Genomic DNA, 57,671 nt, shown 5'->3' with positions numbered 1-57,671 from the left:
TAAAGGAACAAACAATACAAAAGCACTTTTACTTCTTTCTCATTATGACAGTGCACCTCACTCTTTTTCAAAAGGAGCAAGCGATGATGCTTCTGGCGTTGCAACAATTTTAGAAGGTGTACGTGCCTTTTTATATTCAAAACATCCTCAAAAGAACGATATTATCATCTTATTTTCTGATGCAGAAGAATTAGGGTTAAACGGAGCAGCTTTATTCGTAAACAAGCATCCTTGGGCAAAAGATGTTGGTTTGGTTTTAAATTTTGAAGCAAGAGGAAGTTCTGGGCCAAGCTACATGCTAATGGAAACCAATAAAGGAAACCAAGCGCTAGTTAAAGAATTTACTAAAGCAAAACCTTCTTACCCAGTCTCAAATTCTTTGATGTATAGTATTTACAAAATGCTTCCTAACGACACTGATCTAACTGTCTTTAGAGAACAAGGAAACATTCAAGGTTTCAATTTTGCTTTTATCGATGGTCATTTCAACTATCACACGCAACAAGATGATGTTCAGCATCTAAACAAAACTACATTAGCGCATCAAGGCACTTACATCATGCCTTTGCTGAAATACTTCACCAATATTGATTTAAACCAAACGGAGTCTACAGAAGATAATGTTTATTTCAATGTTCCTTTTACATTCATTAGTTATCCGTTTACTTGGGTAATGCCAATGACACTTATTGCTCTAGGTTTGTTGATTGTTTTCATTTTTGTTGGAAAAGCAAAAAGAATCATCACTTTCACAGAAATTTTCAAAGGGTTTGTTCCGCTTCTAGGATCTATTATAATTGCAGGATTAGTAACCTTTTTAGGATGGAAACTTCTTCTTGAAATTTATCCGCAATATTCTGATCTTCTAAACGGATTTACCTATAACGGGCATGCCTATATTGGTGCTTTTGTTACTTTGAGCATTGCTATTTGTTTTGCTTTCTATCATCATTTCTCTGAAGCTAAAATTACCATGAACCATTTTGTGGCGCCTTTATTGCTTTGGATTATCATTAATGCTTTTTTAGCCAACAGCTTAACTGGTGCAGGCTTTTTAATCATTCCTGTATATTTCGGAATTTTATTATTCGGAATCTTTGTCTTTACACAGCACTATAGTTTAGGATTGAATTTAATATTCTCTATTCCTGCCCTAGCAATTATTGCGCCTTTTATTGTAATGTTTCCGATTGGTTTAGGACTTAAAATATTATATGGTAGTGCCGTTTTAACCGTTTTGCTATTCGGATTATTGCTTCCGATATTTGGAGCTTTTGCTAAAAAAGGAGCTTGGATCGTTGTTTTCTTCCTTGCTTCTATCGCATTCTTCATTTACGCAGGATACAATTCTGGCTACGAATACGGAAAAGCCAAATCAAACAGCTTGTTATATGTTTACAATGCCGATAACAATTCTGCTGTTTGGACCACTTATGACACAAATTTAGACGAATGGACTAAATCGTATTTAGGCGAGAAAAATCAAAAAGCAGTTGGGTTAAATACGCTTCCGCTGGCAAGTAAATACAATACAACGTTTACTTATAGCACAATTGCTCCAGTTGTTGAAGTGCCAAAACCGACAATTCAATTTTTAAGAGACAGCGTAATTGGAAATAATAGATATCTGAAAATCAAAATTACTCCAAACAGAAAAGTAAATCGTTATGACATTTATGCTAATCCAAAAATGACATTTTTTAACTTTAAAGCAAACGGAGTGACAACTTCTGGCGAAAAAGGAAACCGTCTGCAAAGAGAAGACAGTAAAATTTTATGTTATTATGTTGTAGGCAACGAACCGCTTGAAATGGAATTCTACATCAATAAATCATCTATTTTTGATATGGATTTAATCGAGAGTTCGTTCGATTTAATGAGCAATCCGCTATTAAATGTTAAACCAAGAAATGATTGGATGATGCCAACGCCATTCGTTTTAAATGACGCAGTATTAATACAGCAAAAAATCAAAAGATACACGCCACCAGTAAAACCAATTGCCCCTGTTGTGCCTGTAGATAGTTTGGCTGTAAGTAAAGATAGTTTGAAACCTGTAGTTGTTAAACCAGAATAAGGAAATTGGACTAACCCAAAATCATTTAAAATGAAAAAAAACTTCGTGTTGTTCTTGACTTTCAACAGCTTTCTAGCACTTAATGCACAAAACGTTGAAGAAAAAATAGCAGCAAAAGCATGTGAGTGTTTAGAAAAAAGTTCAAAAATTACTGAAGATGTTTTTAGGGACTGTCTAACTAAACCAATGGGCGAACTGATTCTGACAGATAAAGATCCAAAAGTGAGAGAATCTATCAATACAGTTGAGGGCATTCAAGGCATGATTCTGAGAGTTCAAGGTATCATTTCAAAAAAATGTCCAAACTTAGTTCCAGAAGTAATAGAAAACAAAGACAATATTTTCTATAGTGAATCAAAAGACAAAAACGCACAGAACTCTTATATAATTGCAAAAGATTTTATGCGTCAGAACAACTATAAAATGGCTGTTGAGAGCTTTCAGCTGGCTTTAAAATCAGATCCAAACTTTGTTCTTGCACTTGATGATATTGCTGTTTCTTATAGACAGTTAAACGATTATGATAATGCCATTAAATATTACAAAAAATCACTAGAGATTTATCCCGAAGGAAATTTTGCTTTAATGAACATTGGAGTTGTTTATACTTTAAAATCTGATTTTAAAACCGCGATCGGTTATTACGAAAAACTAATTCAATATCATCCAGACAACGCCGAAGGTTATTTTGGTGCCGGAAAAAACTATTTCATGCTCAAAGACGATGAAAAAGCATTAGATAATATTTTTATTGCACATATCATTTATACCAACGAAAATTCTGAATATGCGAAAGATTCTGAACAACTCCTTGGTGTTATTTATCAGAAAATGAAATCGGAAAACAAAGAAGATTTATTCAAAAAAATCGCTGAGAAAAACAACGTTAAAATAGAATAAACATGGCAACAAATATTTCTACAATCGCTTTAAATGCATCAGTTGAAAAAGTATGGAATGCATTAACACAACCAGAATTAGTCAAACAATGGCAATACGGAAGCGATTTGCTTACGACTTGGAAAACTGGAAGCGAAATCAGATTTAGAAATGAATGGGATGGTCAAGTTTTTGAACAATGGGGAACAGTTTTAGAAGTTGTTCCAAATCAGAAAATCAAATACTCTCTGTTTTTTCCAAGACCTGGTTTAGAAGATAAACCGGAGAATTATTTTATAATGAATTATGTTTTGACTGAAGAAAATCAGAAAACAAAACTTGAAATAATTCAAGAAGATAATCGTCCAGGCGCAGTTCAAGAAGAACCGCAAGGCGAAGAGAATCCGATTTTACAAGGCTTAAAAGCTTTAATAGAATCGTAAAATTTAAGTTTAGAGACACCAAGATAAAAAGCACTATTTTCATAGTGCTTTTGTTTTTTTAAGATATGTTGAGAAACCTTTACGCCTTTGTTTCTCTGAACCTTTGCAACTCAAAATCAACAAGCGCATTCTATTTTTAAACCTTGTTTTTCGCCTTTTGTTCCTTCGGTTGCATATCCGTCGATTTTCCACCATTCCAGTCCGCCAATTAGCTCTTTTACTTTAAAACCTAATTTCGTCATATTCAAAGCTCCTTTTGTAGACGCGTTACAGCCAATTCCGGTGCAATACGTTACATACAAAACATCTTTATCTAAATCCTTTGTCGTTTCTAGATTCATTTCGCGATGCGGAATATTAATCGCATTCGGAATATGCTCTTCATCATAACCAAAAGCTCTTCTGGCATCGATTACGATTATTTTTTCACCATTATTTAAAGCTTCGAATAAATCTGACGGATCCATTTCAAAAGCTAACTTGTTTTCATAATGTTTAATTTGTGCTTCCATGTTGTTTAGGTTTTAATGTTTTACTTTTCCAAAAGTAGATGAACATCAAACACCATAAAAACGAAAAGAATTCATCATGAGCATTACTTTTTTTCATACCAAAGCCAGTCTAAAATTTTGTTACTTTGCGTATTAATTCTTCAAAAATGGAAATACGCCACTTAAAATTGATCAAAGCAATTGTCGAAGAAGGAAGCATCACAAAAGCGATCGACAAACTTCATTTAACACAATCGGCTTTGAGCCATCAGCTTAAAGAAGCCGAATATCAATTGGGAACCGCCATATTTTTAAGAACAAACAAAAAATTGGTGCTTACAAAAGCTGGCGAAAAAATCTACGAAATTGCCAACGAAATACTGAATAAACTTGCCGAAACCGAAACTCAAATCAAACAAATGGTCTTTGGTGAACATGGCGAAATCAGAATCAGTACTGAATGTTTCTCAAGTTATCATTGGCTTCCTTCGGTTTTAAAGCAATTTCATCTTTTATATCCGAATGTAGAATTGAAAATCGTAGCCGAGGCGACTCATATTCCGTTACAAAAATTGCTGGAAAACACCATTGACATTGCCATTGTAAGCGATCAGATAAAAGACAACAACATCAAATATCAAGAGCTTTTTCAGGATGAAATGGTTATGGTAGTTTCAGAAAACCATGCTTGGTCTGATAAAAAATATGTAGTTGCAGAAGACTTCATCAACGAACATTTGATTATTCATTCTCTTCCGCTAGAAACCGTTACTATTCATCAGTTTCTTTTGGCTCCAGCCAAAGTAAGTCCAAAGAAAATAACGCCAATGCCATTAACCGAAGCTTCACTAGAAATGGTTAAAGCCGATATGGGCGTGATGTCAATGGCAAAATGGGCATTTACACCCTATTTAAAAACCACTTCTTTACGAGCAGTGAAAGTTGGAAAAAATGGATTGAAAAGAAAACACTTTATTGCCACACGTGCTAAAGAAAGTTATCCCGATTATTTTCATCATTTCATTAGCTTTTTACAAAATGAAATTAACTTACAATGGAATATTCAATAAGAAACTGTGAAATCACAGATTTGCCCAAACTACTTGTTTTAATTGAAAAACACGCAGAATTTGAAAAAGCTGAGTTTTCTCCTGAAGGAAAAGAAGATGGTTTAAAAAACGCTTTATTTGGCCAAAATCCAAAATTATTTTGCTTGGTTGTGGCTACAAACGAAACGATTGTTGGTTACACTTCTTATACGTTTGATTTTTCGACCTGGAACGCACAAAACTTTCTCTACATGGATTGTTTATTCTTGGAAGAAGAAACCAGAGGTTTTGGAATTGGAGAAATCTTAATCGAGAGATTAAAAGAAATAGGAAAACAAAACAATTGCGTTAACATTCAATGGCAAACGCCGGAATTCAATACAAGAGCGATTAAATTTTATAACAGAATGGGCGCAAAAGGAAAAGACAAAGTCCGATTTACTTTAACTTTGTAACCAAAGAATATCTCTGTGACTTTTAATCTCACAAAGTCGTAAAGAAAATTAAACTTAGCGACTTTTCGAGATTATTAATTGCAGTAACCTTAAAAAAAATGAAACAAATTAGCATCTTAGGCTGTGGCTGGCTGGGACTTCCTTTAGCAAAAACATTAATTACGAAAGGCAATTCGATAAACGGATCTACAACTTCAGAGAATAAACTTTCGATTCTAAAAGATGCGGGAATAAATCCGTTTTTGGTTGAAATTGAAGAAAAAGAAGTTTCTCAAAACATTGATTCTTTTTTAGCAAAAAGCGAAATCTTAATTATAGATATTCCGCCAAAATTAAGAGCAGTCGATTCTAATTCTGAAAAGAAAGCTTTTGTAGATAAAATCAAAAATTTAATTCCGTTTATAGAAAAATCAACGGTTGAGAAAGTGCTTTTTGTAAGTTCAACTTCTGTTTATAGTGATGATAATGGTTTTATAGCAGAAGAAACCATTCCGAATCCAGAAACGGAAAGTGGTAAACAATTGTTTTTAGTCGAAAAGCTTCTGCAGCAAAACCAAAACTTTGAAACCACAATTCTTCGTTTTGGAGGTTTAATTGGCGAAGATCGTCATCCTGTTAAGTTTTTAGCAGGAAAAGAAAACCTAGAAAATCCAGATGCTCCTGTAAACTTAATTCATCAAAAAGATTGTATTGGTATTATTGAAGAAATCCTAAATCAATCTAAATGGAATGATGTTTATAATGCCGTTGCGCCCTTTCATCTGTCAAGAAAGGATTACTACACTCAAAAAGCTACCGAAATGAATTTGCCTTTGCCAAATTTTAGTTCAGAAAAATCGAATATTAAAAAGGTAATTTCAAGTGAAAAAATTGAAAACAGTCTAAACTATCAATTCAAGCTGGAGAATTATTAAAAAAACTTTGCGAACTTCGTAACAAACTTTTACGGCTTTACAGTTAAAAATTATGGAAACAGTATATATCAATTCGCCTTTAGGAATCACCAAAATCATTGGAGATGAAAATGGCATTTCGGTAATTTCCGTTTCTGATATTGGTACGAATGAGGTTTCAGAAACTATTCCAGAAGTTTTACAAAATGCAGTTTTGCAATTAAATGAATATTTTGAAGGAAAAAGAACCGATTTTGATTTAAAACTGAATCCGCAAGGAACCGAATTCCAGCAAAAAGTCTGGAAAGCTTTATTGGAAATCCCGTACGGAAAAACGGTAAGTTACATGGATCAGACCAAAAAACTTGGAGATGTAAAAGCAATTCGTGCCGTAGCCTCGGCAAATGGTAAAAATCCGCTTTGGATTGTAGTTCCTTGTCATCGCGTTATTGGCACAAACGGATCTTTAACTGGATATGCTGGAGGATTATCTCGAAAAAAATGGCTTTTGGAACACGAAAGTCCATCTCCACAACAAAGTTTATTTTAGTTTTATTGTGCAAAAAGAAGGATAATTCATTCATTTTTAATTTACAATAGATTAAAAATTTAAATTTGTGTACATTTATACAGAATAAAAAATTAGTTCAATTCGTGAATTTGTGGCAAAAACAAAATGATTGAAAAAATAAACCTAAATAACATTTTATTTCTTGATATAGAAACAGTTCCTGAAGAAGAGAATTTCAATTCGCTTGACGCAGAAATGCAAACGCTTTGGGATTTAAAAACACAATATCAACGAAAAGACGAGTTTTCTCCAGAAGAATTTTACGAACGTGCTGGAATTTGGGCTGAATTCGGAAAGATAATTTGCATTTCGGTTGGTTTTTTTACAATCAAAGGAGATGTTAGAAATTTTAGAGTTACCTCATTTTTTGGCGATGAGAAGAAAATTCTAAAAGACTTTTCGAATCTGGTTAACAATCACTTTAATCAGCCACAACATTTGATGTGCGGGCATAATTCAAAAGAATTTGATATTCCGTTTATTGCAAGAAGAATGATCATCAATCAAATGGCAATTCCAGATAAACTGAATTTATTTGGTAAAAAGCCTTGGGAAGTTCCGCATTTGGATACTTTAGAATTATGGAAATTTGGCGATTATAAGCATTTTACATCTTTAAAATTGCTCACCAAGATTCTTGGAGTTCCTTCTCCAAAAGGTGATATTGACGGAAGTCAGGTTGCACATGTCTATTATGTTGAAAAAGATATTGACCGAATCATTACCTATTGCGAAAAAGACACCATTGCAGTTGCTCAGGTTTTTTTGCGCTTGCGTCGAGAAGATTTATTGATTGATGAAGAGATTATTCATGTATAGCTTTTAAGTTGCTAAGCTACTAAGATGCCAAGATTTTTAACCATCGTGTTAAAATAAACTTCAACGACTTAAATGGTTTAAAAATGACACACGAGGAAATTTCACATTACCGTTTGGTTTCGCAAAAGCTTTATAAAACAAGTTCTTGTTCGCCACAAGAAATTGTAAAACATCTTGGTGCTATGCAAGCTCAAGATTATGCAATGGCAAAATGGGCCATTGGTTCTCGTTGTGATGCTAGCGAAAAAGAGATTGAAGAAGCTATAAATTCGGGCAAAATTATCCGAACTCATATTCTGCGTCCGACTTGGCATTTTGTTTCTCCTGATGATATTTATTGGATGCTGGATCTTTCGGCTCCGCAAGTAAAACGTTTCACTTCTTCTGCAGCTAAAAAATATGGTTTTGATGAGAAAAAGCTAAACCAAGCTAATACTTCTATCGAAAAACTATTGGCAGGAAACAATCATTTGACTCGAGATGAAATCATGCAGGAACTTGGCATCAAGAAAACTTCAAGCGCCGATTTCTTGAGTGCTGCCATTATGATGAATGCCGAATTGGATGGTTTAGTCTGCAATGGAGAAATGAAAGGCAAACAAATTACGTATGCTTTGCTCGAAGAAAGAGTTTCTAAACCAAACTCCAAACTAAATAAAGAAGAAGCTTTAGCCAAACTTGCTTTACGTTATTTTGAAAGTCATGGTCCTGCAACAGTACTTGATTTCTCTTGGTGGTCGGGTTTTGCTCCCACAATTTGCCAAAAAGCAATTAACGCAACAAAGTTGCAATTAAACAAAACTACTATTGATAATCAGCAATATTGGCTTAAAAAAGACATTAACAATACAGATAACTTTCGCGAAAGCCTGCATTTTCTTCCCGCTTTTGATGAGATCCTAATTTCGTATAAAACACGAGAAGCTTCTTTTCAAACAGATCATCAATCGAAAGTTTTTACTAATAATGGCATCTTTAAACCCATAATTTTAGAAAATGGAAAAGTGATCGGCATTTGGAAAAGGACAATCAAAAAAGATCATGCTAAAATAGAAACGGAGCTTTTCAAAGAAATCGAAACCAACAAAAAACACATCTTATTTGAAGGAATTAAATCTTTTGAAACCTATTTGGGAACCAAAATTGTTATTGAATAATCTGAATTTTTATAAAAATTTTGTTGCTTATAACTCTTACTTCGGGTTTCACTCCTAAAATCTTTATGCGTATTATTGCTAAATAATTACATTTACAAAAAATTACAATTATGGTATTAAGCAGATTTTGGTTAGCGATTTTTATTTCTTCGATTGTTTTTATTGTAGTCAGTTTGTTTACTGCCAATACGTATACCATTGATTCTATTTTAAATGGAAAAAAAGACGATCCTATTTTAGTTTCTGAAAAATACCTTGAAGAACTTCCTGCTTTCTTAAAAGACAGTATTAAGAAAGCGCCAGATCAGACCATGATTATCAATCGTGATACACTAAATGCCGATACAACGTATGTTTACAAAAACAAAACCGTAAAAATTTATAGCGGACTTCAAAAATCTGATGGTTTATTGCCAACTTGTAAAAGCACTTTGGTTGATTTAATTCTGCCGCTTATCGCTTATTTAGCTTTTTTCTGCGGTTTGATGGAACTTTTAATCGTTTCTGGAGCTTCTGGAAAATTAGCAAAAGCACTGAGTCCGGTTTTTGTTAAGGTATTTCCGAGCATTCCACAAAATCACCCTTCGATATCTTATATGACTTTAAATTTTGCTGCCAATTTCTTGGGATTAGATTCGGCTGCAACTCCATTTGGATTAAAAGCTATGGAAAGTTTACAGGAAATAAATCCCGAAAAGGACAAAGCGAGTGATGCACAAATCATGTTTATGTGTCTTCACGCTTCTGGATTGACTTTAATTGCAACTTCTATTATTGGTTATCGAGCTGCCGCAAACGCAAGTAATCCTGCGGATGTAATGTTGCCTTGTATCATAACTTCGTTTATCGGCACCATTGCTGCTTTCTTGATTGTTGGAATCAAACAGAAAATCAATTTCAAAAGCGCCTCTCTTCTTATTGGTTTAATGGTTTTAATTGCCGCAATTGTGGGGTTACTGATGTATGTAAATCATTTGGATTTGATTGGAAAAAACTATTTTACCTCTAACCTTTCTGGATTAATCTTAATTGCGATCATAGCATTTACTTTGATTTTCTCATTCCGACATGAAAAGAAATTCAAAGAAGCCGAAACGACTGTTTTCGATACTTTTGTCGTTGGAGCCAATAACGGAGTCAAAACAGGAGTTACGATTTTTCCTTATGTTTTAGGAATGCTGGTTGCGATTTCGCTATTTAGAAACAGCGGTTTATTTGAAATTATCAGTGACGGAATTGCTTTTGTCTTCTCGAATATGGGAGTAAATAAAGAAATTACCAATGCACTTCCTGTTGCCATGCTGCGTCCATTTAGTTCTGCTGGTTCAAGAGGTTTCTTAATTGACTCTATGAATACATTTGGAGCCGATTCTCTAACGGCAAGATTAAGCAGTATTTTCCAATGCAGCGCCGAAAGTACTTTCTATGTAATTGCGGTTTATTTTGGATCGGTAAATATCAAAAACACCCGTTACGCTTTAGGCACGATGCTTTTGGTAGATTTGATTTGTGTGATTACAGCAATTTTTGTAGCTACTTGGTTTTTTTAGTAGAAATTAAATATTATGGACAGATTAAAATTTGGGATTACAATATGAATCGAGCCGATGGCTCTTCAAATTAAATGTGGATTTTTCATTGTTAACCGGATTAAAATCCGGCCCTACGAAATATTTCGAGCCGATGGCTCTTTTAAGATCGAATAAACGTTTGACAAAGTTCCGTAGGAACGTTTAAATATTGTAGCCACGGATTTTAATCCGTGGAAAATAATATAATTAATAATTCCAAAAGTTCCAGCGGAACGACACATTCAAAAAAAAGAAAGACAAATACTACAATAATTAAAGAGATATGATTTATTTTGCCAAAAAAAAGTATGGCAAATACCTATCATCAAATTTACATTCAAGTAGTTTTTGCAGTCAAATATAGAAATGCCGTAATTGAGGAAAGCTGGAAATCAAAATTGCTTGGCGTGATTGGAAATTTAATTAATGAAAATGGAGGCAAAACAATTATTGTAAATGGTGTCGAAGATCATCTACATTGTTTATTAGCCATTAAGCCAAGTATTTCAATATCTGAACTCATGAAAAATGTTAAGGCAAAATCTTCAAAGTATATCAACGACAATCAATTAACCAAATCCAAATTTTCATGGCAAGTCGGATATGGCGTTTTCTCATATAGTCAATCTCAAATTAATTCTGTTTACAAATACATTGAAAATCAAAAGGAACATCATAAAAGGCAAAATTTTAATGATGAATTTCTGAATTTTCTAAATAAATTTAATGTCGATTACGATGAAAAATTTATATTTGAAAATCTAATATAAACCTTATGAAAATAGCCCCCTTTTTCTTCGTATTGCTCTTAATCGGATGCCAAAAAACAAAACCTACAGATGCTGCACAACCAACAGCAGAAATCATTGAACCACAGGAGACATTAGAAGTCTCAGCTAATGAAAAAATTATTAAAACCGATACTATAGCGATTTATACTGGAGAAACAGAATCTTCGACAGATTTTATCTTAGCGCATTTGGTAGATCAGCAAGCAGATAAAGACAGCATTGTTACTGTAAAATACCGATTAGACTTTTATCAGAATAAAACCAAAACCGCATCTTCTAAAGTTGCGATTAAAAGTTTTCAAAAAGGTTCTGAATGGACAGCTTCTTACGGATTAACATCTGAGACTGCTAAAAATTCTCCTTTTATACAAATCAATTTTGGATATCCTGCTTGTGGTTATTCACACGAAAACTATCTTTATTATTTAAAAAACAGCGGACTACAATTAGTACACCAATGGAGCTCAATGTCTGACAGCGGCTGGGGAAACTGGGTTGAAATCGTAAATCCTTCTACCAAATCTGATCCAAAATCTTTTTATTGCAAAACTGTTGCGTTTTTACCTGCAGACGAAGATGAGAACATGGATATGGGAATTCTTCAACACTCAGACTCAATCTCTTTTGAATTAAAAGACAATAAATGGAAAAAGATGTTGCTTTCTGCAAAAGACAAACCGTATTTTGAAAAAAAGATGACGTTTGATCAATTTAACGCTGCAGAATAAAAAAACAGTTGCAGAAGAGCCCTAATTCAAATTCTTTCTTAGGTAAATAATTTCTAAATTTGTAAAAAAACAAAACAATGATCGATTTTATATACCAAGATCCTTATCCGATCTTAAAGGATGATACGCAGTACCGCAAAATCACTTCTGATTTTGTGAAAGTAGAGAAATTTGGAGAACGCGAAGTTTTAACAGTTGATCCAAAAGGTTTAGAATTATTGGCTGAAGAAGCTTTGACTGATGTTTCGTTTATGTTGAGAACGACACATTTACAAAAATTAAGAAAAATTCTTGACGACCCAGAAGCAACAGATAATGATCGTTTCGTGGCATACAATTTACTTCAAAATGCTTCTGTAGCTGCCGAGGGCCAGTTGCCAAGCTGCCAAGATACAGGAACTGCAATTGTAATGGCTAAAAAAGGCGAAAGCATTTTTACTGGTGTTGATGATGCAGAATGGTTAAGCCGTGGTATTTTCAACACGTACCAAAAAAGAAACTTACGTTATTCGCAGATTGTTCCGATTTCGATGTTTGAAGAGAAAAATTCAGGATCAAATCTTCCTGCGCAAATTGATATTTATGCTAAAAAAGGAGCTTCATACGACTTTTTGTTCATGGCAAAAGGTGGAGGATCTGCAAACAAAACATACTTATATCAGCAAACAAAATCGTTGCTGAATGAAAAATCTCTAGATGAATTCATTCGCACAAAAATCAAAGATTTAGGAACTTCTGCTTGTCCTCCATACCACTTAGCTTTGGTAATTGGCGGAACTTCTGCAGAAGCGAACTTAAGCGCTGTTAAAAAAGCATCTGCTGGATATTATGATCATCTTCCAACTTCAGGAAACATGGCAGGTCAGGCTTTTCGTGATTTTGAATGGGAAGAAAGAGTTCAGAAAATTTGCCAGGAAAGTGCGATTGGAGCGCAGTTTGGAGGAAAATATTTCACACACGACGTTCGTGTAATTCGTTTGCCTCGTCATGCGGCTTCTTGTCCAGTCGGGTTAGGAGTTTCTTGCTCTGCAGACAGAAATATCAAGGGAAAAATTACTAAAGACGGAATCTTTGTTGAGCAATTAGAAGTAAATCCGAAACAATTTTTACCAGAAACAGCTCCGCATTTAGAAGCGCCTGTAGAAATTGATTTAGATCAGCCAATGGCGGATATTTTAGCTAAATTATCTCAATATCCCGTTAAAACTCGTTTAAAATTAAACGGAACTGTAATTGTGGCTCGTGATATTGCTCATGCAAAAATTAAAGAATTGTTAGACGCTGGAAAACCAATGCCGGATTATTTCAAAAACCACCCTGTTTACTATGCTGGGCCTGCAAAAACTCCAGACGGAATGGCTTCAGGAAGTTTCGGACCAACAACTGCTGGACGTATGGACGTTTATGTGGATGAATTCCAGAAAAATGGCGGAAGTATGATTATGCTGGCAAAAGGAAACCGTACCAAACAAGTTACTGACGCATGCAACAAATACGGCGGGTTCTACTTAGGTTCTATTGGAGGTCCTGCAGCTATTTTGGCTCAAGACAATATTCTTAAAGTAGAAGTGGTTGATTTTGAAGAATTAGGAATGGAAGCTGTTCGTAAAATCACTGTTAAAGATTTCCCTGCCTTTATTATTACCGATGATAAAGGGAATGATTTCTTTGCAAACCTATAGTCATTTCTTAACCGCAAAGAGCGCAAAGTTTTACGCGAAGTTCACAAAGCAAAATTCATAGAAAATAAAAAACCGCCTCAATTGAGACGGTTTTTTTATTCTTGGCGTTCCTTGCGTAAAACTTTGCGCTCTTTGCGGTTAAAAATCATTAAGCGCTTAAATCCTGTTTTTCAAAAGCTATAAAATGCGATATTTCGCCTTTTAGGTTATAAACTGGCGAAGCCTCGATTTTACATTTATACGTTTGGCCGTTTTTTCTATAGTTTTCAAGTGTTTTTACAAAAGGAATCTTCTTTTTTACCGCTTCTCTTATTTCCTTTAAATCTTTTTGTGAAGTTGCTGGGCCTTGAAACATCTTTGGTGTTTTTCCTAAGATTTCTTCCTCTTTGTAGCCCGTCATTTTTTTTATTCCGCTTGACGCGAAAACTATTTTCAAATCTAAATCGGTTACTAAAACCACTTCGTTTTTGAGTCTTTCCTGAATATTGAGCATTTTTTCATCCCAGATAAATTCATCTGAGATTTGGCTTACCCTTTTTAAATCAGTACTTAGTGCTTTTAGTTCATTCAGATATTCATAGTGGAAATCCCAAGATAGGATTGGAACTGAATTTCGCTGCAGCGGATCATCAGAATTTCTATTTTTCATACAAAATCAATTCAGAAGACAGATAAATCTTTTTACTCAAAGGTAGCAGAAAAATCTTATCGCTCGCATTCCATTCCTTATTTTGAACTTTTAAAAATTGTTATTAAAAAGTAAATTTTAGCTGCACCACCACTGCCTTTTTTTCCTCGTTATTTAAGTTGCTTAATGAGATTCCGAGCAATCGTACCGAATCTTTCATCTTTTCCTGATATAACAACTCCTCAACATTTTCCATAATCAGACTTTTATCAGAAATAAAATAAGGGAGGGTTTTACTTCTCGTTTGCTGCGAAAAATCGCTGTACTTGATTTTAAGTGTAATTGTTTTTCCAGAAATATTATGCCTTTGCAGACGTTTTTCTAACGAAACCGCTATACGTTCTAGTTGTTGCATCATAAAAATCTCAGAAGACAGATTCACATCAAAAGTATGTTCTGCGGCCACAGATTTGGTTATTCGCGAAGATTTTACTTCACTATTATGTATGCCTCTCACAACATGGTAATAAAACGCTCCAGATTTTCCGAAGTGTTTTTCTAAAAACTCTAAAGACTTGCTTTTCAAATCGGTTCCTGTGAAAATTCCGAGCTGATACATTTTTTCTGTTGTCACTTTCCCAACGCCATAAAATTTACGAATTGGAAGATCTTCCAAAAAAGCTTCTACTTCGTCAGGATTTACCGTTTTTTGTCCGTTCGGTTTATTATAATCGCTGGCAATCTTGGCCACAAATTTATTGATTGAAATACCTGCCGAAGCGGTTAGTCCAACTTCATCTAAAATTCTTTGTCTAATTTCTTGTGCTAAAAGACTTGCGCTAGGATTTCCTTTTTTATTTTTGGTAACATCCAAATAAGCTTCGTCAAGCGAAAGTGGCTCGACTAAATCGGTATATTCATGAAAAATTTTATGGATTTTGGATGAAATCTCTTTGTATCGATCAAATCTTGGTCTTACGAAAATAATATCTGGACAATATTTTTTGGCTAAAACGCCGCTGATGGCACTGCGAACACCAAACTTTCTTGCTTCGTAACTTGCGGCCGAAACCACTCCTCGATTCTCCGAACCTCCAACTGCAACTGGTTTGCCTCTTAGTTCTGGATTGTCCATCTGTTCTACCGATGCATAAAAGGCATCCATATCAATATGAATAATTTTACGATATGTTGGTGTTTCAGACATTTTGCAAATTTACTGAGGAAAAACAATAAAAAAGTACTGTAAATAGTTATAAATCATATCAATTTTTAAAGAATCTGAATTCAATGAGTTCAAACCAATTATTCTTTCTATTTTTGTTCTTCTACTCGAAAAATTAAATAATGCGAACATTTGTTATAGGTGACATTCATGGCGGATTACTTGCACTTGAACAAGTAATCGAGAGAGCTAAAGTTACCACAGAAGATACTCTAATTTTTTTGGGCGATTATGTTGACGGCTGGAGTCAGTCTGTTGAAGTAATCGACTATTTGATTGATTTAAAAAGCAAACAAAACTGCATCTGCATAAGAGGAAATCACGACCAGCTTACTCTGGACTGGTTAGAAAACAGACATGATGATTTTGACGAAGAAACGTGGTATAAACACGGAGGGAAAGCAACTGTTGAAGGTTACGCCAAGATTTCGGAAGAGAAAAAAAGAACTCACATAGAATTTCTTGAAAACCTTCAGGATTATTACCTTGATGATCAAAACCGATTGTTCGTTCATGCCGGATTCACCAATTTAAATGGTGTAAAATGGGAATATTTTTCGAAGCTATTTTATTGGGACAGAACTCTTTGGGAAACAGCTTTGTCATTAGACCCAAAATTAAAAATAGACGACTTACACTATCCTAAAAGATTTACCGTTTATAAGGAAGTTTATATTGGTCATACACCAGTTACCCGAATCGGCGAAACGGTTCCTGTAAATAGAGCTTGTGTCTGGAATGTAGATACAGGTGCAGCATTTAGAGGCCCGCTTACTATTTTAGACGTTGACACTAAGGAATACTGGCAAAGTGAACCATTAAACGAACTCTATTTTAACGAAAAAGGTAGGAATTAATTTGTTTAAAAGTTACATTTGCTTCCCAAAATAATTAATATTAAATTTTTATGAAAAAGATTATTACACTTGTGTTTTTAGTGACATTCGGATTTGTTAATGCTCAAGAAGCTTTCAAAGGAAAGGGAGATATTAAAGTAAACGTAGGAGCTAATTTACAAGATGGTGGTTCTGGAATTCAAGGTTCTGTTGATTTTGGTTTAGGAGAAAATTTCTCTTTTGGTTTTGTAGCAAACTATATACTAGGATTTGATAATTTTAATGGTTTCTACCACGGTAGCACAAATCCTTATAACGATGCCGAACCAGATTTCTCAGATCGTTTTGACGCAAAAGCAAGAATCAATGCTAACTTATCTAGTGTAATTGGTGTAAAAGAATTAGACGTTTACCCTGGATTAAGCTTAGGTTTACATAATTTCGGCGGACACGTTGGTGGTCGTTATTTCTTCACTGACGGATTTGGTGTTTTCACAGAAATCGGATTCCCAATTGCAAAATATGGTTCAAACAATGATCCTTTCTATCATTTGAATAATCAAGCTACTTTTAGCTTAGGAGCTTCGTTTAATTTATAATTTTGGAGATGCTAAGACCCTAAGTTTCTAAGACTTTAAAAATAAAAGACCACTATATAAGTGGTCTTTTATTTTTTTATATATGTTGATTTATGCTCGGTTAAACTTTCTTTTTAATGAGATAATAAACTCGTTAAGTGTAATATCTTTATTTTCAGACAAACTATCTTCTATTAAAAATTCTGAAAGGTTTTTTTTTCGGTGATAAAACATTAAAGAAGGATAGTCAATCATTGTCTGTAAACCCACGTTTAACAAGTACACCACGAAGAAATAAATTACAAAAAACCTTGTAAAAACAAAGAAATTTCTAAAACCTCTACTTAAATCATGTTTTTTGTTTTCTCTAATAGCTTTTATTGTAAAATATAAAAACTGAATTATAAAAACTGGTATAAGAACATTAGATAAATATAATAAACTCTGAATATCTATCAAAAGCATTAGCAACACTATAATGAATGAAGTAACTATATTTGTAATAATGAAATAACTACTCCACTTAACATCGATTTCAAACTTTTCCAAAGGTGTATTTTTTAAATTACAGCAAATGTAAAGAAAAAGATTACTTTTTCATTATACGCTCTAGCAGAAAACAAAAAAGAGAACCTTCTCTTAAGAAAGTTCTCTTATCTAAATTTATTTTTAGTGCTTCAACTTTGAGCCTCTGCACCTTTGAGCCTTTGAACCTTAAAAAACCATCTCAGGAATTTCTCCTTCAATGATCAAATCAGCTTCGGTTGAGGCGATAATGTGCTCGACTGAGATGCCTGGCGCGCGTTCTAAGAGCTTAAAACCTTTTTCTGTTACTTCGAGAACCGCAAGCTCAGTTACGACCTTTTTAACGCATCCTACGCCCGTTAATGGCAAAGTGCATCTTTTTAAGATTTTGGACTCTCCTGCTTTGTTTACGTGCATCATGGCAACGATGATATTTTCGGCGGAAGCCACCAAATCCATTGCTCCACCCATTCCTTTTACCATTTTACCTGGAATTTTCCAATTTGCGATGTCTCCGTTTTCAGAAACCTCCATTGCTCCAAGAATCGTCAAATCTACTTTTTGGCTACGAATCATTCCGAAGCTAAAAGCCGAATCGAAGAAACTTGCTCCCGGAAGTGTCGTAATGGTTTGTTTTCCTGCATTAATGATATCAGCATCTTCTTCTCCTTCAAAAGGAAAAGGCCCCATTCCGAGAACACCATTTTCACTTTGAAATTCAACTGCTATATCTTCTCGAACATAATTTGCGACCAAAGTCGGAATTCCAATTCCAAGATTTACGAAATAACGATCTTTTACCTCTTTTGCAATTCGTTTTGCTATATCTTCTTTACTAAGTGCCATAATTTTTAATGTGTCAATTTGTGAATTTGCCAATTAGATAATGCTATCTGCATTTTAAATTAATTATCTAATGGCACATTGTCTAATTATCTCAATTATTAAAATAATTCCAGACTGCTTTTGTTGCGTCAGCTATTATTTTTTCTGTGTCCTCTCTTTTCTCTGTAATATCTTTTAAATAAACCGACAGAATGAAATGTTTTCCATTTGGAAGTTTTACAATTCCAACGTCATTCATTGCAACTCTCAAATTAGCATCATTAGTTCCAGAAATTCCAGTTCTGTGTGCTAATTCGGTGTTTTCAGGAAGTCCAGCTTTCATCCAAGTGAGCCCTCTTGAGGTTTCTACCATTATTTGATACAAATACTTTGTGGTTTCTTCTTTTAAAATTTCACCTTTAAAAAACTTCTCAAGCAATTCTGTTGTTGCCAACGGAGTTGTAGTATTGACATAAAGATTTTTCCACGTCTTCATTTGATCTTCGTTCATTTTAATAACGAAATCCTTGATTCCATGCTCATTTATAAACTTTTGAATGTACTTTGTACCTCCAACTAAATTGATCAGAATGTCACACCCGTTATTGTCGCTATGAGAAACCGTGTAGCGGAGTATTTTATCTAAAGTCAAACTTACATTTCCCTCTGGATAATCTTCCTTCATTGGGCTCCACGTATCTTCCTTTAAATCTTTCTTTTTTATAAAGATTTCTTGCGTAAGATTAAGTTTACCTTCATCAACTTTATGCAAAACTGCCAATGCAATATGAAATTTAAACACACTCATCATCGGCATTTTTAAATTTCCATTAATACTCAAAGTATCCTTATTTTCAATGCCTTTCATAGAAATACCTACAGTAGCACTTTTAGTCGATATAATTTGCTGCAATTGATTTCGAAGCTCATTTGTACCCTGAGAAAAAGCCTGAAACGATAAGAACGAAAAAAGAACTATACTAAATCTGGTCATATTTTTAATGTGTCAATTAGTCAATTTGATAATAAGATAATTCTATACGCAACCTAAATTAATTATTTAATTGCCTCATTTTCTAATTATCTAATTTTAGCTCTTACTGTACGTTGTTCAATTCGTTTTTCAAATTTTTCTCCTTGGAAGATGCGCTGCACCATAATTCCAGGAATATGAATCTGATTTGGATCTAGGATCCCAACAGGAACTAATTCTTCGACTTCTGCAATTGTTATTTTTCCAGCACCTGCCATACAAGCGTTGAAGTTTCTAGCTGTTCCTTTAAAAATAAGATTTCCAGCTTCATCACCTTTCCAAGCTTTTACAATAGAAAAATCAGCTTTGAAAGCTTCTTCCATGATGTGCATTTTTCCGTTGAATTCTCGTGCTTCTTTTACTTCTGCAACTTCAGTTCCATAACCTGCTGGTGTAAAGAAAGCTGGAATTCCAGCTTGAGCAGCACGACAGCGTTCTGCCAAAGTACCTTGAGGTGTCAATTCAACCTCTAATTCTCCAGAAAGCATCTGACGCTCGAATTCGGCATTTTCTCCCACATAAGAAGAAATCATTTTTTTTATTTGCTTTTTCTGCAACAACAATCCCAAACCAAAATCATCTACACCTGCATTGTTAGAAATACAAGTTAAATCTGAAATTGATGTGTTTACCAGAGCTGCAATTGTATTTTCAGGAATACCGCATAAACCGAAACCACCAAACATGATTGTCATACCACTATTAATTCCTTCAATAGCTTCTTGAACGCCATTTACTTTTTTTGTTATCATAACAAACTATCTTTAATGCTGAATATTTTTGATAAAAATAAGATTTTTAGATGAAATTATAACGATTTCGTAAAAATAAAACCAAAAGAAAAATCCCTTTATAAATCTTTTAAAAGATTTGTAAAGGGATTGATATATAATTAATTGAGTTTTATTGCAACATTGTTACAATTCAAATTCATCAGTATTTTGTTCAGTCTGCGTTGTATCTTTTACAACTGCTGGTCTTGGGTAACAATCTACCTTGATAGAAAGATTTGCCGGGCGTTCAAATTCTCCTTTAGAAACCTGAAGATCTTTGTCTGCATAACATTTCTTCATGAAATAACCCCAAACAGGTAATGCTGCAGTTGCTCCTTGTCCATAAGTCAAACTTTTAAAACGTGCAGAACGATCTTCACATCCAACCCAAACTCCAGTCACTAAGTTAGGAACCATTCCCATAAACCAACCATCAGATTGGTTTTGCGTTGTTCCTGTTTTTCCTGCGATCGGGTTTGTAAACATGTACGGATAACCTGTCCAACGATTGTCTCCGCTTCCGCCTCCTTGAGTACGTAAACGTACACCAGAACCACTTTCTGTTACCCCTTGAAGTAATTTGATTACCGCAAAAGCAATATCTTTATTTAAAACATCATGCGATTCAGGAATTGGTTCGTAGATTACCTCACCGCTTTTATTCTCAATTCTGCTTAAAAATTGTGGTTTTACATAAACTCCTTGATTGGCAAATGTGCTATACGCTGCAACCATATCTTCAACTGTAATATCTACCGCTCCCAATGCGATTGAAGGCTGTACTGGAATTTCTGTTTTTACTCCTAATTTTTTAGTCAGCTCAACAACTGCTTCTGGACTAGTTCTGTCAATTAATTTAGCAGAAACGGTATTAATAGAAGCCGCTAAAGCTTGTTTTAAAGTAACCATTCCTCTATATCTATAATCAGAGTTTCTAGGTTCCCAGTCTTCTGTTACGTGATGGCGTCCTTTATGAATCATGAAAGGCCCATCAAGAATAGAATCGCATGGTGACATATTTAGTTCTTCGATAGCTGTTGCGTAAACGAAAGGCTTGAAAGTTGAACCAACTTGTCTAGCTCCTTGTCCTACGTGATCATATTGGAAGAATTTGTAATTAATACCTCCAACCCAAGCTTTAATTGCTCCTGTTTGAGGCTCCATTGCCATTAAACCTGATTGTAAAAAGTGCTTGTAATAACGAATAGAATCAATTGGCGTCATTATAGTATCACGTTCCCCTTTCCAAGTAAAGACACGCATTTTTGTTTTTACTTTGAATGAAGCAATGATATCATCTTCGCTTTTATCCATTTCTTTCATCTGAGCCCAACGAACAGAATTTTTCATTGCTTGCATGATGATTCTATCTGTTTCAGCTTGTGTAATATTTACGAAAGGAGCATTTTTATTAGTTTTTTGTTCAATAAAAAACTGCTGTTGAAGATTTTTCATGTGCGCCGCAACAGCTTCTTCAGCATACGACTGCATTCTAGAATCTATCGTAGTATAAATCTTAAGTCCGTCTTTGTAAATATCATATTCAGATCCATCAGGTTTTTTATTTTCAGTAACCCATTTTTTCATGTAATCACGAAGATACTCTCTAAAATAAGTTGCCATACCTTCACGGTGGCTTTCCAATTTAAATTTCAGCGTAATTGGCAGTGCTTGAAGTCTTTCTTTTTCTGCCTCAGAAATCATTTTTGCTTTTGCCATTTGCGACAAAACTACATTACGACGGTTTTTTACTCCCTGAGGATTTCTTACTGGATTGTATAAACCTGAGTTTTTAAACATTCCAACCAAAATAGCCGATTCGTCAATGGTTAAGTCTTTTGGATCTTTAGAGAAATAAGTCTGTGCAGCAGAACTTACTCCAACCGAATAATTTCCGAAATCATACACGTTGCAGTACATCGCTAAGATTTCATTCTTTGTATATTGTCTTTCTAAACGAATGGCAATAATCCATTCTTTTATTTTTTGTACAATTCTAAAAGGTAAGAATTTAGATCCTTCACCATGAAACAACTGTTTTGCAAGCTGTTGTGTCAATGTACTTGCACCACCATTTGTTCCTAAGCTAAAAACGGCTCTTAAAGTTCCGCGCCCGTCAATTCCAGAATGTTCATAAAAACGTGCATCTTCAGTTGCAACAAGCGCTTCTACTAAATTTTTAGGCAAATCAGAATATTTAAGCTGAGATCTATTGGTTTTAAAGTACTTACCAATTAAAACTCCATCAGAAGAAATAATCTCTGTAGCAAGGTTTGAATCTGGATTTTCTAAATCTTCAAATGAAGGCATGGATCCAAATAAACCCCAAGAAGCAAATAAAAAGAAGGCTAAAACCCCTAATAAAGAGTAGGCAAAAACTCGCCAAAATTTCTTTTTGTAATAATTAATATCCTTAGTGGTATTGGATTGATTGTTTTTTTTAGCAGCCATAAATATTTATCTAATCTTTTTGTTCTATTCTAAAACCAACGTCTGTAATTCCTTCTAAAGCTTCAACACCAGGAATTTTACCCGACTGTCTAACAGCTTGTTTGATGTGCACTTTGTATTTTCCTGTAAACTTTACATCTTCTTTATAAAAAAGCTTGCTTTCTTTTATATCAGAAAATCCGTTTCCTAACAATGTTCCATCTGGCTCTGCCATTTGGTATTCTAATGTATCGACTTTTGTAAAACCGCTCGGCGTTTCAAGAGCAACAATTAAAAATAAATTATTAAAAGGATAATTATTGTTGTCTCGAATGTTTACAAAAGCATTGTATTTTTTTGTAGAATCTAAAACTGGCAGATCAAAGCTCACAATACTGTCTTTGTGCCAAGCACTTCCAACAGATTTATACTGATCAAATACTCTTTTTTTATCACAAGAAAAAAGAAGTATTGCTACCAAAAGAAGAATTCCGCTATTTTTTATTCTCATTTTTAGTATTCGTTATTGGTTTTCTAGGTTCAGCCGGTTTATTTTCATTTGAATTTTGCTTATTCGGATTGTTTGGCTTATTCGAATTATGCTTTTTCTTATGATTTTGCTTATTCGGATTGTTTTGATTGGTTTGCTTATTTGCATTGCCATTGTTCGGATTATTAGTATTTGCTGCTGGTTTAGCAGTATTTACATTTTTATCCTGTTGCGGTTTTACTGGAGTTGCAACACCAGCCGTTTCTGCATTTTGTTTACGCTTGCGATTTGGCTTTTTCTTTCTTTTCGGTTGGTCAAAACGAGTTAAGCTTTCTTGACCCATTGCATTGTTAAAATCTTTTTCAGGTTCTGAAATTACTTCAACGGCAAAATCTTCTAAAGAAGAAACTTTGTTTTTCTGTTTATTTTCAGCGATAATTTCTTTTACCTGATCAATTTTTAAAACATGCCAGTTTGCGAAGTTGTTGGTGTAAGCAAACCACATTAATCCTTTAAAAATATCTTGTTTTTGGCAAACTGCGTCGCCTTTTTCTGTGATTAGTTTGGTATCGTAATCTGGAAAATCTTTTAAAGCATCCATGTAAGTGTCTAGCTCATAGTTTAGACAGCATTTTAATTTACCGCATTGTCCCGCTAATTTTTGCGGATTCAATGATAACTGCTGATAACGAGCCGCTGATGTATTAACACTTCTAAAATCGGTTAACCAAGTCGAACAGCAAAGTTCGCGTCCGCAAGAACCAACTCCACCTAAACGTGCCGCTTCCTGACGGAAACCAACTTGTTTCATTTCTACTCTGGTACTGAATTCTTTAGCAAAATCTTTGATCAGCATTCTAAAATCGACACGATCATTTGCTGTGTAATAAAAAGTTGCTTTTGATCCGTCTCCTTGAAATTCGATATCCGAAATTTTCATTTCCAATTTATGCTGAATTGCCAACTCGCGGGCACGAACTTTCATCGGTTCTTCACGATCACGTGCTACAGACCAAATGTCGATATCTTTTTGAGATGCTTTTCTGTAAATTTTTGGAACCTCATTACTTTCGTAATTTACCCCTTTTTTCTTCATTTGAATCTTTACCAATTCTCCTGTAAGAGTCACAATTCCAATATCATGTCCTGGCGAAGCAACAGTTGCTACAATATCGCCAATACTTAAAGTTAATTTCTCCGAATTTCTAAAAAATTCCTTGCGTCCATTCTTAAAACGAACCTCAACACAATCAAAAATCGCCTCTCCATTAGACGGGCTCATGTTCGAAAGCCAGTCAAAAACCGTCAATTTATTGCAGCTATCGGTGCCGCAAGTCCCATTATTTTTACAACCTTTTGGTGTGCCACCGTCTGAGGTTGAACAACTTGTACATGCCATAATTATATATGTAGTGCTGCCAAAACGCAGCTTAAGTTCATAAACGTTTGATCGGTAAAGATAGTATTTTTTTTATTTTGCTTTTTATGCATAAAAACTAAAGGCCTGTTAAATAAAAAAACGCGTTTTTTTGTACGCAAATTTTTACCAAATTACTCAACTTTTCTTCTTATTTTTAAAATATTCTTCAAAAAACCTTATTGTGCAAGTTTTATGACCTAAAATGGTAATTTAACTTTTTATCCTGAAATATATTTGGCATTTTTATGTTTTATCTTACAACATGGTTTGAAAAATTCCAATTTTAGGCACTTTCAAATCTTAATCTTTCATTTTAAAATTCATCACAATGCAAACACAAAACCAAATTGAAAATTTCCTTTTTCAGGGAAAATTTGACGAGGCCAGAGAATGCCTAAATAACGGAGAAAAATTTAATGACCAATACTTGAAAAATAATTTTTCGCAGATAATGTCCAAAATTATTGAAGCCAAAGAAATTGACTTCATTGAAAAATTAATAAAAGCTGGATTTATAGAGACCGATATTTACGAATTGGACAGTTTTGATCAATCTATTTTTAAACCATTGGCTTTATACTTAAAAGATAATGAAGAATCAATTGCTTTTTTCAAGGAATTGATGTCGAAAATGGATAACATTAACGATGAAATAAGCGATAAAACCCTTCTTGGCTATTTTCTTGGAAAAGGAATTTCGCCAAAAATAGTTAAAGTATTAGTTGATGATTTTGGAGCTAATACTCAGTATAAGAACAATGCAGGTGAAAATTTTATTTACACAATTTTGAATACTTATGGTCTTGATCCAGAGAAAGTAAAAGAATACATTACCATTTTAATAGATAACGGAGTTGACATTAATGAGAAAAACATTGTTGGGACAACACCTTTAATGTGTGCTGTGAAAAGAAACCAAAAAGAACTTCTGCCTGTTTTATTAGAAAATGGTGCCGATCCTAATGAAACTGATAACCAAGAAAACAGCGCTTTCTACTACGCTGCAGCTGAACAGTTTTCTTTTCAGATGTACGAACTTTTAGCAGAATCATCATCAGCCAATTTTAATAATATCAATAAAAACGGAAAAACCTTACTTACCGAGTTTATCAGAATGATGTCTGATTCTGAGTATGATCTAAATTCACTACAAAAATTATTGTCAGATGGAGCCGATTTAAATCATTGTGCTGAATATTATGGAAATCCGAAATCAGGTGTGGATTATATTGTTGAGAAAAAATCGGGTATTTTAAAATCAGTGCTTGAGAGTGGATCTGTTGACGTTAACGAACAAGACGATCAGGGCAACACTGTTTTACACAAAGTTTGCGCGTATAATGTTAATTATGATGCTGAAGCTGCAAAAGAAACCTATAGAAAAGTAAAATTACTTCTTGAAAACGGTGCAGATAAAGAAATTACCAACGATAAAGACGAAACGGCTTTAAAACTTGCCTCTGATGACAACCTAAAAATCAAAACGGTTGAACTTTTAATGAAACAATAAATCGATTATCTATTTAAAAAACAATACACATGTCAATGTCATTTATAGTTGCCTGCGAAAACGGAAACAGAAAAATAGCAGAATTACTTCTTCAAAATAAAGAAGTAGATGTAAAATATACAGACGAACTTGGAAGAACTGCACTTCATTACGCAGCTCATAGAGGTTACCTTGATATCGTAAAAATTCTAACCGAAGATGGTGCCGATATCAATTATGAAGATCATCAAGGAGAAACGCCTTTGTACTTTGCTTGCCTTCAAAAACAAAAACAAACGGCGTTGCATCTTTTAGAAAATGGAGCAGAAATTACCAAAAACGACAAATACGGAAATAGTCTGCTTCATTTGGTCGTTCAGACGGCTCAAATCGATATTGCAACAAAGTTGCTTCAAGCAGGAACCGATGTTAATCTGCTGAATAACAACGGAGAAACCCCTTTAATATTAGCCTCAACAAAATTAAACAGAGAAATTATCCAACTGCTTTTAGACAATGGAGCCGATATTAACGTAACCGATAAACAGGGAAATACGCCACTTATTTATGCTTGTTATACCAAATCGATTCCGATGGTGACTTTGCTTCTGGACAATGGCGCTGATATAAACCACACTAATCATTCTGGTGAAAATGCACTGTTAATTGCTTGTTACGAAACCAACAGAATGTTAGCTAAATTATTGATTGAAAGAGGTTCTGATGTATTTACTTCAAGTAACAATGGATATTCTCCGATTTGGTACGCTTGCGCGAATAATCAAAAAGAGATTGTGGCCTTGTTTTTAGAAAACGGAGTTGATGTGAACTATAGCAAGCCTGTTGCCAACGATACTTCATCGATGAATGATTATTTGGATTGGATTGTAAGCGCAACAAATATCTCAAACGAATCTACTTTTACCCTTAACGATTCTTATACGTATGGCGGCGAAAGCCTGTTGCATGTAGCTACCAAAAAAGGAAATTTAAGCATGGTGAAACTGCTTATCGAAGCTGGAGCAAACATTAACATTCAAGACGAATCTGGAAATACGCCTTTGCATTACAGTGCCGCTAACGGAAAGAAAGATGTTGTAAAATATTTATTAGACAACAAAGCCGACGCTTCAATCGTAAACGTAAAAGAACAAAAAGCAATTGATTACTCGAATGTAAAAGGTTTTAATGAAATTACAGAACTGATTCTGAAATATGCTCCGTCTGGAACGGTTGTAACCTCAATAAATGTTCCGCAAGAAGCACCAAAAACTGAAGCTTCAAATTCGATGGAAGCCAAGAAAAAAGCATTATTAGATTTAAAAGAACTTCTAGATGCCGGAATCTTGACTTCGGAAGAATTTGATGTTGAGAAAAGTAAAATTTTAAAAGGATAAATAATAAATAAACCCACAAATGAAAAAAATCTTAAATACCACAACTCTATTTTTAGTATTAATCGCTACAGCTATTGTTTCTAGTTCTTGCACCAACCTCTCTCCAGAAAAAACCTTTGAAATTGCCGCTTTAAATTCGAATTTGTTATCTCGTTTTGGAAGTAAGGAAATTAATGAAAAGCTTCAATCTGAGCCTCAGGTTTATGATGAAACGCAAAAGAAAATGATTCCGTCTACTTATCAAGATTCTTTTAAATACGATATAACTAATTTAGAAGCTAGATTAAAAACGATTCAGGACATACCGGAAGATGAAGACAATAGAGAACTTCTTCAGGCCTCAAAAGACTTATTTTCTTATGCAATTGCGAAACAGAAGGAAGGTTATGTACCAATCGGAAAGTTGAAAGACGAAAAAGCTCCTTCAGAACAAATTGAAAAAGCAATTGCTGATTTTGATGCTTCAACTCAAAGCGAAATAGAGGCAAAATTTACCAAATTGATGAATGTGGCACAAACTTATGTTGACAAGCATAATATAAATGCTAAAATAGGCATCTGAAATCAGACATCTTGATCAATGATTTAAAAAAGGAATAAAAAGAATGGCAAAGAAAAAGAAAACGCTTCCAAAAAATTTTAAAGAATTAATTGAAAAGAAAGACGTTGAAGCTTTAAAAGCTGTATTTGATACCTGCGAATTGGAGGCAAGAGGCGGTTACGGAAAAACAACAGCGTTAAGCTTTTGGGGTATTCCCGATGAGCTTATAATTTGGCTAGTAAAAAATGGCGCAGATTTGGAAGCTGTTGATACTTATAACCGTACCGCATTGCATCAAAACGCAATGATACGAACTGGTAAGATTTCAACTTTATTAGAACTCGGTGCTAATATACATGCAAGAGACAATTATAAAGATACGCCTTTACATTTTGCATGTGGAAGCGGCTTTAATGTAGATGCTGTCAAAAAATTGATCGAATATGGAGCAGACACTAATGCATTGAATACCTACAAACAAACTCCTTTGGAACGTGCTTTGGTTAGAGCAAATAACATTGATCTTAAAAATTTGGCCGAAATATCAAAAATACTTTTAAAAACTGATATCGAAATAACGCAAGCTATGAAAGATGCTGTTGTTCGAAAGGGAGAAGATTTTGAATTTCATAGAGAAAATTTCAACAAAGATTATTTAGAAGAGACAGATAATGCATTAAACCAACTTTATGAGATGTTTAATGTTCCCCCTGTAAAAAGACGTATTTTACACGACGGTGTGTCTCCCATTTCTGTAACTGGCGCAACCTGGGAAAAACAATTTGAAGAACTATGGGATCTCTTAATACCGTCAAAGGGCAGTTCAAAAACCGTACAAGGTGAAGTCGTGCGCATTTCAGGAAAGGTAAGAGATGAAATATATAGAAATGGTGGTGGAAATTGGAATATCGATTTTAAAAAAATGCTAGATGCCTTTTTTATCCATTTATCCTCAAATAATTCACTGTCTGATGACGAACTTGAAAAAGCAGCTTTAATTATAAAAGATGTTCGCAAAAATGGAGATGGAGAAATCGACGAACTTAATTTTTTATGCGAACTCACTACTAAATGGGTTCTTGCAAATACAACACCCATTTTACTAAGCGAGCCTAATTACAAAAGATAAAGTTAAAAGTACTACACAAAAGGATTTGTGCAGTAGCAGGGAGAATAAATAAGATTTGCTAATTGGAACGGGCACAGATTGCAAATCCGCACTATCGGGTTTCTTATTAAAACTTATTTTAATAAAATAATGACTTTTAGAAGCAGTTTTCATTTTTTGCTTTCGATATTTTTACCTGGTAATGAGCAGATTATTTAAAATATGGCAGAAGACATTTTCGATAAGACACATACTTATTTTAGACAACACCCCAAAGTGATGGCTCTTGTACCACTCTCATTAGGCTTAATAATGATTGTAGCGGCTATTCAAAATTGGAACTGGCTCTATGCGCCAAGTGGCACCTTTCGTGGCATTGGTGGCATAAGTGCGTATTTTGGCCGTACTATAGCACGTATAGTTGGTGTAGTTGTTGGGCTTATTTTCTTTTTTGTGGCCTATATTATGTTTAACGTTACAAAATGGTAATTCCGATAGCGCGGATTTGCAATCCATACACGTAAGTATATCAACAAAGCGAAAGAGAGAAAAAAAAATAAAAACTGTGAGAATATAAGATTTACTAATTGGAACGGGCATGGATTACAAATCTGCGCTATCGGGTTTACAAATAAATAATAAAACAAACAAAATGAAAAAATACTCAAAATTCATAGATATTTTGACTTATTATAAGAACCTTCCACATGGAATGATTTATTCAGTAGAAAAAAAAGAAAATGATTTAAAAAACGCCATTTTTTATGTATTAGATACTATTGAAGAAAAGACGACAGAATTTGTGGAAGGAGACTTAGGTGATGTTCCATCTGAGATATACAACGATCAGAATATTGTTTGTGAATTAATTGAAACACAAATGTTTAAATCTATAATTGAAAATAAATTCAAGATTAATCCCAATTTAGATATTGTAAAAAATGTAAAAGTCTTTTTAAATGCTTTAGAGTTTTATCTTGAATATGATGCCTTCCAGAACTAAAGACTCGATAGCGCGGATTTGCAATATGTGCACGTAAAGTATATCAACAAAGCGAAAGAGAGAGAAAAAAAATAAAAACTGTGAGAATATAAGATTTACTAATTGGAACGGGCATGGATTACAAATCTGCGCTGTCGGGTTTGGCAAAACAAAAAGTGACATCACCAAGCCACATACCTTGGAACTAAAAAACAATAAACATGAAAGAAAAATTATTAAATGAATTTGGCAAATATTTAATAGAGGAAGTTAGAGATGATTCTATTTTTGAATTTAACGAAATAGTCAACAACAATTCCATATCAAAAGAAAATCAGTATATATTTGAGCTACTTAAAAAAAGTAAAGTTCCCAAAGAAGATTTGATAAAGATTGTTACCGAAATGATTGATAAATGCCTTTTTAAGACACTATTTTTTTTTCAGTCTCAGGAAGAATTTACGCTTACTACAAAGGATCAAAAAGGCAAAGTAATTAATCTTGCGGAAATGAGTGATGGTCTGAGTGGTGAAATATATGGTGAAAATGGCTGGATTAAAAAGTTTAGTGAGTATGAACAAATTGACGACTGGATGAATAACAGTGATAATAAGAAAAAAAAGAAGTAGTCCTTCTCCACGCTGGCGCAAGAATGCAGTCAAGCAATAAGCGTTTGCGTTCTTGTGCCTTAGCATAAAGAGGTTTAAAAATAAACAGCCGCTTCGTAAATGAAGCGGCTGTTTATTTTAGAAAGAATAATTTTTTGAGCCTTGCGGTAAACCTTGCTAATTTGTGCGAGGTGCGCAGGTATAAGTTTACTTCTTCTTTATCCTTAAATACCATTCCGCCAACCCGATAGCGCGGATTTGCAATCCGTGCACGTAAAGTATATCAACAAAGCGAAAGAGAGAAAAAAATAAAAACTGTGAGAATATAAGATTTGCTAATTAAAACGGGCACGGATTGCAAATCCGCGCTATCGGGTTCGCGCAGTAGCGACGACTACACAAAATAAGGTCATTTTTTTATTTCAAAAGAATTAAAATTTGTTAAGTTTACTCGTACCAAAATTTTGAGATTTAAACTAACCCAAAACAAACCGCCACAAATGAACACCGAAGTTTTACCAAACCAACCAAAAGAGGAGACAAATTATTTTTACCATTTTAACTTTTCAAAGTTTAAGGCGATCGTATTCCCTCTTGCCATTATTGCCTTCCTTCTTATTATAAAACAATTTATCATCAATAATTTTTCCGTTTCTAGTGTTGGAGGATCTGGATTATCAGGTATGCTAATCCCTTTTCGAGGGCCCCAAAACCTACCTTTGTGGGCAAATATTTTGAACACAATAATTAATGCCCTAATTATAATAATAGCTCTTTGCTGGGAAGCAGTTAATGAAAAGAAATTCGATAAACTAAAATATCTCCTTTTGCTGTGTCTGCCAGCAATACTATCAGACATAATCTTTACTTTTTCAGATCTTCGCGAATCTTATGCTAATAGTCCCTTTTTTATACTTTATTTTGCTTTAGGTTATTTGCAACCATATGCCTTATATGGTCTCTTAAGAGGAAAAATACTTTATAGTAAAGAAATCAGCTTTTTAGGCTATCTAATCGGAATATTTACTTCTATAAGCATCGAGGCTTTATATCAAAAAACAGTTTCTGTATTAACTTTTAGCGATTTTTACGGCTCTGCTTGGCCTTATGAAGTAGTGTTTTTTAGATTATTTTCGATATTGACTTTTTTCTATTTTATATTTCTATTAGATGCTGGATTTTCTTTTAGGAATTTTATAAAAATGCCTACAGCTGCTTTTCTTAGCTATAAAAAATTCACGATACATTTTTCTCTATTATTTACTTCGTTCCTTGCTGTTCATTTGGTTTTTACAGAACAGTTTTCTGTCAATTGGTTCAATTCTTCAGGTCCAAATATTTCAGGAATTTACAACAATATCTATACTGTTATTCGTGTCATTTTTCAAATTACATTTGTCTATTTATTATTCTCCCAACTATTGCTTTCGCAATTAGCTGCTTTACGCAGAAGACCTTTTTGGATTTACCTATTGAGTTTTATACCTGTAATTAACTTAATTCCTTTTCTATTCTTTTTCCGCAAAAACACTCCTTTAACGAATGAAGAATATTTGGAAATCGAAGAAGATGAAAATCAAAGGAAATCATACTTTCAAGTATTTCTTTTGTTATTACTGAGTGCCTATGCCATTTACAAATTTATAAGGCTTGAATTAAACCGTCAGGACTTAATTTATTTAAGTGGGTTAGTTGTCTTGTTGTATATTTTTATAATATACTTTAGAAAAGGTGTTTGGATAGGTTTTGCACTATTAGCTATGGGATTCTTATTCTTTTTATTTCAAGATCGCCCTAACGGTTTCTATTATTTCTGCATTCTCGCTTATGCCGCAATTGGAATATATAATCTTCATATTGCTATATTTTGGGAAGCTCCAGAATGGACTGAAATTGATGAGAATATCGAAACAGTAAAAATTGAAGAAGCATAAACAACAGCACATTAATACAATTGTCACAACGTATTTAACCAAAAAGAGCCGCACATTTGCGGCTCTTTTTGATGTGATTAAAATATTCCTAAGTTTCTTTAACCGTAATAATCTTTACTGGACAAGCTTTCGCAGCCAATTCACAGCTTTCCACAATAGCATGATTTGGAGATTTTAAAGTAAAAAATCCTTTTGCATTCTGCGAATGAATGAGAACCGATTTTCCGTCTTTTTTTGACATTTGAAAATGAATCGGATCCATCTCAACACAGTAATTACAGCCAATGCACTTATCCCTTTGTAATGTTACTATAACCATTACGCCTCAACAATTTTATATAATTTGTCCGACATTCTGATTCTGAATGGCAATTTGAAACTACAATCGTCTCCTTTTGTGGCTTTTTCACCAGCAATATCATTTACAAACATTTCATCGATAATCATTTCTTGAGCGCCTGTACTTGGTCCCGTTACTAAGATTTTATCACCAATTTTAATATCGTAAGCTTCAATCTTAAATTGCCCTACTTCTGCTTTCGGGAAATAATGTGTTCCTTTACCCACATAAACTTTCTTCTGCGTCGCTGCAGATCCTGGAATATCGCTCCATTCGCCTAATTCCTGACCTAGATAATATCCAGACCAGAATCCGCGATTGTAAACTGTTTCCAAGGCTTTCATCCACTCTACCGTTTTTTCTTTGGAAAAAGTACCTTCATAGTAAGCATCAATTGCTTCGCGATAGGTTTTGGTTACCGTTGCCACATATTCTGGCGCACGGCCTCGTCCTTCGATTTTTAAAACTTTAATTCCAGAATCAATAACTTGATCTAAGAAATCCAATGTACATAAATCTTTTGGCGACATCATGTATTCGTTATCCAATTCGATTTCGAAACCTGTTTCTTGATCGATAACTGTATATTTTTTTCGACAGTTTTGCTTGCATGCACCACGATTTGCAGATGAATTATGCGAATGCAAACTCAAATAACATTTTCCCGAAACCGCCATACACAAAGCTCCATGACCAAAGATTTCGATTTCGACTAAATTTCCATTTGGTCCTTTTATCTGCTCTTTCTCAATTTGATCGGTAATATTTTTTACTTGACGTAAGCTTAATTCACGACTTAAAACCATTGTATCTGCAAATAAACTGTAGAATTTGATGGTTTCTATGTTGGTAACATTCAATTGGGTCGAAATATGAACTTCCATTCCAATTGATCTTGCCATTGCAATTACGGCTTGGTCTGATGCAATTACAGCTGTAATATTAGCTTCTTTGGACTTGTTCAATAATGTTTTTACAACTGACAAATCATGATCGTAAATAATCGTGTTTAAAGTCAAATAACTTCGAACTTTTTTTGCTTCACATCGATTGGCGATTTCTTTTAAATCGTCAATTGTAAAATTCACCGTTGAACGAGCACGCATATTAAGCTGTTCAACTCCAAAATATACTGAATCACAGCCATTATCTAAAGCAGCCTGAAGCGACTCAAAATCTCCAGCTGGAGACATGAGTTCAATTGTATTGTTAATTGTCATTTTCGATTTATTATTCAAATGACAAAATTAATGTGGGTATAGATTAGATTTCTATGATATATATCATAGTCTATATTTTAAAAATTATTCGCAGCATATTATTAAAAAAGCCCACGATTGAAACCATGGGCTTTGTTCTATATTATCAAAATTTAACGTAAATGCCGCAGCACTCCTATTAAATTCAATCTAAAATCTTGTATACTTTATCAGACAATCTAATTCTAAAAGGAACTTCAAAAGTAACCTTATCACCAACTTTAGCAGATTGAGTTTCTGCGCCATTAACAATGATTTTGTCTAAAATCAATTCTTGATCTCCAGTTGTTGGACCAGAAATTAAGATTTTATCACCACTGTTTAATTCGTGATTTTCTACTGTAAATTGTCCAACTTGCGCTTTTACATAATAATGTTCAGCTTTCCCAAGAAGTACTTTTTTTACTTTTATTTTCTGACGAATATCAGATTGTTTTTGTGCTGTTGCCAAAGCAGTTTCTGGTAATTCTCCTGAATGTTTGAATTTCAAGTTTTCAGATTTTCCTTTTCTGAAAACCTTATTTCCAACTTGTTTTCCAGTTCTCAAACGAACTTGGTCAACTAAAGGCATGTGGATGATTTCTAAACATTCTGTAGAACAGCAGTTTTCCATTGCTGCTTTACAATCATCACACTGAATAAACAATAAATGACAGCCGTCATTTTCGCAATTCGTGTGATTATCGCAAGGTTTTCCGCATTGGTGACATTGTGATATAATATCATCCGTGATTCTTTCGCCTAGACGATTATCAAATACGAAGTTTTTTCCAATGAATTTGCTTTCTAAACCTTCTTCTTTCAATTGTTTAGCGTAATTAATAATTCCACCTTCTAACTGATACACGTTTTTGAAACCTTGGTGTTTGAAATAAGCACTCGCTTTTTCGCAACGAATTCCTCCAGTACAATACATTACCAGATTTTTATCGTCTTTGTGATCTTTAAGCTGATCGTTGATAATTGGCAAACTTTCTCTAAATGTCTCAACATCTGGAGTAATCGCATTTTTAAAATGTCCAACTTCACTTTCGTAGTGATTTCTAAAATCAACTACAATCGTATTCGGATCATCTAAAATCTCATTGAATTCTTTGGCTTTCAAGTGAACGCCTATATTGGTAACATCAAAAGTTTCGTCGTTTAATCCATCGGCAACGATTTTGTGACGAACTTTGATTGTTAATTTTAAAAACGAATGGTCATCATGCTCTACAGCTTCATTCAAACGAATGCCTTTCATGAAATCATAAGCTTCAAGAGTTGTTCTAAAAGCCTCCAAATTTTCTTCAGGAATACTCATTTGAGCATTTATTCCTTCATTGGCAACATAAATTCGGCCTAATGCATCTAGGGCATTCCAGGCTACGAATAAGTCATTACGAAATTTTTGTGGATCTTGAATTTTGGCATACGCATAGAAAGACAACGTTAGTCGTTGTTTACCTGCATCATCGATCATGATGGCTCTTTCTTCTGCGCTCAAAGTGTTATACAGTTGCATGCTATAAACAGTTTTAAGTTAAGAATATATGTTTTTTTAGATTTTTCTCTAAATCTGCGGCAAATTTAGGGTTTATTTTGAGATTAAAAATGATCTTCCTTTAATTATCTGATTTTTTTAACATGAAAAAAAGATTGTATTACTAGAGAACTTCACTTTTTACTTACTATTATCTTGTAAAGTATGCTGCACTAAATCATCTACAGAAACAGAACGGCTAATATGCCCAAAGAGAATTTCAAGATTTTCTGCACGCAGGCTATCCCTGACATCTGAACGGGCTTCGGCTATTTTTAGAGTAATGTTCTTTGCCTGCAAATCAATAAATAAATTCTTTAAGAAACGTGCGCCAGCAATATCGATGCGAGGTGAAGAGTTGAGATCTAATATTACTGTTTTTAAAGAATCTTCTTCGCTGTAGATTTTTTCCAAAATCCGTTCTTTAATGTACTCAGCATTGAAATAAAAGATGGACGATTCTACTCTTACGATCAATATGTTTTCCATTATCTCATTGTCAGGATGTCTTTTCAAATCGGTGTAAATTCTCGTTCCTGGAATTCTTCCTAAAAAAGCTACATGAGGTTTTGAAGCCGCTTTTAATAAAAGCAACAAGGTTACGAGTGTTGCAAGCAAAACTCCCGCGAGAATTCCCCAGATTAATACTCCGGCAAGCGCAACCATAACTACAGCAAATTCTTGTTTGTTTATTTTATAAAGATGTCTCATTTCTTTCCAATCAAAAAGCCCTCTTATCGCTACTAGAACAATGGCGGCCAAAATTACGGTTGGCAGATTTTGAAGATATCCTGTTAAAAACAAGAGACAGCAAGCAATTGCACTCGAAGCAAACAAAAGCGACAATGGCGTTTTCGCACCCGCAGCATCGTTTACAGCTGATTGCGACAAACCGCCCGCAACAGGATAACCGTGTCCGAATGAAACGGCAGCATTTGCAACTCCAAGTGCCAGAAGTTCCTGACGCGGATCGATAACATATCCGTTTTTTTGTGCTAAGGTTCGTCCAGCAGAAACGCTTTCTATATAAGACAATAAAAAACAAGCCATCGCAAGCGGTAAAACTCCGTCAACATCTCGAATCCGAAGTGAGGGCAGATGAAATTCAGGAAGACCAGTCGGAATAATTCCAACTGTATTGAATTCGGCATATTGTAATGATGTAGCCGAAATAAGAATAATAGATAAAATGACAATTACTATTGCAACTGGAAACTGCGGTGCTATTTTTTCTCCTATAATTAATATCAGAATAGCAATTATTCCAAAAATAAAAACAGCTGTATTCATATCTGGAATTTGATGAAAAAGAATAACAATTCGTTCCAAGAAATTATCCCCGCCGCCTTTAACTCCAAATAATTTCGGCAATTGTGTCAAAGCGATAGTAATCGCCGCGCCTGCTTTGAATCCAACCAAAACGGTTTCACTAATAAAATTAATAATTCCACTTAACCTCAGCAAATAGGCAACAATGGCCATTCCAGCAAATACTAATGCCGTAAGTGATGCGATTTCAGACCAGCGTTCTACATCGCCATTTGCCATACTTGCAATAGTAGTTCCAACCAATAAAGAAATTGCAGAAGTTGGACCTATCGCAAGCTGTCTGCTGGATCCTAACAAAGCATAAAATATGCCGCCAATGAGGTATCCGTAAATTCCATATTGAGGAGGTAAACCTGCAAGAGTTGCATAGGCAAGAGAAACAGGAATTCCGTAAGCGGCAAGAGTTACTCCTGCAATGAAATCTCTTTTGAAATTCTGTTTTTCATAATTTTTAATCCAATCTAGTGAGGGTAAAAGCTTAGAAATCATATTAAAAAAGATTAAGATAGTACTAATTCACAATTATAAATGAATGTTTATAGTTGCAAAAGGTTACTCTTTCTCTTCTAATAATGCTTTCTTAACCTCATTGAGTTCTGCAATTTTCTCTGGACTTACTTTAGGATATTCCAGATCCATTTCGTCCAAAGCATGAATTATTGCCGAAGCAATTGCAATTCGGGCATAAGATTTATCATCGGCAGGAATTACATACCAAGGCGATTTTTTGGTCGATGTGTTTTTAATTAATTCCTCATACGCATGCATATAATCATCCCAATAGCCTCGCTCTTTGGCATCGGCTGCACTGAATTTCCAGTTTTTATCTGGATTATCAACTCTTTCAATAAATCTTCTTTTTTGTTCTTCTTTAGAAACATTTAGAAAAAACTTAATGACAACGGTTCCGTTTCTACTCAGATATTTTTCAAAGTTTCGAATGTCTTCAAAACGATTATCCCAAATGTCTTTGGTAATCAATTTCTCAGGAAGTTTTTGCCCTCTCAATATTTGTTCATGAACACGAACCACCAAGACTTCTTCATAGTAAGAACGATTAAAGATTCCTATTCGGCCTCTTTCTGGAAGGTGTTTTTGACAACGCCATAAATAATCATGATCTAATTCTTCTGAGCTTGGTCCTTTAAAAGAAGAAACCTGACAACCCTGCGGATTTATTCCTGACATTACATGCTTTATAGCACCATCTTTTCCAGCAGCATCCATAGCTTGAAATATAATAAGAACAGACCACTTATCTTGGGCATACAAAATATCCTGCATGGCAGCTAGAGCCTTAACTCCCATTTTTAATGTTTTCCGAACCGAGATATTGTCATTTTCTATAGCATAAGAAGTTGGTTTACCTTTTAATGTGAAGTTCTTATCGTCTCCAACACAATATTGCTCAGAAAATTTTTTTGCCCGATGTAACAATTCCTTTTTAGTTAATTTTTTTAAATCATTATCATCTCTTTCCTCTTTTTTGTGTTTTTTCTTGTTATTTTTTGACATGATTACAAAAGTTTTGAATTATTATTACTTATCTACCAAATAAATTAATCTTACAAAAAATGCATTTTATCGGCATTAAATAGCAGTTCATCTCATTTACCACTATAACCTGATAGACAGATACATAAAGTTTTAACTAAAATTAACAAAATTCATACAATATATATTCATCTATCTAAAAAAACGCTAACTTAGCTATGCATTTTACTGGTTTTTAGTTAGTTGTGTTTAATGAATTTTATCTAAAGAATTTAACAATGAACAAAATCTACTCCTCCGCAATTTTACTAAGTCTATTGATGTTTTCTTGCAAAAAAGAAACACCACCAAGCCCCAAACCATTAGAAATTTCAGTCACAACGGTTTTACAGCAAGATGTAAAATTAGAATCTGAATACACGGGGCAGACTTTTGGTCAATCTGATATACAAATTAACCCGCGAGTTGATGGTATAATTGAAAGTATGAACTTTAAAGAAGGAAGTTTTGTCAAGAAAGGACAGGTTCTCTATACAATTGACCCTTTACCTTATAGAGCGAAACTTAACGAAGCTCAAGGAGTTGCCGCAGAATCGCAGGCACGATTATCTAAAACCAAATCAGATTTGGATATGATTACTCCGTTGGCAAAAATGAATGCTGTCAGCCAAAGAGAATTGGTTTCAGCAAAAGCGGCGTACAATGCTTCATTAGCACAGATTAAAGCATCTGACGCTTCGGTTCAAAATGCTAAAATCGAATTGGGTTACTGTCAAATTTTAGCACCAATTTCAGGGTTAATTGGCTTGTCAAAAGTGAGAGTAGGCGATTATGTACAGCCTGGGCCTTTGTCAGTTCTAAATACAATTTCTGATCTAGGAGATGTCAGAGTTCGATTTACAATAAGCGAACAAGAATTTTTGCGTCTTTTTAGAGAATTCAACAAACCAAATTCTCCTTTAAAAGGCTCTGGAGCAAGTGTTACCATAAAACTATCTGACGGTTCCACTTATCCGCATACAGGAAAAGTAAGTTTTGCCGACAGACAAATTGATCCTTCTACAGGAGCCATCACTTTTGAAGCCGCTTTTCCTAATCCAGATAAATTACTGCGTCCTGGCCAATATGTAAAAATTGCTTTGCTTACTGATATTCGCAAAGAAGCAATCGTAATTCCGCAGCGCGCAGTTATTGAAATTCAAGGAATTTATCAAGTATATGTTGTAGGTAATGACAATAAAGTGCAAATGCAAATTGTAAAACCAGGCCCTACCGTTAAAAACGGATATATTATTGAAGATGGATTAAAACCTGGCGACAAGATAGCCATGGGAGGTACTTCTTTATTAAAGAATGGAAGTGTCATTACCCCAAAAATCGTTCAATGGCAATTGGGCGATCCAGAAACTGTAGCTGCAAAGTAATCTAAATCACATACTATTATGGGAGAATTTTTCGTCCGAAGACCAATTGTTGCCATTGTAATTAGTATTATTATTGTGATACTTGGATTACTGGCATTACAAAAAACACCTATTTCGCAATATCCGGATATTAATCCGCCAGTTGTAAAAATTACCACTTCTTTTACTGGAGCAAATGCGCTGAATGTTGAACAAGCAGTTGCAACTCCAATTGAGCAAAAGGTAAACGGTGTTGAAAACATGTTGTACATGAAATCGATCAACACTTCTGATGGTGCTTGTACTATCGAGGTAACTTTTGACGTAGGAACCAATCTGGACAACGCTAATATGCTTACGCAAAACAGACAAAACCAGTCTGCTCCCTTTATGCCATCAAGTGTAAAACAACAGGGTGTTGTGGTAAAAAAATCACTTTCGTTTCCAATGATGTTGTTTACCATTACATCTACTAATCCGAAATACGATGCTAAATTTTTAAATAACTACGCAAGTATCAATGTTGTTGACCAGCTGGCTCGTATCAAAGGGGTTGGAGAAGTTGCACTTTTTGGAGGTAGTGATTACTCAATGCGTATTTGGCTAAAAGCTGACATGATGAGTAAACTCGGCGTGACTGTTGAAGATGTAAAAAATGCGCTTAATGCACAAAACATGATTAGTCCGGGAGGAAAATTTGGAGCTGAACCAGCACCTCCCAATACTGAATTCACATATGGTGTAACACTTCAAGACCGCTTGGTAACCGAAAAAGAATTTGGAAACATCGTAGTTCGAAGTAAAGAAGATGGAGCACAGGTTTTACTTGCCGATATTGCCCGAATCGAATTAGGAACCGAAAATTACAGCTCAACAGCCAGAAGAAACAGTTCTCCAAGTGCTGTTATTGCTATGTACCAAATGCCAGGAAGTAATGCTCTCGAGGTGGCAGAAATTGCAAAAGCCACCATGAAACAATTGTCTGAAAGATTTCCGCAAGACATCGAATACCAAGAATCTTTAGATACAACACTTGCTATTACTGCAGGGGTTGATGATATTGTTCACACTCTTTTTGAAGCTATTATATTGGTTATTATAGTAGTATTTATATTCCTTCAAAATTGGCGCGCTACTTTAATTCCGTTAATTACCGTTCCCGTTTCGCTTATTGGTACCATTGCCGTTTTCCCAATGTTAGGATTTTCGATCAATACCCTTTCCCTTTTAGGATTAGTACTCGCAATTGGTATCGTAGTCGATGATGCGATTGTGGTTGTAGAAGCCGTGATACATCATATTGAGCATGGAAAAACTCCTAAAGAGGCCACAGTTCAAGCAATGAAAGAGGTTTCGGGACCAGTAATAGCGATTGCATTAATTCTATGTGCCGTTTTTATTCCAGTAGCAATGACACCCGGAATTACGGGACGTTTTTATCAGCAATTTGCCATAACCATTGCCGTCTCGGTCGCCTTTTCTGCATTTAGCGCTTTGTCTTTAAGTCCTGCGCTTTGTGCCATGCTATTAAAACCCACAAAACCTATTGATCAGCAAAAAGGATGGCTTGCTAAATTCTTTACTTGGTTTAATAAGGTTTTCGAAAATGTTACAGGAAAATATATTGGTGGAGCAACATTTTTCGCCAAAAAAGCAATGCGTATTGTTGTTTTACTAGCTGTCATTCTTGTTTCAATTGTGCTTTTAGGCAAAAAGATTCCTGTAGGATTTATTCCTGAGGAAGATCAGGGATATGTTTTAGTAAATATTGCTTTGCCGCCTGCATCATCATTACAGCGTACAGATGAAATATCGAAAAAAGTAGATAGTTTCCTTAAAGAAGAAAAATCTATTTTATCCTATACCACGATAAACGGATTTAGTATGCTTACAAACTCTTATCAGCCAAATAACGCTTTTATTTTTATTTCCCTAAAACCTTGGGAAGACAGAGCAGAAACGGCTAAACAGTTTGTAGACCGATTCAATAAAAAACTGGCCACTCAAATTACAACTGCGACTTGTTTTTCATTTGGCCCGCCAGCAATTCAGGGTCTGGGTGCTTCTGCCGGATTTAGTTTGATGCTGCAAGACCGAGGAGGAAATACACCGCAATATTTAGCAGAACAAACACAAAAATTTATTGCCGCCGCGCAGCAACGTCCTGAGATTAAACGAATTTACACCACTTTTAATGCTGGTACACCGCAAATTAAATTGGATATCGACAATGATAAAGCCATGAAATTAGGAATACCAGTTTCTAAAGTTACCGAAGCGCTCGGTGCCTTTTTGGGAGGAAGTTATGTGAATGATTTTAACCGATTTGGTCGTCAATATAAAGTTTATGTACAGGGAGAAGCTGTTAATCGTGTAAAACCAGAAGACCTAAACCTGATTTATGTAAAAAACAATAAAGGAGATATGCTTCCCGTTTCGACATTGGTTACGGCGACTAAAGTATCTGGCCCCGATTTTACGAATCGTTTAAACTTATTTAGATCTGCAGAAATTGGAGGAAGTCCAAATGATGGTTATAGTAGCTCGCAAGCTTTAACTGCACTAGAAGAAGTCGCCAAACAAACCTTACCTGCAGACATGAGTTTCGATTACATCAACTTATCGTATCAGGAAAAGCATTCGCCTGGAGGTTCTTCTGTATTCATCATGGCGTTAGTCTTTGTATTCTTAATTCTAGCCGCGCAATACGAAAGTTGGAAGCTGCCATTTAGTGTACTTCTTGGAGCGCCTTTTGCAGTATTTGGAGCCTTTTTAGGACTTCTTTTGGCAAGATTTGGAAGTGATGCTTATGTCAACAACGTTTTTGCCCAAATCGGACTCGTTTTACTTATCGGATTAGTGGCAAAAAACGCCATTCTTATTGTTGAGTTTGCCAAAGAAGAATACGAAAGAGGGAAACCGCTTTACGAATCGGCAATGTATGCGGCAAGACTTCGTTTTCGCCCGATTCTGATGACTGCTTTTGCTTTTATTCTTGGAGTTGTGCCGTTATTAACCGCTACAGGTGCTGGTTCTCAAGCTCGTATTGTAATGGGAATGGCCGTATTTAGCGGTATGTTGATCGCCACCGTTTTAGGGGTATTAATTGTACCAGGTCTATTTGTTATGATTGAAAGAATTGGACATAAGAAAGAGGAAACAATCGTAGAAGGAGAAAAAAATGTAGAATCAAATACTACAGACCATGAGTAAGAGATATAAAATAATCGTTATTGTATTGGTTGTTTCCTTACTTCCGGTGGGATGTATGGTCGGACCAAAATATAAAAAACCTGAGCAGTTAAAATCAGATTCTTATAAAAACGAAAGAAATTTAGACAGTCTCGCTTCGGTAACCAACTTAAAATGGTTTGATTTGTTTAATGATGATGTTTTAAAAGGTCTTATTCAAAAAGGTCTTGAGAATAATTACGATTTAAAAATTGCAGTTTCAAGAATTGAACAGTTTCGTGCTGAATTAGGGTATTCCAAAGCCGATTTGTTTCCGGCTTTTCAATATGGAGCTACTATAAACAGCAACAAGAAATACATTACTCCATCGACCGCTGGAGCAAGTATGTCTTGGGAACTTGACTTCTGGGGGAAATTTCGCCATGAAAACAATGCTGTCAAAGATGAACTTTTAGCTACAGAAGAAGCTCGTAAAGTAATATTGTCTGATATCGTTGCCAATATTGCAATAGCGTATTTTCAGATGCGAAATTTTGATGATCAGCTGGAAATAACCAAACATACTCTTGAAACAAGAGAGAAGTACTATCAAATTATAAGTGAGAGATTTGAAAAAGGTTACATCTCTGAAGTTGATAAAGTACAGATTGAACAGCAGGTGGCCATTGCCGAAGCTGCAATTCCTAACATTGAAAGACAAATAACCTATCAAGAAAATGCAATTGCATTGCTTACAGGTCAGCTACCTACTGAAATTCCGAGAGGAAAAAGCAATACCGAATTGCAAATCGTGAGCAAAATTCCATTGTCAATTCCGTCTGCCTTATTAGAAAACAGACCCGATGTCAAAGCGGCCGAATTAAGATATGCTGCAGCGAACGAAAGAATTGGTGTAGCTCAGGCAATGCGTTTTCCATCTATTAATCTTGCAGCAATTGCCGGATTTGCCAGTGCAGATTTAAGTAATCTATTTCTAGGAAGCTCTTATATGCAAAATGCTTCTGGTGGAATTGCAGGGCCAATATTCGCTTTCGGAAAAAACAAAAGAAGAGTTGAAATAAACAGACAACAAGCAGAACAGTTCAAATTTCTTTATCAACAAACCTATATTGGTGCTGTTTCTGAAGTAGAACAATCAATACAAAACGTTAGAACTTATCAAGAAGAATGGAAAGCCCGCAATAGACAAGTTCAAGCGGCTTTGATAAACTTTAAACTATCTCACGAAAGATATGACAGCGGTTACGTTTCTTACTTAGAAGTTTTAGATGTAGAAACCAACCTTTTCAATGCACAGTTAAGTCTAGCGCAATTATCTGAAAGACAATTAAGTTCAATGGTTGAATTGTACAAAGCACTTGGTGGAGGATGGAACCTCTAAGGTTCTGAGGTTCTGAGATTCTAAGTTGCTAAGATTCTAAGTTTTTTGAACTGAAACGCATAAAAAACAAAAAGCACTATTTTCATAGTGCTTTTTGTTTTTAAATCATTGTCACTTCAATCCTAAACTTAGTATCTCAGAATCTTAGCAACTTAGTATCTTTAGAATTAACAGAACTCGTTAAACGCATCCTGTAAATTCTCAGCAATTAATTCAGCTGGGCGTCCTTCAATGTGGTGACGCTCTAACATGTGAACCAATTCTCCGTTTTTAAACAAAGCCATAGATGGCGAAGATGGAGGGAATGGGAACATGTGTTGTCTTGCAGCATCAACAGCTTCTTTGTCTACACCTGCAAAAACAGTAATTAAATGATCTGGTTTTTTAGCATTATCCAAACTCATTTTTGCTCCCGGACGTGCATTTCTTGCAGCGCACCCGCAAACAGAGTTTACAACAACTAAAGTGGTACCTTCAGCTTTGATAGCATTCTCAACAGCTTCAGCACTATGTAAATCTTGAAAACCTGCAGCTGTTAATTCAGCTTCCATTGGTTTTACCATGTCTAGTGGATACATATTTTTTGTCTTTTAAATTGTACTTTTTGAACTGCAAAGTTACAAAGTTTACTCGCAACTAGTTAATTTGAAGTATAAAGTTTTGTTATAGTTCAATCGATTTACTTGAAAGTTGAAAAAGCATAAAGTTGAAAGCCTAAATTCTGTCTGTTTTTATTTAAAAACAACTTTAAATAAAGCCTTTATAAATGGCACTTTCGGGCATTTTAGAATCACTTGAAGATCTTCAAAAAGATTTGTTTCTTCATCTAAAAACTTAAAAATCAGTTCGGGATTTCCTTTTCTAAACAATGATGAAAAAATAGAACTTCCCAATTCGTTATGTCGATAAAGAATATCTAAAAGCAATAAATCGTAAAACCAAAACTTAGACTTTCCTTGAAAGTTCTTCATTTTAAAATCGTTGCTTTGAATAAACTCCACCAAATCGGAAGATTTTTTATCCGAGTTTTTAAAAGTATAACCTGTACTGGCTTTTGTCCAGCCGCCCGCAGTTCCAATATTAAGTACTCTTTTAGTATTTTTTTTCCAAAACGGATAACACGTCATCGGAATACTTCCGTGCTCTTTTTCTGTAATTTCATATTGATACGCTCCAAGCTTTTGCAAGTAGATCTTAATCTCATTTTCGTACTCCTCTTTGGCAAGCAAGTTTTCAGAAAACAAAGTATACTCAACCAAAGCTTCGGTTTTTGAAGTTGGCAGAACATACATAAATCGCGTATTCCCTTTCTGTTCTACCGAAAAATCCATGAAAGTGACTTCTTCTGGATTGAAAACTTCTTCTTTTGATTTCACAAACCAACCCACAAAATGCTGTTGCAAAACAGGATATTTGTTTTGCCTTTCGGCGAAAGCCTTAGTATAAATGCTATTTAAAAGATAATTACCTGTGTATCGGTTTTCTTCAGTACCAACAAAAACATGCGTTTCGAGTTCATTAATGTCAGTTACCTTTTCGTTTAAAAAAGTAATATTTGAATATTGGGAAAGTGCCGTAAAAACAAAATTATAAAAATCAATTGCTTTAATTTGATTGTATTGATAAGGCTTTAGAGCCAAATGGCGATTAAAATCTTGATTAGCAAAAAGAGCTGAATTCCATTTTTTTGAAATAATCGGATTCCAAATAGAAGCTTCTTTTTCCCAAAAACACCAAGTTCTGTCATTGATTTTCTTTGAATCCTGATCAAGAAGTAAAATCGATTTATCGGAGAACTTTCCAGACAAAATCATTTTGTAAACAGTCATCAAAGATGCGAGTCCTGTTCCTGTAAAGATGTAGTCGAAATGTCGGATTTGCGAAGAATTCATTCTCAAAAATAAGAAAATTTACTTTTCTAGATTTTCTAATAACAGTTTAAAGTCTTTTAATGCTAAATAATTGTTGTACTGAAAGACAATCTCATTCTTGTCATTCAGAACACATAAAATGGGATATGACATTTGGTTGTTTATTCTCCCCAATTCTAAGGCCAGTTCATGAACGCCAACATTATTTCCTGAAGGCTGATACTTGAAAATATGATTAGCAAACGTAATATTTCGTTTTTCTTCAGCATTGAAATCAATGAAATAGAAATCGGAGTTTAGTTTTTCTATAATTTCTTGATCTTTAAAAGCTGTAGCCTTCATTCGCTGGCAAAACTGACACCAATCGGTATGAATGAAAACAATGATTTTTCGTTTTTGAATTCGTTGCAAGCTATCTATTTCTTCAAAAGTTCTGCTTTTTAATTGGCAAAATCCTGTTGAAGTTATTCCAAAAAGAATTATGAAGAAAAATAGCTTTTTCATTTTTTTGTTTTTTTGCCACAGATTAGAAGGATTAAACGGATTTTACTTTTTCATGCTAAGCGAAGTCAAAGGGCGCGCCAATTGGAAAGGGGCTTCGACTTCGCTCAGCCTGACAAATGCAATCAAAATAAGTAAAAAATCCTTTAAATCTGTGAAATCTGTGGCTATAAAAAATCATCTAAAAGTATATCTCAATCCTAAAAATCCGCGAATTGTTTGGTTCTGCCCGTAAACATAAGTCGTGTCAAATGTCAAACCATACGGATTATCTGGCGTAACTAGAATTTTTCCTGTAGAATCGTATTGCACATTTTTATCAAAAGGATCATTTGTTCTTGAAATCAAAAACGGATTATTTTGTTTTGGAGTAAAGTTAAGCAGGTTTTTGATTCCGCCATAAACTTCAAAATCTTTCCAACCCGAATAGGTAAACTGAATATTTTGAATACTATACCAAGGGGATTTCGGGCTTCTTGGATCGGTTTCACTCAACAACGGCAATTTCATCGGACTGTAAACATTTCCAGTATAATCCATCGACAAGTTCCAAGGCTGAATTTTATACGAAATACTCCAAGTTCCTGTAAAATTCTCCGTCAAATACGGTCTTTCTGAAATTCCGTTCTCGACATTTTTATTATCTAAAACCGTTGCTCCGACAATAAATTTTAACCCCGACGGAAGGTTAAGATCCACATTTGTACTAATTCCTTGGCTTATCGCATAACCGTCAATATTGTCGTAAATAATCTCATTTGGATTTGTTTCATAATCTGATATAATCTTATTGCTAAATCTCGTGTAAAAAGCAGTCGTCTCAATCCCCATAAACGTTCCATTCCCAAAATTGATTTTCTGAATGTAATTTAAATTCACATTTACAGATTTTTCTGGTTTCAAATCATTTTTAATAATAACATCTCTAGAACCTGTTAAAGCAGCATGATCTTCGGTAAACAAATTCACAACACGAAACCCAGTTCCTGCATTTAATCTAAAAATGGTGTTTTCGTTTGCCTTAAATCTGTAAGCAAATCTTGGTGTAAGAATAGATCCGTGAATTGAGTTGTAATCGTAACGCATTCCTAGCAAAACCTGACTTTTTGGAGAAAAGGTAATTTCGTCTTGAACAAAAATTCCAGGAAGCCAACTGTTTTCTGGATCTTTTGTTGCTGGTGTATTATCATCATAATAGGTGTATCGACTTGCAATTCCTGCTAATAAATCATTTCTTCCAATTTTTTTATCCCAAGTCAATTGCAAAAATCCAATTTTCTGATTGGCGATATAAGAAGTTGTTCCGTAGCGGCTATCCTGATAATGCACATTTCCTGAGAACGAAAGCATTAGTTTTTCTTCAAATGGCAATTGGTAACTTCCAATTAATTCGGCTCTTTTAGTATAAATGCTTTCGCCATAGATTTCATCACCACCTCGATATTTCTTTTCCCAACGAATGTCTCCGCCCCAACGATCTTCATACATTCCGCGCGCTGCAATCGTAAAAAGGCGATTGTAATTTCGCTTAAAACTCCATTTATTAAAAACCGAGATACGTTCAGAAAGCGTTACATCGGTAAAATTGTCTTTGTCTTTATCAATAACCTGATCGTAATTGAAGTAATTTAATCCAATAAGAGAAGTCGCTTTTTTACCGACATTAAATTTCGTTCCCAAATCGAGATTGCTTTCAAAATAAGAAGTTGTAAAATAATCGGCTGAAAAAGTCGGTGCTGTCGTTGGATTTTTTGTAATAATATTAATCAGACCTCCAACGGCTTCACTTCCGTAAAGCGACGACGCTGGACCTTTTACAATTTCAATTCGTTCGACTAAAGAATTCGGAATTCCCGACAAACCATAAACCGTCGAAAGGCTACTCACTATTGGCATTCCGTCAATCATTACTAAAGTGTATGGGCCTTCCAATCCGTTTATGTGAATATCTCCCGTATTGCAAACACCACAATTTAACTGCGGACGAACGCCATTTATGTTTTGAAGCGCATCGTAAATACTTGGCGTTGGGTTTTTCTTGAAGAATGTTGGTGAATAAACCTCAACCGGAACGGCGCTTTCCAATCGTTTTACAGGTTTTAAAGTTCCAGAAACGACAACTTCGTTCAATTCATTTTGATCTTCTTCTAATTCAAAATCTAAATTCAAACTTTCATTTTCTAAAACTAAAATCTTTTGGGTTATCGGTTTAAATCCTGCAGAGGTTACATGTATTTTATAAGTTCCTTTTGGAATATCTTGAAGATGATAAATTCCTAAAGAATCTGTTTGAGCTTTAAAGTTTGTATTTAACAAACTAACTTTAATTTCTTGACTAACAGGAATTGATGTTGCTATTTTTCCTGATATATTTTGGGAATAAAGGCTTTTAGCTGAAATTATTAATATTGTCAAAAATAAATATTTCATTATTATAAAATTAAATTTAGACAAAACTAAAAATTAAATTTGACAAATATTTATTCTTAAAACAAAAAATTTCAAACTGATTGAATTCAAGATGTTATATTTTTTTAAACCATATAAGTTATATAAGCTAATTTAAGTTAGTGCTAAAATGAACTTATATAACTTATGTGGTTTAACATTCTTTTCTATTGACTAAAATCTTCGTCAATAAGTTCTTTATTAATCACCGCTCCAGCAAAAGAGCCCGTAGAAACCGCAATTGCTACAGATCGCATTTGCGTTGTGCAATCGCCACTTGCAAAAACGCCAGAAATATTAGTTTTCTGCATGGCATCTACTTTCAGTAATCCTTGTTCGCTGCTATCACATCCTAAAGTTTCGGGGATAGGACAATGCTGTTCAAATGGCGGTCTCGCATAAATAGCTTTTACCTCAACTTTTTCTCCATTTTTGAAAATGATGTTTGAAACATAGCCATCATTATGTTCTAAAGAATCTATTTCTTCTTCTAAAATTAGAACACCATGATTTTTAAGAGTTTTTGTTTGTTCTGCAGTCAGTTCTGATTTTCCATTAGTACACAAGCGAAGGTCTTTTGTCCAGTTTGAAATCAGTTTGGCATATTCGTACCCCATTTCTCCATTGGCAATAATGGCCGTTTTTTCATTTTTAACTTCATAACCATGACAATATGGACAATGCAAAACCGAAATTCCCCAGCATGGAGCAAAACCTTCAATTTCTGGAAGCAAATCTCTAACTCCAGTTGCAAACAATATTTTTCTCGAAGTAAAAATATTGCCAGATTCGGTCGTGATTTCGAAACCGTTTTCTGTTTTAATAACTTGTACAGCCAATCCATTATAAAATTGAACGGTTTTATAAATGTCAACTTGCAGTTTGGCTTTCGCCGAAATAACTGCTGGTTTCTCACCGTCTTGTGTAATAAAATTATGAGAATGCGGTGTTTGTCTGTTGCAAGGCAAACCGCTATCAATAACCAAAACCTGACGCAAAGAACGCCCTAAACTCATTGCTGCAGACAATCCGCTATAACTGCCGCCAACAATAATCACTTCAAAATGCTTCTGTTCCATATTTCTATTTTTAATGATTTTGTTTTTTATGTAATTTATAATTGATTAAGTGCCCGATGATCATTCCAATTCCGCCAAAATAGATCAAATCAAGATGAATTTCGAAAAAGAGTTCTGTCAAAATACTAATCCAAATTAGGGCCATTGAAACAACTAAAATGGACGATACCAAAAGAGCTGATTTTTTTATAATTTTGAGAATTGCAAATAAACCTATCGAAGCAAATAGTAAATCTATAATTGGGTTGTGACTCAAACCTAAAGGAAGAATCGTTAAAAGAGGAAAAATCAAGCAATGAACCAAACAAATGGTTGCGCTCGAAATTCCTAAAATATCGTAAAAGGATGTGCTTATTTTCTTCATTATGTGTACTTTTGCTTAATGCAATTTTGTTGCAAATATATACAATTTTATTAATTGCAACCAAGTTGCATTTAATTTTTAATTCCGTAAAAAATGAAAACTACACGTAATACCGCAGCAAAGACAGCCGTTTTAGAAGTTTTTGAGAAATCTAAGACCGCTCTTTCGCATACCGAAATTCAAAAACAATTAAATGATTTATGCGATCGCGTAACCATTTACAGAATTCTAGATCGATTAGTTAATGAAGATGTTATTCATAAAATTTCGAATCTAGACGGAACCGTAAAATATGCCAAATGCAATCATTCGCATCAGCGCGTACATATTCATAACCATGCTCATTTTAGCTGTGAGAATTGTCATGAGATAACTTGTCTTGAAAGTGTAAAACCGAGTTATATTATGCCACACAATTATAAAGTTAACGAAATCAATTTTACGTTATCTGGATTATGCCCGAATTGTTTAAATTCTAACATTTAACTTTTAGACTTGTCTAAAAATATTGTTTCGCGAATATAATTTTTCTCTATATTTGTGAAAACAATACTTTTACAATGACTAAATCTTTAGAAGAAGTCCATGAATCGGTTTCTACCGAAAACAAAAAAAAAGGTTTTAGAAAAATTTTAGCCTTCTTAGGCCCTGCATATTTAGTAAGCGTTGGTTATATGGATCCGGGAAACTGGGCGACAGATATTGCCGGCGGAAGCCAATTTGGCTACACTTTAGTTTGGGTTTTATTAATGAGCAACTTAATGGCTTTGCTCTTGCAGAGTTTGAGCGCCCGTCTCGGAATTGTAACTCAGCGCGACCTTGCGCAAGCCTCTCGAGAAACCTATTCCAAATACATTAATTACATTTTATATTTTCTTGCTGAAATTGCAATTGCAGCCTGTGATCTTGCCGAAGTTCTTGGAATGGCGATAGGAATTAATCTTCTTTTCGGAATTCCGTTACTCGAAGCCGTTCTCATTACCGTTTTAGACACCTTTTTATTGCTTTTTCTAATCAATAAAGGAATTCGCAAGATGGAAGCATTCATTATTGCTTTAGTGGCGATTATTGGCTTCTCTTTCATTTTTGAAATGATTTTTGCAGAACCTGAAGTTCATAAGATTTTCGAAGGACTTATTCCTTCAATTCCAAACTCTGCAGCTTTATATATTGCGATCGGAATTATCGGAGCAACTGTAATGCCTCACAACTTGTACTTGCATTCGTCCTTAGTACAAACAAGAAAATTTGACAGAACGCCAGCGGGAATCAAACAAGCTTTAAAATACAATTTAATCGATTCAACCATAGCTTTAAATCTTGCTTTCTTCGTAAATGCTGCCATTTTAATTCTTGCCGCAGCCACTTTCCATAAAAACGGAATGTTTGAAGTCGCAGAAATTCAAGACGCGCATCAATTTCTTGAACCGTTGTTAGGAACCAAATGGGCACCCGTTTTATTTGCTGTCGCCTTAATCGCTGCTGGACAAAGTTCGACGGTAACAGGAACATTAGCCGGTCAAATCGTAATGGAAGGTTATCTGCATTTTAGAATTCAACCTTGGGTTCGTAGAATCATAACGCGTTTAATTGCTATTATTCCTGCTGTAATCGTAATTTTAATTTATGGCGAAAGCGTCACGGGAAAGCTCTTAATTCTAAGTCAGGTGATTTTGAGTTTACAATTGGGATTTGCCATTATTCCGCTGATTCACTTTGTGAGCGATAAATCTAAAATGAATGGTTTTCATATTTCTAGAACCACTCAGGTTGTTTCTTGGATTATTGCTTCGATTATTGTTTCTCTGAATGCGAAATTGGTTTATGACGAAATCACTTCATGGTTAGCAAGCTCCGATCATCCAACAATTCTCTGGCTTACTGTTGTTCCTTTGGCTTTTGGATTCTCGGCGTTATTATTATATATCATTTTCAAACCATTTATTGCCAAATTCAAATCAAAAACAATAAACCATTCACCGCATAAGCTTAATCTTCATTTTTCGCCTAAACAAAGTCAGAGCATTCAAAATATTGCTATTTCAGTAGATTTCTCAAGTGCAGACGAAGTAGCTTTAAACAAAGCCTTTGAATTGGGTGGCATTGACACCGAATATACGCTCATTCACATTGTAGAAACCGTTGGTGCTTTAATGTATGGTGTTAATATTCACGATCATGAAACTACAATCGACGAAAAATTATTATTAAAATATAAAGAAATGCTTTCCGAAAAAGGGTTCAAAATTAAAACCGAACTTGGATTTGGAAAACCAAACAACGTAATTCCGAAAATTATAAACGAAGGAAGTTTCGATATTCTAGTCATGGGAACCCACGGCCACACTGGATTGAAAGATATTCTTTTCGGCACAACAGTAGATAAATTGAGACATAAAATTTCGATACCTTTGTTGATTGTTAAATAAAGTTTCTAAGATGATAAGCTACTAAGATTCTAAGCTTTTTATTAAAAAGCCCGAAAAAAACTTAGCTCCTCAGCATCTTAGAAACTTAGAAGCTTAAAAAAATGACCTTTTCAGAAGAAAACTACTTAAAATCGATCTATCATCTGACTGCTGCTTCAGAAACAGAAGTTAGCACGAATGCTATTGCGGAAATTATGGAAACGAAAGCTTCCTCTGTAACCGATATGCTTAAAAAGCTAGCAGAGAAAGATTTGGTGAATTATAAAAAATACCAAGGTGTATCACTAACTGAAAATGGAAAGTTAGCTGCAAAAATGATTGTGAGAAAACACCGTCTTTGGGAAGTGTTTTTGGTTGAAAAATTAAACTTTAGCTGGGATGAAGTGCACGATATCGCAGAACAGCTCGAACACATCAAATCGGAACAATTGATTAACCGTTTGGATGATTTTCTTGGAAATCCAACCGAAGATCCGCACGGAGATCCTATTCCAGATGCAAATGGGCGAATCATTAAAATTGAAAAATACCTTTTATCAGAGCTTGAAGAAAATCAAACTGGAGTTTGTGTTGGCGTAAAAGATACTTCTTCGGAGTTTTTGAAATATCTGGACAAACAAGGAATTGCTTTGGGTTCAAAAATTGAATTGCTTTCTAAAGAATCCTTCGATCTATCAGTTAAAATTAAAGTGAATGGTACGGAATTATCTATTTCGAATAAAATTGCTTCTAATTTGTTTGTAAAGCTGGTTTAGAGGTTGTTTTGCAGAGCTATATGTAACGGTTCTTAGGGCCTTCACAAATATCAATATTTTTTATCCGTTTGAGAAACCCATTCTCCAGCTACATCTACGTTTTGTCTTAGCAATAAATTCAACTGGCCAACATGATGCTGAACATGTCTCATGTTGTATAAAATCATTTCAATTCTGTTAAAATCCTTATTCTTTGTAATGAATCTTTCTTTTGAAGTTTCTTCATTTAAGCCTTCAATTAAAAGAAAAACCTTTTTACGGGAATGCTCAAGATATTCTAGCAATTCTTCTTTTAGATAAATCCTTTCAGGCAAAATTATTTCTGGATCAAACTCAGATAAGGAAAATGGTTGTGGCGGAGAAAATTCGTCTGGTTTTACAGACGAATAATAATCAATCCAAAAAATGGTGTGATAAACAGAATACCAAAAATCTTTTTTATCCCAAAAATTATCAGGACAAACTAAAATTGAACTTTCCAGCATATCTATTACAGCTCCAAATTGTCGCCATAATATCCCCTTTAATTCTTCCATTATTTGAGTTTGAAAATTAGAGTTCTAAACAATTCCCTTTTCAATCATTTCCAACATAACCGGCGAAGCATTTTTAAAAGTTGGTGCTTGCTCGATAATACTTCCAGCATTTTTTTTATTTACTTTAAAAGTGACATCATCGTTAGTTGTAAATAAAAGTGCGGTTAAAAAAGGGTTTTTAATGTGAGTGCCTAAAATCAATAAGGCTTCATCCAATGTATGAATGCTTTCTACTTCTTCTGTTTTATATCTAAAAGTCAGCGAAATTGAGAATGTATTATCTTCATTGAGAACCAATCGGAAATATACATTTTTAAGTTCTGTATCGCCCATGGTTTTGGCCAAAGTCAGTTTTGCAAAAGTTCCGTTTTGGATGCTTTCTTTAACTCGTTCACAAAAAAGGGCAAATATTGGTTCGTACATTTTTTTTAAAGTTGCTAAGGTTCTGAGATTCTAAGGTTTTTACAATCTTTGTCTATTATTTTAACCGCAAAGGTCGCAAAGATTTACGCAAAGAACACAAGAATTGAGCAAAAAAATCAGCCACAGATTATAGAGATTAACACAGATTCCTGTAAATCCTTTTAATCCAAATAATCTGTGGCTAAAAATTAATATTTTTTACGGTTAAGAAAATTTTATTTTCCTGTAAATTCGGCTTTACGTTTTTCTAAAAATGCTGTTGTTCCTTCTTTAAAGTCAGCAGTTCCAAAGCATTTTCCGAATGATTTTATTTCAACATCAAAACCGTTTTTACCATCTGTAAAATTAGCATTGATTGCTTTTATAGCTTTCGCAATAGCGAAAGGCGCATTTTTAATGATTTTTTGAGCAATTACATTCGTAAAAGACAAAAGCTCAGCTTGAGAAACTACGTGATTTACTAAACCGTATTGTTTTCCTTCTTCTGCAGAAATCATTGCAGCGGTCATGATCATCTCCATCGCACGGCCTTTTCCAACCAATTGAGGCAAACGCTGTGTTCCTCCATAACCAGGAATTAATCCTAAAGTAACTTCTGGAAGTCCCATTTTTGCATTATCAGAAGCAATTCTAAAATGACATGCCATTGCCAATTCTAATCCGCCTCCTAATGCAAATCCGTTTATTGCTGCAATAACAGGTTTTTTCAACCCTTCGATTAAATCAAAAAGAGATTCTTGACCTTCAGCAGCCAATTGCGCGCCTTCAACAATAGTATAATTAGCAAATTCTGAAATATCAGCTCCAGCGACAAATGCTTTCTCACCGCTTCCCGTTAAAATAATAACGCGGATATCATCATTTTTACCCAATAATTTTATCGCTTTACTTAGATCACTAATTGTTGCTTTGTTCAAAGCATTCAGTTTTGTTGGTCTGTTTACGGTAATTGTCGCGATATTTTCTTCAATAGAAATTAAAAGATTTTCGTAGTTCATGACGCTATATTTTATGAGTTCGTGATCGGGAGAGAAACTGTAAACGTAGTTCCTTTTCCATAAGTTGACTCAAAGGTAATTGTTCCTTTGTAATTTTCTATAATGTTTTTGATAATTCCGAGTCCAAGTCCCATACCGCTGGTTTTGGTAGTGAATTTTGGTTCGAAAATCCTTCCTATATCTTGTTTCTGAATTCCGATTCCGTTGTCTTTTACTGCAATCTCAACATTATTGCCACTTCTTTTTACAGATACCACAATTGATTTATGAAACTGGCTTTCAGGAATGGCCTGAGTTGCATTTTTAACCAAATTGGTAATTACACGGATCAATTGCGTACGATCCATTTTAGAAATGATTTCTTCTTCTTCTTTTTCGAAAGAAATATAATCTTCGTTGAAAATGTCCAAAGCCAGTTCGACAACTTCAACTACATTCAGCGTTTCATTTTGTTGCGCCGGCATTGAAGCAAAATTCGAAAACGCCGAGGCCACAGCTGTCATAGTATCAATCTGCTGAATCAAGGTTTCGGAGTAATCATTCATTTTCTGCTTCACATCAGGAGCAGTAGGATCAAATTTTCTTTGAAAACTCTGAACCGTCAAACGCATTGGCGTAAGCGGATTTTTAATTTCGTGTGCGACTTGTTTTGCCATTTCGCGCCAAGCTTCTTCACGTTCGCTTTGTGCCAATTTAATTGCACTCGTTTCCAGTTTATCTACCATTCCGTTATAAGCTTTTATCAAGAAATTGACTTCTTTACTGTTAGCTTCTAACACAATTTTTTCGTTTTTCTGATCCAAATTGGTTTCTTCCAAACGATCTGAAATGGTTTTAAGTGATTTTGTAATATAAGTTGAAAGGAAATATGCTAACGCAAAAGCCACAATAAGCATAAAAGAATACACCTGACTTAAACGGATAAGGAAAGTATTCAATTCATTATCGTAATATCCGTCGTCTTCTAGATATGGAAGATTTAAGATTCCGAGTGGTTTGAATTTTTCGTCTTTAATTAAACTGTATGACGATCGATTTTTAACTCCGTCAATCGTTTTGATGTCTACAAATCGCTTTTCGATAGAAGATCGAACTAATTTGAGAATGTATTCTGGAATTGGTGGCGGTGCTTTGTCAACCGCAAAAGACTCTTTTGAAGATTTTAAAAGTTTGCCGTCAAGACTATAAATGTTGATTTCGATTTTATGAATCTGTGCCAGTTCGTGGATTTTATCTTTAAAAATCAAATCCAGATTCTGAGTTTTTAACGGATAAGTCGTAGTTGCCAGAACATAATTGATGTGTTCTTTTACCGCATTCTCTTTTCGTTCTAAACGTTCTTGATGATATTCTTTGGCCTCAGTTTTAAACTGAATAATAGAAATCGAAGCCAATAAAAAAGATGCCACCACAATCAATACAATCATCGACAGGAAAATCCTGGTACGAAGCGATAGCATTGACATTTTGAAGTTGTTTAGCATAATTTTCTTTTTTGCCACGAATTACACGAATTTACGCTAATTATTTTTTTCTGCCACAGATTAAAATGATTGATGGGATTATACGCAACGCTAAAAAATCATTAAAATCCTTTTAATCTGTGGCAAAAAATTATAAAATTTAATTCGTGCTAATTTGTGAAATTCGTGGCAAACTCTTTATTTCTTTTCTCTAATTCTCTTATAAAATCTGAATCCAAGCATAATTAAAACCGAGAATAAAATAATTCCGATTACGCCGAAAATCCAGTTGATGGCACTTTTTAAAACTACTAAAAATACAACGGCAAATAGAATAATCGTAGCGCCTTCATTCCACAAACGCATAAAATTATTCGAATATTTTACTTCATCTCTTTGTAATTGCTTAAAAATCTGATGACATTTTCCGTGATATAAATATAAAAGGAAAACGAA

General features: G+C 34.5%; 55 protein-coding genes (2 of these 55 running past the window's edge). 29 read left to right on the top strand and 26 right to left on the bottom strand.

Features of this window, described 5'->3' with window-relative positions; translation table 11 throughout:
- The 3 genes in view from JC605_RS05220 to JC605_RS05210 are tightly spaced (at most 30 nt apart) and all read left to right on the top strand, a layout consistent with a single transcriptional unit that may run on beyond the window.
- A protein-coding gene (locus tag JC605_RS05220) for a M28 family peptidase (RefSeq protein WP_198855182.1) crosses the window boundary here: on the top strand, positions 1 to 2,077 show its 3' portion. It extends 317 nt beyond the left edge of the window; the window shows 2,077 of its 2,394 coding nt (coding positions 318–2,394); its start codon lies beyond the left edge, outside the window; its stop codon occupies positions 2,075 to 2,077.
- 30 nt (positions 2,078 to 2,107) lie between these two features.
- A complete protein-coding gene (locus tag JC605_RS05215; protein ID WP_198855181.1) occupies positions 2,108 to 2,977 on the top strand; it encodes a lipopolysaccharide assembly protein LapB in 870 nt (289 codons plus the stop codon).
- A gap of 2 nt (positions 2,978 to 2,979) precedes the next feature.
- Positions 2,980 to 3,399 carry an SRPBCC family protein gene (locus JC605_RS05210; protein WP_198855180.1) on the top strand — a complete coding sequence of 140 codons (420 nt, stop codon included), beginning with the start codon at positions 2,980 to 2,982 and terminating at the stop codon, positions 3,397 to 3,399.
- A gap of 116 nt (positions 3,400 to 3,515) precedes the next feature.
- Here JC605_RS05210 and JC605_RS05205 read toward each other — a convergent pair whose 3' ends face one another.
- On the bottom strand, positions 3,516 to 3,911 hold the full coding sequence (locus JC605_RS05205) for a rhodanese-like domain-containing protein (protein WP_198855179.1): 396 nt from the start codon (positions 3,909 to 3,911) through the stop codon (positions 3,516 to 3,518).
- Positions 3,912 to 4,057: 146 nt separating this feature from the next.
- On the opposite strand from JC605_RS05205, the gene JC605_RS05200 reads away from it, so the two are divergent.
- From JC605_RS05200 to JC605_RS05155, 10 genes are all read left to right on the top strand, one after another.
- Complete coding sequence (locus tag JC605_RS05200) at positions 4,058 to 4,960, top strand: LysR family transcriptional regulator (RefSeq protein ID WP_198855178.1); 903 nt, start codon at positions 4,058 to 4,060, stop codon at positions 4,958 to 4,960.
- Positions 4,945 to 5,394, top strand: a complete 450-nt coding sequence (locus JC605_RS05195; RefSeq protein ID WP_198855177.1) for a GNAT family N-acetyltransferase — start codon at positions 4,945 to 4,947, stop codon at positions 5,392 to 5,394. Before JC605_RS05200 ends, JC605_RS05195 begins: the two co-directional genes overlap by 16 nt.
- 98 nt (positions 5,395 to 5,492) lie before the next feature.
- Positions 5,493 to 6,308 carry an SDR family NAD(P)-dependent oxidoreductase gene (locus JC605_RS05190; RefSeq protein WP_198855176.1) on the top strand — a complete coding sequence of 272 codons (816 nt, stop codon included), beginning with the start codon at positions 5,493 to 5,495 and terminating at the stop codon, positions 6,306 to 6,308.
- Between the two features lie 52 nt (positions 6,309 to 6,360).
- The gene (locus JC605_RS05185) at positions 6,361 to 6,837 is read left to right on the top strand and encodes a methylated-DNA--[protein]-cysteine S-methyltransferase (RefSeq protein WP_198855175.1); all 477 of its coding nucleotides are present in this window, start codon (positions 6,361 to 6,363) and stop codon (positions 6,835 to 6,837) included.
- A 126-nt stretch (positions 6,838 to 6,963) separates the two neighbouring features.
- Positions 6,964 to 7,677, top strand: a complete 714-nt coding sequence (locus tag JC605_RS05180) for a 3'-5' exonuclease (protein ID WP_198855174.1) — start codon at positions 6,964 to 6,966, stop codon at positions 7,675 to 7,677.
- 83 nt (positions 7,678 to 7,760) lie between these two features.
- Positions 7,761 to 8,834, top strand: a complete 1,074-nt coding sequence (locus JC605_RS05175) for a winged helix DNA-binding domain-containing protein (RefSeq protein ID WP_198855173.1) — start codon at positions 7,761 to 7,763, stop codon at positions 8,832 to 8,834.
- Positions 8,835 to 8,944: 110 nt separating this feature from the next.
- Positions 8,945 to 10,384 carry a nucleoside recognition domain-containing protein gene (locus JC605_RS05170; protein ID WP_198855172.1) on the top strand — a complete coding sequence of 480 codons (1,440 nt, stop codon included), beginning with the start codon at positions 8,945 to 8,947 and terminating at the stop codon, positions 10,382 to 10,384.
- Positions 10,385 to 10,713: 329 nt separating this feature from the next.
- Positions 10,714 to 11,175, top strand: a complete 462-nt coding sequence (gene tnpA, locus JC605_RS05165; RefSeq protein ID WP_198855171.1) for an IS200/IS605 family transposase — start codon at positions 10,714 to 10,716, stop codon at positions 11,173 to 11,175.
- A gap of 5 nt (positions 11,176 to 11,180) precedes the next feature.
- A complete protein-coding gene (locus tag JC605_RS05160; RefSeq protein WP_198855170.1) occupies positions 11,181 to 11,924 on the top strand; it encodes a hypothetical protein in 744 nt (247 codons plus the stop codon).
- A 77-nt stretch (positions 11,925 to 12,001) separates the two neighbouring features.
- Positions 12,002 to 13,606 (top strand): fumarate hydratase, encoded by a 1,605-nt coding sequence (locus JC605_RS05155; RefSeq protein ID WP_198855169.1) that lies wholly within the window; start codon positions 12,002 to 12,004, stop codon positions 13,604 to 13,606.
- 148 nt (positions 13,607 to 13,754) lie between these two features.
- Here JC605_RS05155 and JC605_RS05150 read toward each other — a convergent pair whose 3' ends face one another.
- Together JC605_RS05150 and dinB are read right to left on the bottom strand one after the other, a co-directional pair.
- Entirely contained in the window at positions 13,755 to 14,255 is a 501-nt protein-coding gene (locus JC605_RS05150) for a PAS domain-containing protein (protein WP_198855168.1), read from the bottom strand.
- A gap of 103 nt (positions 14,256 to 14,358) precedes the next feature.
- Entirely contained in the window at positions 14,359 to 15,441 is a 1,083-nt protein-coding gene (gene dinB / locus JC605_RS05145; protein ID WP_198855167.1) for a DNA polymerase IV, read from the bottom strand.
- Between the two features lie 140 nt (positions 15,442 to 15,581).
- On the opposite strand from dinB, the gene JC605_RS05140 reads away from it, so the two are divergent.
- Positions 15,582 to 16,316 carry a metallophosphoesterase family protein gene (locus tag JC605_RS05140; protein ID WP_198855166.1) on the top strand — a complete coding sequence of 245 codons (735 nt, stop codon included), beginning with the start codon at positions 15,582 to 15,584 and terminating at the stop codon, positions 16,314 to 16,316.
- Between the two features lie 50 nt (positions 16,317 to 16,366).
- Positions 16,367 to 16,894, top strand: a complete 528-nt coding sequence (locus JC605_RS05135; protein ID WP_198855165.1) for a DUF6646 family protein — start codon at positions 16,367 to 16,369, stop codon at positions 16,892 to 16,894.
- Positions 16,895 to 16,984: 90 nt separating this feature from the next.
- Here the strand turns inward: JC605_RS05135 and JC605_RS05130 are convergent, their stop codons facing one another.
- The 7 genes from JC605_RS05130 to JC605_RS05100 form a co-directional block, all read right to left on the bottom strand.
- Positions 16,985 to 17,422: a hypothetical protein gene (locus tag JC605_RS05130; protein WP_198855164.1), complete on the bottom strand. Its 438-nt coding sequence runs from the start codon at positions 17,420 to 17,422 to the stop codon at positions 16,985 to 16,987.
- Positions 17,423 to 17,587: 165 nt separating this feature from the next.
- Positions 17,588 to 18,244 (bottom strand): CoA transferase subunit B, encoded by a 657-nt coding sequence (locus JC605_RS05125; RefSeq protein ID WP_198855163.1) that lies wholly within the window; start codon positions 18,242 to 18,244, stop codon positions 17,588 to 17,590.
- A gap of 91 nt (positions 18,245 to 18,335) precedes the next feature.
- On the bottom strand, positions 18,336 to 19,217 hold the full coding sequence (gene bla, locus JC605_RS05120; protein ID WP_198855162.1) for a class A beta-lactamase, subclass A2: 882 nt from the start codon (positions 19,215 to 19,217) through the stop codon (positions 18,336 to 18,338).
- 86 nt (positions 19,218 to 19,303) lie between these two features.
- Positions 19,304 to 20,008 (bottom strand): CoA transferase subunit A, encoded by a 705-nt coding sequence (locus JC605_RS05115; protein ID WP_198855161.1) that lies wholly within the window; start codon positions 20,006 to 20,008, stop codon positions 19,304 to 19,306.
- 165 nt (positions 20,009 to 20,173) lie between these two features.
- A complete protein-coding gene (locus tag JC605_RS05110) occupies positions 20,174 to 22,480 on the bottom strand; it encodes a penicillin-binding protein 1A (protein ID WP_198855160.1) in 2,307 nt (768 codons plus the stop codon).
- Positions 22,481 to 22,490: 10 nt separating this feature from the next.
- Entirely contained in the window at positions 22,491 to 22,970 is a 480-nt protein-coding gene (locus tag JC605_RS05105) for a gliding motility lipoprotein GldH (RefSeq protein WP_198855159.1), read from the bottom strand.
- Positions 22,954 to 24,348 (bottom strand): regulatory iron-sulfur-containing complex subunit RicT, encoded by a 1,395-nt coding sequence (locus JC605_RS05100; protein ID WP_198855158.1) that lies wholly within the window; start codon positions 24,346 to 24,348, stop codon positions 22,954 to 22,956. Before JC605_RS05100 ends, JC605_RS05105 begins: the two co-directional genes overlap by 17 nt.
- Positions 24,349 to 24,697: 349 nt before the next feature.
- Between JC605_RS05100 and JC605_RS05095 the strand changes: the two genes are divergently transcribed.
- The 8 genes from JC605_RS05095 to JC605_RS05060 all read left to right on the top strand — a co-directional run bounded on the left by JC605_RS05095 (position 24,698) and on the right by JC605_RS05060 (position 32,428).
- Complete coding sequence (locus JC605_RS05095) at positions 24,698 to 25,879, top strand: ankyrin repeat domain-containing protein (RefSeq protein ID WP_198855157.1); 1,182 nt, start codon at positions 24,698 to 24,700, stop codon at positions 25,877 to 25,879.
- A gap of 29 nt (positions 25,880 to 25,908) precedes the next feature.
- Positions 25,909 to 27,255, top strand: coding sequence for an ankyrin repeat domain-containing protein (locus tag JC605_RS05090; protein WP_198855156.1), 1,347 nt, complete (start codon positions 25,909 to 25,911; stop codon positions 27,253 to 27,255).
- A 19-nt stretch (positions 27,256 to 27,274) separates the two neighbouring features.
- Complete coding sequence (locus JC605_RS05085; protein ID WP_198855155.1) at positions 27,275 to 27,817, top strand: hypothetical protein; 543 nt, start codon at positions 27,275 to 27,277, stop codon at positions 27,815 to 27,817.
- A 43-nt stretch (positions 27,818 to 27,860) separates the two neighbouring features.
- On the top strand, positions 27,861 to 28,925 hold the full coding sequence (locus JC605_RS05080) for an ankyrin repeat domain-containing protein (RefSeq protein ID WP_198855154.1): 1,065 nt from the start codon (positions 27,861 to 27,863) through the stop codon (positions 28,923 to 28,925).
- A gap of 201 nt (positions 28,926 to 29,126) precedes the next feature.
- Positions 29,127 to 29,393: an Imm17 family immunity protein gene (locus tag JC605_RS05075; RefSeq protein ID WP_198855153.1), complete on the top strand. Its 267-nt coding sequence runs from the start codon at positions 29,127 to 29,129 to the stop codon at positions 29,391 to 29,393.
- 163 nt (positions 29,394 to 29,556) lie between these two features.
- A complete protein-coding gene (locus JC605_RS05070) occupies positions 29,557 to 29,907 on the top strand; it encodes a hypothetical protein (RefSeq protein ID WP_198855152.1) in 351 nt (116 codons plus the stop codon).
- Between the two features lie 200 nt (positions 29,908 to 30,107).
- Positions 30,108 to 30,515 (top strand): hypothetical protein, encoded by a 408-nt coding sequence (locus JC605_RS05065; protein WP_198855151.1) that lies wholly within the window; start codon positions 30,108 to 30,110, stop codon positions 30,513 to 30,515.
- A gap of 479 nt (positions 30,516 to 30,994) precedes the next feature.
- Positions 30,995 to 32,428 carry a hypothetical protein gene (locus JC605_RS05060; protein ID WP_198855150.1) on the top strand — a complete coding sequence of 478 codons (1,434 nt, stop codon included), beginning with the start codon at positions 30,995 to 30,997 and terminating at the stop codon, positions 32,426 to 32,428.
- An 88-nt stretch (positions 32,429 to 32,516) separates the two neighbouring features.
- Here the strand turns inward: JC605_RS05060 and JC605_RS05055 are convergent, their stop codons facing one another.
- The 5 genes from JC605_RS05055 to JC605_RS05035 all read right to left on the bottom strand — a co-directional run bounded on the left by JC605_RS05055 (position 32,517) and on the right by JC605_RS05035 (position 38,393).
- Entirely contained in the window at positions 32,517 to 32,747 is a 231-nt protein-coding gene (locus JC605_RS05055) for a ferredoxin (RefSeq protein WP_177211604.1), read from the bottom strand.
- Positions 32,747 to 33,988: a peptidase U32 family protein gene (locus JC605_RS05050; protein WP_198855149.1), complete on the bottom strand. Its 1,242-nt coding sequence runs from the start codon at positions 33,986 to 33,988 to the stop codon at positions 32,747 to 32,749. The genes JC605_RS05055 and JC605_RS05050 overlap by 1 nt, the downstream gene beginning before the upstream one ends.
- A gap of 184 nt (positions 33,989 to 34,172) precedes the next feature.
- Complete coding sequence (locus JC605_RS05045) at positions 34,173 to 35,531, bottom strand: rhodanese-related sulfurtransferase (RefSeq protein ID WP_198855148.1); 1,359 nt, start codon at positions 35,529 to 35,531, stop codon at positions 34,173 to 34,175.
- A 159-nt stretch (positions 35,532 to 35,690) separates the two neighbouring features.
- The gene (locus JC605_RS05040; protein ID WP_198855147.1) at positions 35,691 to 37,367 is read right to left on the bottom strand and encodes a SulP family inorganic anion transporter; all 1,677 of its coding nucleotides are present in this window, start codon (positions 37,365 to 37,367) and stop codon (positions 35,691 to 35,693) included.
- Between the two features lie 63 nt (positions 37,368 to 37,430).
- Entirely contained in the window at positions 37,431 to 38,393 is a 963-nt protein-coding gene (locus tag JC605_RS05035; protein ID WP_198855146.1) for a polyphosphate kinase 2 family protein, read from the bottom strand.
- 257 nt (positions 38,394 to 38,650) lie between these two features.
- Between JC605_RS05035 and JC605_RS05030 the strand changes: the two genes are divergently transcribed.
- The 3 genes from JC605_RS05030 to JC605_RS05020 are packed head-to-tail and all read left to right on the top strand — an operon-like array spanning position 38,651 to position 44,348.
- On the top strand, positions 38,651 to 39,796 hold the full coding sequence (locus tag JC605_RS05030) for an efflux RND transporter periplasmic adaptor subunit (RefSeq protein ID WP_198855145.1): 1,146 nt from the start codon (positions 38,651 to 38,653) through the stop codon (positions 39,794 to 39,796).
- 18 nt (positions 39,797 to 39,814) lie between these two features.
- Entirely contained in the window at positions 39,815 to 42,988 is a 3,174-nt protein-coding gene (locus tag JC605_RS05025; protein WP_198855144.1) for an efflux RND transporter permease subunit, read from the top strand.
- Positions 42,981 to 44,348, top strand: coding sequence for an efflux transporter outer membrane subunit (locus JC605_RS05020; RefSeq protein WP_198855143.1), 1,368 nt, complete (start codon positions 42,981 to 42,983; stop codon positions 44,346 to 44,348). The genes JC605_RS05025 and JC605_RS05020 overlap by 8 nt, the downstream gene beginning before the upstream one ends.
- A gap of 167 nt (positions 44,349 to 44,515) precedes the next feature.
- Here the strand turns inward: JC605_RS05020 and JC605_RS05015 are convergent, their stop codons facing one another.
- The 6 genes from JC605_RS05015 to JC605_RS04990 all read right to left on the bottom strand — a co-directional run bounded on the left by JC605_RS05015 (position 44,516) and on the right by JC605_RS04990 (position 50,611).
- Positions 44,516 to 44,926 (bottom strand): BrxA/BrxB family bacilliredoxin, encoded by a 411-nt coding sequence (locus JC605_RS05015; RefSeq protein WP_111284876.1) that lies wholly within the window; start codon positions 44,924 to 44,926, stop codon positions 44,516 to 44,518.
- A 153-nt stretch (positions 44,927 to 45,079) separates the two neighbouring features.
- The gene (locus JC605_RS05010) at positions 45,080 to 46,240 is read right to left on the bottom strand and encodes a lycopene cyclase family protein (protein WP_198855142.1); all 1,161 of its coding nucleotides are present in this window, start codon (positions 46,238 to 46,240) and stop codon (positions 45,080 to 45,082) included.
- An 18-nt stretch (positions 46,241 to 46,258) separates the two neighbouring features.
- Positions 46,259 to 46,723 (bottom strand): thioredoxin fold domain-containing protein, encoded by a 465-nt coding sequence (locus tag JC605_RS05005; RefSeq protein WP_198855141.1) that lies wholly within the window; start codon positions 46,721 to 46,723, stop codon positions 46,259 to 46,261.
- A 174-nt stretch (positions 46,724 to 46,897) separates the two neighbouring features.
- Positions 46,898 to 49,150 carry a TonB-dependent receptor gene (locus JC605_RS05000; RefSeq protein WP_198855140.1) on the bottom strand — a complete coding sequence of 751 codons (2,253 nt, stop codon included), beginning with the start codon at positions 49,148 to 49,150 and terminating at the stop codon, positions 46,898 to 46,900.
- A gap of 185 nt (positions 49,151 to 49,335) precedes the next feature.
- The gene (locus tag JC605_RS04995; protein ID WP_198855139.1) at positions 49,336 to 50,247 is read right to left on the bottom strand and encodes an NAD(P)/FAD-dependent oxidoreductase; all 912 of its coding nucleotides are present in this window, start codon (positions 50,245 to 50,247) and stop codon (positions 49,336 to 49,338) included.
- Positions 50,248 to 50,257: 10 nt separating this feature from the next.
- Positions 50,258 to 50,611 (bottom strand): MerC domain-containing protein, encoded by a 354-nt coding sequence (locus JC605_RS04990; RefSeq protein ID WP_198855138.1) that lies wholly within the window; start codon positions 50,609 to 50,611, stop codon positions 50,258 to 50,260.
- 93 nt (positions 50,612 to 50,704) lie between these two features.
- On the opposite strand from JC605_RS04990, the gene JC605_RS04985 reads away from it, so the two are divergent.
- The 3 genes from JC605_RS04985 (at position 50,705) to JC605_RS04975 (ending at position 53,795) form a co-directional block, all read left to right on the top strand.
- Positions 50,705 to 51,097: a Fur family transcriptional regulator gene (locus JC605_RS04985; protein ID WP_198855137.1), complete on the top strand. Its 393-nt coding sequence runs from the start codon at positions 50,705 to 50,707 to the stop codon at positions 51,095 to 51,097.
- A 74-nt stretch (positions 51,098 to 51,171) separates the two neighbouring features.
- The gene (locus JC605_RS04980; RefSeq protein ID WP_198855136.1) at positions 51,172 to 53,040 is read left to right on the top strand and encodes an Nramp family divalent metal transporter; all 1,869 of its coding nucleotides are present in this window, start codon (positions 51,172 to 51,174) and stop codon (positions 53,038 to 53,040) included.
- A 101-nt stretch (positions 53,041 to 53,141) separates the two neighbouring features.
- The gene (locus JC605_RS04975) at positions 53,142 to 53,795 is read left to right on the top strand and encodes a metal-dependent transcriptional regulator (protein ID WP_198855135.1); all 654 of its coding nucleotides are present in this window, start codon (positions 53,142 to 53,144) and stop codon (positions 53,793 to 53,795) included.
- 50 nt (positions 53,796 to 53,845) lie between these two features.
- On the opposite strand, the gene JC605_RS04970 is transcribed toward JC605_RS04975, so the two are convergent.
- The 5 genes from JC605_RS04970 to JC605_RS04950 form a co-directional block, all read right to left on the bottom strand.
- Entirely contained in the window at positions 53,846 to 54,331 is a 486-nt protein-coding gene (locus tag JC605_RS04970; RefSeq protein WP_198855134.1) for a DinB family protein, read from the bottom strand.
- Positions 54,332 to 54,355: 24 nt separating this feature from the next.
- Positions 54,356 to 54,754, bottom strand: coding sequence for a hypothetical protein (locus JC605_RS04965; RefSeq protein WP_198855133.1), 399 nt, complete (start codon positions 54,752 to 54,754; stop codon positions 54,356 to 54,358).
- 215 nt (positions 54,755 to 54,969) lie between these two features.
- Positions 54,970 to 55,752, bottom strand: a complete 783-nt coding sequence (locus JC605_RS04960) for an enoyl-CoA hydratase/isomerase family protein (RefSeq protein ID WP_198855132.1) — start codon at positions 55,750 to 55,752, stop codon at positions 54,970 to 54,972.
- An 11-nt stretch (positions 55,753 to 55,763) separates the two neighbouring features.
- Positions 55,764 to 57,179: a HAMP domain-containing sensor histidine kinase gene (locus JC605_RS04955; RefSeq protein ID WP_198855529.1), complete on the bottom strand. Its 1,416-nt coding sequence runs from the start codon at positions 57,177 to 57,179 to the stop codon at positions 55,764 to 55,766.
- Positions 57,180 to 57,413: 234 nt separating this feature from the next.
- Positions 57,414 to 57,671 carry the 3' portion of a CopD family protein gene (locus tag JC605_RS04950; RefSeq protein WP_198855528.1) on the bottom strand. 291 nt of this gene lie beyond the right edge of the window, so the window shows 258 of its 549 coding nt (coding positions 292–549); its start codon lies beyond the right edge, outside the window; the stop codon is at positions 57,414 to 57,416.

It is taken from the genome of Flavobacterium sp. IB48, assembly GCF_016405855.1.
Classification (GTDB): domain Bacteria; phylum Bacteroidota; class Bacteroidia; order Flavobacteriales; family Flavobacteriaceae; genus Flavobacterium; species Flavobacterium ginsengisoli.
This window is presented reverse-complemented; position numbering and strand designations above follow the sequence as displayed.

What these genes read in the sequence shown, in the direction of transcription:
- tnpA (WP_198855171.1), top strand. Translation starts at nt 10,714, where the DNA reads ATGGCAAATACCTATCATCAAATTTACATTCAAGTAGTTTTTGCAGTC.
- JC605_RS05030 (WP_198855145.1), top strand. Translation starts at nt 38,651, where the DNA reads ATGAACAAAATCTACTCCTCCGCAATTTTACTAAGTCTATTGATGTTT.
- JC605_RS05110 (WP_198855160.1), bottom strand. Translation starts at nt 22,480, where the DNA reads ATGGCTGCTAAAAAAAACAATCAATCCAATACCACTAAGGATATTAAT.
- JC605_RS05005 (WP_198855141.1), bottom strand. Translation starts at nt 46,723, where the DNA reads ATGAAAAAGCTATTTTTCTTCATAATTCTTTTTGGAATAACTTCAACA.
- JC605_RS05175 (WP_198855173.1), top strand. Translation starts at nt 7,761, where the DNA reads ATGACACACGAGGAAATTTCACATTACCGTTTGGTTTCGCAAAAGCTT.
- JC605_RS05055 (WP_177211604.1), bottom strand. Translation starts at nt 32,747, where the DNA reads ATGGTTATAGTAACATTACAAAGGGATAAGTGCATTGGCTGTAATTAC.
- JC605_RS05080 (WP_198855154.1), top strand. Translation starts at nt 27,861, where the DNA reads ATGGCAAAGAAAAAGAAAACGCTTCCAAAAAATTTTAAAGAATTAATT.
- JC605_RS04955 (WP_198855529.1), bottom strand. Translation starts at nt 57,179, where the DNA reads ATGATTGTATTGATTGTGGTGGCATCTTTTTTATTGGCTTCGATTTCT.
- JC605_RS05135 (WP_198855165.1), top strand. Translation starts at nt 16,367, where the DNA reads ATGAAAAAGATTATTACACTTGTGTTTTTAGTGACATTCGGATTTGTT.
- JC605_RS05200 (WP_198855178.1), top strand. Translation starts at nt 4,058, where the DNA reads ATGGAAATACGCCACTTAAAATTGATCAAAGCAATTGTCGAAGAAGGA.
- JC605_RS05020 (WP_198855143.1), top strand. Translation starts at nt 42,981, where the DNA reads ATGAGTAAGAGATATAAAATAATCGTTATTGTATTGGTTGTTTCCTTA.
- JC605_RS05060 (WP_198855150.1), top strand. Translation starts at nt 30,995, where the DNA reads ATGAACACCGAAGTTTTACCAAACCAACCAAAAGAGGAGACAAATTAT.
- JC605_RS05180 (WP_198855174.1), top strand. Translation starts at nt 6,964, where the DNA reads ATGATTGAAAAAATAAACCTAAATAACATTTTATTTCTTGATATAGAA.
- JC605_RS05045 (WP_198855148.1), bottom strand. Translation starts at nt 35,531, where the DNA reads ATGCAACTGTATAACACTTTGAGCGCAGAAGAAAGAGCCATCATGATC.
- JC605_RS05010 (WP_198855142.1), bottom strand. Translation starts at nt 46,240, where the DNA reads ATGAATTCTTCGCAAATCCGACATTTCGACTACATCTTTACAGGAACA.
- JC605_RS05090 (WP_198855156.1), top strand. Translation starts at nt 25,909, where the DNA reads ATGTCAATGTCATTTATAGTTGCCTGCGAAAACGGAAACAGAAAAATA.
- JC605_RS04990 (WP_198855138.1), bottom strand. Translation starts at nt 50,611, where the DNA reads ATGAAGAAAATAAGCACATCCTTTTACGATATTTTAGGAATTTCGAGC.
- JC605_RS05125 (WP_198855163.1), bottom strand. Translation starts at nt 18,244, where the DNA reads ATGGCACTTAGTAAAGAAGATATAGCAAAACGAATTGCAAAAGAGGTA.
- JC605_RS05025 (WP_198855144.1), top strand. Translation starts at nt 39,815, where the DNA reads ATGGGAGAATTTTTCGTCCGAAGACCAATTGTTGCCATTGTAATTAGT.
- JC605_RS05160 (WP_198855170.1), top strand. Translation starts at nt 11,181, where the DNA reads ATGAAAATAGCCCCCTTTTTCTTCGTATTGCTCTTAATCGGATGCCAA.
- JC605_RS05050 (WP_198855149.1), bottom strand. Translation starts at nt 33,988, where the DNA reads ATGACAATTAACAATACAATTGAACTCATGTCTCCAGCTGGAGATTTT.
- JC605_RS04985 (WP_198855137.1), top strand. Translation starts at nt 50,705, where the DNA reads ATGAAAACTACACGTAATACCGCAGCAAAGACAGCCGTTTTAGAAGTT.
- JC605_RS05185 (WP_198855175.1), top strand. Translation starts at nt 6,361, where the DNA reads ATGGAAACAGTATATATCAATTCGCCTTTAGGAATCACCAAAATCATT.
- JC605_RS05035 (WP_198855146.1), bottom strand. Translation starts at nt 38,393, where the DNA reads ATGTCAAAAAATAACAAGAAAAAACACAAAAAAGAGGAAAGAGATGAT.
- JC605_RS05170 (WP_198855172.1), top strand. Translation starts at nt 8,945, where the DNA reads ATGGTATTAAGCAGATTTTGGTTAGCGATTTTTATTTCTTCGATTGTT.
- JC605_RS05075 (WP_198855153.1), top strand. Translation starts at nt 29,127, where the DNA reads ATGGCAGAAGACATTTTCGATAAGACACATACTTATTTTAGACAACAC.
- JC605_RS05095 (WP_198855157.1), top strand. Translation starts at nt 24,698, where the DNA reads ATGCAAACACAAAACCAAATTGAAAATTTCCTTTTTCAGGGAAAATTT.
- JC605_RS05070 (WP_198855152.1), top strand. Translation starts at nt 29,557, where the DNA reads ATGAAAAAATACTCAAAATTCATAGATATTTTGACTTATTATAAGAAC.
- dinB (WP_198855167.1), bottom strand. Translation starts at nt 15,441, where the DNA reads ATGTCTGAAACACCAACATATCGTAAAATTATTCATATTGATATGGAT.
- JC605_RS04995 (WP_198855139.1), bottom strand. Translation starts at nt 50,247, where the DNA reads ATGGAACAGAAGCATTTTGAAGTGATTATTGTTGGCGGCAGTTATAGC.
- JC605_RS05085 (WP_198855155.1), top strand. Translation starts at nt 27,275, where the DNA reads ATGAAAAAAATCTTAAATACCACAACTCTATTTTTAGTATTAATCGCT.
- JC605_RS05150 (WP_198855168.1), bottom strand. Translation starts at nt 14,255, where the DNA reads ATGAAAAATAGAAATTCTGATGATCCGCTGCAGCGAAATTCAGTTCCA.
- JC605_RS05195 (WP_198855177.1), top strand. Translation starts at nt 4,945, where the DNA reads ATGGAATATTCAATAAGAAACTGTGAAATCACAGATTTGCCCAAACTA.
- JC605_RS04970 (WP_198855134.1), bottom strand. Translation starts at nt 54,331, where the DNA reads ATGGAAGAATTAAAGGGGATATTATGGCGACAATTTGGAGCTGTAATA.
- JC605_RS04975 (WP_198855135.1), top strand. Translation starts at nt 53,142, where the DNA reads ATGACCTTTTCAGAAGAAAACTACTTAAAATCGATCTATCATCTGACT.
- JC605_RS05000 (WP_198855140.1), bottom strand. Translation starts at nt 49,150, where the DNA reads ATGAAATATTTATTTTTGACAATATTAATAATTTCAGCTAAAAGCCTT.
- JC605_RS05100 (WP_198855158.1), bottom strand. Translation starts at nt 24,348, where the DNA reads ATGGCATGTACAAGTTGTTCAACCTCAGACGGTGGCACACCAAAAGGT.
- JC605_RS05210 (WP_198855180.1), top strand. Translation starts at nt 2,980, where the DNA reads ATGGCAACAAATATTTCTACAATCGCTTTAAATGCATCAGTTGAAAAA.
- JC605_RS05155 (WP_198855169.1), top strand. Translation starts at nt 12,002, where the DNA reads ATGATCGATTTTATATACCAAGATCCTTATCCGATCTTAAAGGATGAT.
- JC605_RS05205 (WP_198855179.1), bottom strand. Translation starts at nt 3,911, where the DNA reads ATGGAAGCACAAATTAAACATTATGAAAACAAGTTAGCTTTTGAAATG.
- JC605_RS05140 (WP_198855166.1), top strand. Translation starts at nt 15,582, where the DNA reads ATGCGAACATTTGTTATAGGTGACATTCATGGCGGATTACTTGCACTT.
- JC605_RS04960 (WP_198855132.1), bottom strand. Translation starts at nt 55,752, where the DNA reads ATGAACTACGAAAATCTTTTAATTTCTATTGAAGAAAATATCGCGACA.
- JC605_RS05105 (WP_198855159.1), bottom strand. Translation starts at nt 22,970, where the DNA reads ATGAGAATAAAAAATAGCGGAATTCTTCTTTTGGTAGCAATACTTCTT.
- JC605_RS05190 (WP_198855176.1), top strand. Translation starts at nt 5,493, where the DNA reads ATGAAACAAATTAGCATCTTAGGCTGTGGCTGGCTGGGACTTCCTTTA.
- JC605_RS05215 (WP_198855181.1), top strand. Translation starts at nt 2,108, where the DNA reads ATGAAAAAAAACTTCGTGTTGTTCTTGACTTTCAACAGCTTTCTAGCA.
- JC605_RS05065 (WP_198855151.1), top strand. Translation starts at nt 30,108, where the DNA reads ATGAAAGAAAAATTATTAAATGAATTTGGCAAATATTTAATAGAGGAA.
- JC605_RS05015 (WP_111284876.1), bottom strand. Translation starts at nt 44,926, where the DNA reads ATGTATCCACTAGACATGGTAAAACCAATGGAAGCTGAATTAACAGCT.
- JC605_RS04965 (WP_198855133.1), bottom strand. Translation starts at nt 54,754, where the DNA reads ATGTACGAACCAATATTTGCCCTTTTTTGTGAACGAGTTAAAGAAAGC.
- JC605_RS04980 (WP_198855136.1), top strand. Translation starts at nt 51,172, where the DNA reads ATGACTAAATCTTTAGAAGAAGTCCATGAATCGGTTTCTACCGAAAAC.
- bla (WP_198855162.1), bottom strand. Translation starts at nt 19,217, where the DNA reads ATGACCAGATTTAGTATAGTTCTTTTTTCGTTCTTATCGTTTCAGGCT.
- JC605_RS05040 (WP_198855147.1), bottom strand. Translation starts at nt 37,367, where the DNA reads ATGATTTCTAAGCTTTTACCCTCACTAGATTGGATTAAAAATTATGAA.
- JC605_RS05115 (WP_198855161.1), bottom strand. Translation starts at nt 20,008, where the DNA reads ATGATAACAAAAAAAGTAAATGGCGTTCAAGAAGCTATTGAAGGAATT.